Origin of the sequence: Klebsiella sp. 64 (genome assembly GCF_018223915.1) — a bacterium.
Lineage (GTDB): Bacteria > Pseudomonadota > Gammaproteobacteria > Enterobacterales > Enterobacteriaceae > Klebsiella > Klebsiella pneumoniae.
Genome location: NZ_JAGRQZ010000005.1, coordinates 284975 through 342645, shown reverse-complemented (window position 1 = coordinate 342645; position 57671 = coordinate 284975). Strand labels below are relative to the sequence as shown.

General features: G+C 58.1%; 52 protein-coding genes (2 of these 52 running past the window's edge). 21 read left to right on the top strand and 31 right to left on the bottom strand.

The features are described from left to right. Positions 1-1310, top strand: the 3' portion of a protein-coding gene (locus KHQ23_RS07165) for a YccS/YhfK family putative transporter (protein WP_004150035.1). It extends 769 nt beyond the left edge of the window; 1310 of the gene's 2079 nt are visible here — the last part of the coding sequence; the start codon falls outside the window, past its left edge; its stop codon occupies positions 1308-1310. On the opposite strand, the gene KHQ23_RS07160 is transcribed toward KHQ23_RS07165, so the two are convergent. From KHQ23_RS07160 to ppiA, 5 genes are all read right to left on the bottom strand, one after another. Continuing rightward, complete coding sequence (locus tag KHQ23_RS07160; protein WP_032435142.1) at positions 1300-2520, bottom strand: aspartate aminotransferase family protein; 1221 nt, start codon at positions 2518-2520, stop codon at positions 1300-1302. The two genes, KHQ23_RS07165 and KHQ23_RS07160, sit on opposite strands and share 11 nt — an antisense overlap. A 90-nt stretch (positions 2521-2610) precedes the next feature. Continuing rightward, a complete protein-coding gene (pabA, locus tag KHQ23_RS07155; RefSeq protein WP_002920229.1) occupies positions 2611-3174 on the bottom strand; it encodes an aminodeoxychorismate synthase component 2 in 564 nt (187 codons plus the stop codon). Between the two features lie 32 nt (positions 3175-3206). Further along, positions 3207-3809 carry a putative adenosine monophosphate-protein transferase Fic gene (locus KHQ23_RS07150; protein WP_073553671.1) on the bottom strand — a complete coding sequence of 201 codons (603 nt, stop codon included), beginning with the start codon at positions 3807-3809 and terminating at the stop codon, positions 3207-3209. A 1-nt stretch (position 3810) separates the two neighbouring features. Continuing rightward, a complete protein-coding gene (locus KHQ23_RS07145) occupies positions 3811-3966 on the bottom strand; it encodes a YhfG family protein (protein ID WP_032435145.1) in 156 nt (51 codons plus the stop codon). Positions 3967-4072: 106 nt separating this feature from the next. Further along, on the bottom strand, positions 4073-4642 hold the full coding sequence (ppiA, locus tag KHQ23_RS07140) for a peptidylprolyl isomerase A (protein ID WP_002920238.1): 570 nt from the start codon (positions 4640-4642) through the stop codon (positions 4073-4075). A 276-nt stretch (positions 4643-4918) separates the two neighbouring features. Between ppiA and tsgA the strand changes: the two genes are divergently transcribed. Next, positions 4919-6106, top strand: a complete 1188-nt coding sequence (gene tsgA, locus KHQ23_RS07135) for an MFS transporter TsgA (protein ID WP_047693964.1) — start codon at positions 4919-4921, stop codon at positions 6104-6106. On the opposite strand, the gene KHQ23_RS07130 is transcribed toward tsgA, so the two are convergent. Beyond that, positions 6103-7425 (bottom strand): cytosine deaminase, encoded by a 1323-nt coding sequence (locus tag KHQ23_RS07130; protein ID WP_004174045.1) that lies wholly within the window; start codon positions 7423-7425, stop codon positions 6103-6105. The genes tsgA and KHQ23_RS07130 overlap by 4 nt on opposite strands. A 238-nt stretch (positions 7426-7663) precedes the next feature. Between KHQ23_RS07130 and nirB the strand changes: the two genes are divergently transcribed. The 3 genes from nirB to cysG all read left to right on the top strand — a co-directional run bounded on the left by nirB (position 7664) and on the right by cysG (position 12057). Further along, complete coding sequence (gene nirB / locus KHQ23_RS07125; protein WP_004889472.1) at positions 7664-10207, top strand: nitrite reductase large subunit NirB; 2544 nt, start codon at positions 7664-7666, stop codon at positions 10205-10207. Beyond that, positions 10204-10530, top strand: a complete 327-nt coding sequence (gene nirD, locus KHQ23_RS07120) for a nitrite reductase small subunit NirD (protein ID WP_002920249.1) — start codon at positions 10204-10206, stop codon at positions 10528-10530. Before nirB ends, nirD begins: the two co-directional genes overlap by 4 nt. A 153-nt stretch (positions 10531-10683) precedes the next feature. Continuing rightward, on the top strand, positions 10684-12057 hold the full coding sequence (cysG, locus tag KHQ23_RS07115; protein WP_080831413.1) for a siroheme synthase CysG: 1374 nt from the start codon (positions 10684-10686) through the stop codon (positions 12055-12057). A 72-nt stretch (positions 12058-12129) separates the two neighbouring features. Here the strand turns inward: cysG and trpS are convergent, their stop codons facing one another. From trpS to KHQ23_RS07055, 12 genes are all read right to left on the bottom strand, one after another. After that, positions 12130-13134, bottom strand: coding sequence for a tryptophan--tRNA ligase (gene trpS / locus KHQ23_RS07110; protein ID WP_032435147.1), 1005 nt, complete (start codon positions 13132-13134; stop codon positions 12130-12132). Next, positions 13127-13888 carry a phosphoglycolate phosphatase gene (gene gph, locus KHQ23_RS07105; RefSeq protein WP_004188345.1) on the bottom strand — a complete coding sequence of 254 codons (762 nt, stop codon included), beginning with the start codon at positions 13886-13888 and terminating at the stop codon, positions 13127-13129. The genes trpS and gph overlap by 8 nt, the downstream gene beginning before the upstream one ends. Further along, positions 13881-14558, bottom strand: a complete 678-nt coding sequence (rpe, locus tag KHQ23_RS07100; protein ID WP_002920259.1) for a ribulose-phosphate 3-epimerase — start codon at positions 14556-14558, stop codon at positions 13881-13883. The genes gph and rpe overlap by 8 nt, the downstream gene beginning before the upstream one ends. Positions 14559-14575: 17 nt before the next feature. Beyond that, positions 14576-15403, bottom strand: coding sequence for an adenine-specific DNA-methyltransferase (dam, locus tag KHQ23_RS07095; RefSeq protein WP_002920260.1), 828 nt, complete (start codon positions 15401-15403; stop codon positions 14576-14578). 78 nt (positions 15404-15481) lie between these two features. After that, positions 15482-16768, bottom strand: coding sequence for a cell division protein DamX (gene damX / locus KHQ23_RS07090; RefSeq protein ID WP_015875204.1), 1287 nt, complete (start codon positions 16766-16768; stop codon positions 15482-15484). Positions 16769-16852: 84 nt separating this feature from the next. Next, positions 16853-17947 (bottom strand): 3-dehydroquinate synthase, encoded by a 1095-nt coding sequence (gene aroB, locus KHQ23_RS07085; protein ID WP_004150047.1) that lies wholly within the window; start codon positions 17945-17947, stop codon positions 16853-16855. A 55-nt stretch (positions 17948-18002) separates the two neighbouring features. Continuing rightward, positions 18003-18524: a shikimate kinase AroK gene (gene aroK, locus KHQ23_RS07080; protein ID WP_002920267.1), complete on the bottom strand. Its 522-nt coding sequence runs from the start codon at positions 18522-18524 to the stop codon at positions 18003-18005. A 270-nt stretch (positions 18525-18794) separates the two neighbouring features. Then, positions 18795-20039, bottom strand: a complete 1245-nt coding sequence (hofQ, locus tag KHQ23_RS07075; protein ID WP_073553670.1) for a DNA uptake porin HofQ — start codon at positions 20037-20039, stop codon at positions 18795-18797. Next, entirely contained in the window at positions 19972-20355 is a 384-nt protein-coding gene (locus KHQ23_RS07070) for a HofP DNA utilization family protein (protein WP_004889465.1), read from the bottom strand. Before KHQ23_RS07070 ends, hofQ begins: the two co-directional genes overlap by 68 nt. Beyond that, positions 20345-20773: a hypothetical protein gene (locus KHQ23_RS07065; RefSeq protein ID WP_004889463.1), complete on the bottom strand. Its 429-nt coding sequence runs from the start codon at positions 20771-20773 to the stop codon at positions 20345-20347. Before KHQ23_RS07065 ends, KHQ23_RS07070 begins: the two co-directional genes overlap by 11 nt. Beyond that, positions 20763-21296: a PilN domain-containing protein gene (locus KHQ23_RS07060; protein ID WP_004174028.1), complete on the bottom strand. Its 534-nt coding sequence runs from the start codon at positions 21294-21296 to the stop codon at positions 20763-20765. Before KHQ23_RS07060 ends, KHQ23_RS07065 begins: the two co-directional genes overlap by 11 nt. Further along, entirely contained in the window at positions 21280-22080 is an 801-nt protein-coding gene (locus tag KHQ23_RS07055; protein ID WP_004174027.1) for a hypothetical protein, read from the bottom strand. Before KHQ23_RS07055 ends, KHQ23_RS07060 begins: the two co-directional genes overlap by 17 nt. 118 nt (positions 22081-22198) lie before the next feature. Here KHQ23_RS07055 and mrcA point away from each other — a divergent pair, with 118 nt between their 5' ends. Next, entirely contained in the window at positions 22199-24757 is a 2559-nt protein-coding gene (gene mrcA / locus KHQ23_RS07050) for a peptidoglycan glycosyltransferase/peptidoglycan DD-transpeptidase MrcA (protein ID WP_004185951.1), read from the top strand. A 53-nt stretch (positions 24758-24810) separates the two neighbouring features. Here mrcA and nudE read toward each other — a convergent pair whose 3' ends face one another. Next, entirely contained in the window at positions 24811-25371 is a 561-nt protein-coding gene (gene nudE, locus KHQ23_RS07045) for an ADP compounds hydrolase NudE (RefSeq protein ID WP_002920321.1), read from the bottom strand. 320 nt (positions 25372-25691) lie between these two features. On the opposite strand from nudE, the gene KHQ23_RS07040 reads away from it, so the two are divergent. The 5 genes from KHQ23_RS07040 (at position 25692) to pckA (ending at position 31849) form a co-directional block, all read left to right on the top strand. Continuing rightward, complete coding sequence (locus tag KHQ23_RS07040) at positions 25692-27821, top strand: intracellular growth attenuator family protein (RefSeq protein WP_004174025.1); 2130 nt, start codon at positions 25692-25694, stop codon at positions 27819-27821. A gap of 60 nt (positions 27822-27881) precedes the next feature. Continuing rightward, positions 27882-28565, top strand: a complete 684-nt coding sequence (gene yrfG / locus KHQ23_RS07035) for a GMP/IMP nucleotidase (RefSeq protein WP_002920324.1) — start codon at positions 27882-27884, stop codon at positions 28563-28565. After that, a complete protein-coding gene (gene hslR, locus KHQ23_RS07030; RefSeq protein ID WP_002920326.1) occupies positions 28562-28963 on the top strand; it encodes a ribosome-associated heat shock protein Hsp15 in 402 nt (133 codons plus the stop codon). Before yrfG ends, hslR begins: the two co-directional genes overlap by 4 nt. 18 nt (positions 28964-28981) lie before the next feature. Continuing rightward, positions 28982-29866, top strand: coding sequence for an Hsp33 family molecular chaperone HslO (hslO, locus tag KHQ23_RS07025; protein WP_004188324.1), 885 nt, complete (start codon positions 28982-28984; stop codon positions 29864-29866). 360 nt (positions 29867-30226) lie between these two features. Beyond that, positions 30227-31849, top strand: coding sequence for a phosphoenolpyruvate carboxykinase (ATP) (pckA, locus tag KHQ23_RS07020; RefSeq protein WP_002920331.1), 1623 nt, complete (start codon positions 30227-30229; stop codon positions 31847-31849). 77 nt (positions 31850-31926) lie between these two features. Here pckA and envZ read toward each other — a convergent pair whose 3' ends face one another. Continuing rightward, positions 31927-33282: a two-component system sensor histidine kinase EnvZ gene (envZ, locus tag KHQ23_RS07015; RefSeq protein ID WP_002920333.1), complete on the bottom strand. Its 1356-nt coding sequence runs from the start codon at positions 33280-33282 to the stop codon at positions 31927-31929. Next, positions 33279-33998, bottom strand: a complete 720-nt coding sequence (ompR, locus tag KHQ23_RS07010; RefSeq protein ID WP_001157751.1) for a two-component system response regulator OmpR — start codon at positions 33996-33998, stop codon at positions 33279-33281. The genes envZ and ompR overlap by 4 nt, the downstream gene beginning before the upstream one ends. Before the next feature lie 227 nt (positions 33999-34225). Here ompR and greB point away from each other — a divergent pair, with 227 nt between their 5' ends. The 5 genes from greB (at position 34226) to feoC (ending at position 40367) form a co-directional block, all read left to right on the top strand. Then, positions 34226-34699: a transcription elongation factor GreB gene (gene greB / locus KHQ23_RS07005; RefSeq protein ID WP_002920503.1), complete on the top strand. Its 474-nt coding sequence runs from the start codon at positions 34226-34228 to the stop codon at positions 34697-34699. Between the two features lie 100 nt (positions 34700-34799). Beyond that, positions 34800-37130 (top strand): Tex family protein, encoded by a 2331-nt coding sequence (locus tag KHQ23_RS07000; protein ID WP_004150056.1) that lies wholly within the window; start codon positions 34800-34802, stop codon positions 37128-37130. 413 nt (positions 37131-37543) lie between these two features. Continuing rightward, complete coding sequence (feoA, locus tag KHQ23_RS06995) at positions 37544-37771, top strand: ferrous iron transporter A (protein ID WP_002920506.1); 228 nt, start codon at positions 37544-37546, stop codon at positions 37769-37771. A 28-nt stretch (positions 37772-37799) separates the two neighbouring features. Further along, positions 37800-40118 carry a Fe(2+) transporter permease subunit FeoB gene (feoB, locus tag KHQ23_RS06990; RefSeq protein ID WP_023285601.1) on the top strand — a complete coding sequence of 773 codons (2319 nt, stop codon included), beginning with the start codon at positions 37800-37802 and terminating at the stop codon, positions 40116-40118. Between the two features lie 9 nt (positions 40119-40127). Beyond that, on the top strand, positions 40128-40367 hold the full coding sequence (gene feoC, locus KHQ23_RS06985) for a [Fe-S]-dependent transcriptional repressor FeoC (RefSeq protein ID WP_002920509.1): 240 nt from the start codon (positions 40128-40130) through the stop codon (positions 40365-40367). Between the two features lie 88 nt (positions 40368-40455). Here the strand turns inward: feoC and KHQ23_RS06980 are convergent, their stop codons facing one another. Continuing rightward, positions 40456-40725, bottom strand: a complete 270-nt coding sequence (locus tag KHQ23_RS06980; protein WP_002920510.1) for a YdgH/BhsA/McbA-like domain containing protein — start codon at positions 40723-40725, stop codon at positions 40456-40458. Positions 40726-40845: 120 nt separating this feature from the next. Then, positions 40846-41619, bottom strand: coding sequence for a pimeloyl-ACP methyl ester esterase BioH (gene bioH, locus KHQ23_RS06975; RefSeq protein WP_004174021.1), 774 nt, complete (start codon positions 41617-41619; stop codon positions 40846-40848). A 38-nt stretch (positions 41620-41657) separates the two neighbouring features. On the opposite strand from bioH, the gene gntX reads away from it, so the two are divergent. The 3 genes from gntX (at position 41658) to gntT (ending at position 44619) form a co-directional block, all read left to right on the top strand. Beyond that, a complete protein-coding gene (gene gntX / locus KHQ23_RS06970; protein ID WP_004185961.1) occupies positions 41658-42332 on the top strand; it encodes a DNA utilization protein GntX in 675 nt (224 codons plus the stop codon). A gap of 58 nt (positions 42333-42390) precedes the next feature. Then, positions 42391-42966 (top strand): Fe-S biogenesis protein NfuA, encoded by a 576-nt coding sequence (nfuA, locus tag KHQ23_RS06965; RefSeq protein ID WP_002920540.1) that lies wholly within the window; start codon positions 42391-42393, stop codon positions 42964-42966. A gap of 336 nt (positions 42967-43302) precedes the next feature. Beyond that, positions 43303-44619 carry a gluconate transporter gene (gntT, locus tag KHQ23_RS06960; protein ID WP_002920542.1) on the top strand — a complete coding sequence of 439 codons (1317 nt, stop codon included), beginning with the start codon at positions 43303-43305 and terminating at the stop codon, positions 44617-44619. A gap of 102 nt (positions 44620-44721) precedes the next feature. On the opposite strand, the gene malQ is transcribed toward gntT, so the two are convergent. Further along, complete coding sequence (malQ, locus tag KHQ23_RS06955) at positions 44722-46815, bottom strand: 4-alpha-glucanotransferase (protein WP_047693966.1); 2094 nt, start codon at positions 46813-46815, stop codon at positions 44722-44724. Between the two features lie 10 nt (positions 46816-46825). Beyond that, positions 46826-49216, bottom strand: a complete 2391-nt coding sequence (gene malP, locus KHQ23_RS06950; protein WP_004151407.1) for a maltodextrin phosphorylase — start codon at positions 49214-49216, stop codon at positions 46826-46828. A 624-nt stretch (positions 49217-49840) separates the two neighbouring features. Here malP and malT point away from each other — a divergent pair. Then, complete coding sequence (malT, locus tag KHQ23_RS06945) at positions 49841-52546, top strand: HTH-type transcriptional regulator MalT (RefSeq protein WP_002920545.1); 2706 nt, start codon at positions 49841-49843, stop codon at positions 52544-52546. Positions 52547-52561: 15 nt separating this feature from the next. On the opposite strand, the gene KHQ23_RS06940 is transcribed toward malT, so the two are convergent. Genes KHQ23_RS06940 through glpE form a run of 3 tightly spaced genes read right to left on the bottom strand, consistent with a single transcriptional unit; the run spans position 52562 to position 54580 of the window. Then, positions 52562-53320 carry a DeoR/GlpR family transcriptional regulator gene (locus tag KHQ23_RS06940; RefSeq protein ID WP_002920548.1) on the bottom strand — a complete coding sequence of 253 codons (759 nt, stop codon included), beginning with the start codon at positions 53318-53320 and terminating at the stop codon, positions 52562-52564. A gap of 49 nt (positions 53321-53369) precedes the next feature. After that, positions 53370-54200, bottom strand: coding sequence for a rhomboid family intramembrane serine protease GlpG (glpG, locus tag KHQ23_RS06935; RefSeq protein WP_004151408.1), 831 nt, complete (start codon positions 54198-54200; stop codon positions 53370-53372). A gap of 50 nt (positions 54201-54250) precedes the next feature. Next, on the bottom strand, positions 54251-54580 hold the full coding sequence (gene glpE, locus KHQ23_RS06930; RefSeq protein WP_002920552.1) for a thiosulfate sulfurtransferase GlpE: 330 nt from the start codon (positions 54578-54580) through the stop codon (positions 54251-54253). Positions 54581-54784: 204 nt separating this feature from the next. Here glpE and glpD point away from each other — a divergent pair, with 204 nt between their 5' ends. After that, positions 54785-56293, top strand: a complete 1509-nt coding sequence (glpD, locus tag KHQ23_RS06925; protein ID WP_002920554.1) for a glycerol-3-phosphate dehydrogenase — start codon at positions 54785-54787, stop codon at positions 56291-56293. A gap of 62 nt (positions 56294-56355) precedes the next feature. Here the strand turns inward: glpD and KHQ23_RS06920 are convergent, their stop codons facing one another. From KHQ23_RS06920 to glgP, 3 genes are all read right to left on the bottom strand, one after another. After that, positions 56356-56655 (bottom strand): helix-turn-helix domain-containing protein, encoded by a 300-nt coding sequence (locus KHQ23_RS06920; protein ID WP_002920557.1) that lies wholly within the window; start codon positions 56653-56655, stop codon positions 56356-56358. After that, entirely contained in the window at positions 56655-57002 is a 348-nt protein-coding gene (locus KHQ23_RS06915) for a type II toxin-antitoxin system RelE/ParE family toxin (RefSeq protein ID WP_032410616.1), read from the bottom strand. The genes KHQ23_RS06920 and KHQ23_RS06915 overlap by 1 nt, the downstream gene beginning before the upstream one ends. A 175-nt stretch (positions 57003-57177) precedes the next feature. Continuing rightward, positions 57178-57671, bottom strand: partial view of a glycogen phosphorylase gene (gene glgP / locus KHQ23_RS06910; RefSeq protein ID WP_002920561.1) — the final stretch only. Its footprint extends 1954 nt past the window's final position; only the last 494 of its 2448 coding nucleotides appear in the window; the start codon falls outside the window, past its right edge — the gene reads right to left on this strand; the stop codon is at positions 57178-57180.

The following is a 57671-nucleotide window of genomic DNA, read 5'->3' as shown; positions in this document are numbered from 1 at the left end:
AACGCAGCCATGCCGAAGCGGTGATCCGCTGGAACGCGCAGACCGTCGCCGCCCGCCTGCGCGTGCTGGCGGATGACATGCTCTATCATCGCTTTCCAAAGCGCTTTCAGATGGATAAACAGATCGAGGCTCTGGAAAAGATCGCCAGACAACATCCGGATAACCCGGTCGGCCACTTCTGCGCCTGGCACTTCAGCCGCATCGCCCGGGTGCTGCATACCCAGCGCCCGCTGTATGCCCGGGACCTGATGGCCGACAAAGAGCGTCGTTTACCGCTATTGCCCGCGCTAAAGAACTACCTGTCGCTAAAATCGCCCGCGCTGCGCAATGCCGCCCGCATCAGCGTGATGCTGAGCGTCGCCAGCCTGATGGGCAACGCCCTGCACTTGCCTAAGCCCTACTGGATCCTGATGACGGTGCTTTTCGTCACCCAGAACGGCTATGGCGCCACCCGGGTGCGTATTGTTCACCGGGCGGCAGGGACGCTCGCCGGCCTGACGATCGCCGGGCTGACCTTGCATTTTCACGTTCCGGAGAGCTACACCCTGAGCGGGATGCTGCTGATTACCCTGCTCAGCTATCTGATCATTCGCAAACACTATGGCTGGGCGATGGTTGGGTTTACGGTGACGGCGGTATATACCCTGCAGCTGCTGACGCTTAACGGCGAACAGTTTATTATCGCCCGGCTGATCGACACCCTTATCGGCTGCCTGATCGCCTTCGGCGGGATGGTCTGGCTGTGGCCGCAGTGGCAGAGCGGCCTGCTGAAAAAAAACGCCCACGATGCGCTGGAGGCCGACCAGCAGGCAATTCGCCTGATCCTCAGCGCCGATCCAAAAGCCCCCGCGCTGGCCTATCAACGCATGCGCGTCAACCAGGCGCACAACGCGCTCTACAACTCCCTGAATCAGGCGATGCAGGAACCCGGGTTTAATACCCACTATCTGGAAGATATGAAGCTGTGGGTGACGCACAGCCAGTTTATCGTCGAACACATCAACGCTATGACCACCCTGGCCCGGGAGCATACGATGCTGACCCCGGATCTTGCCCAGCGCTATCTCGAATCCTGTGAGATTGCGCTGCAGCGCTGCCAGCAGCGGCTGGACAGCGATGGTCCCGGCAGCGCAGGGGATGCCAATATTATGGAGTCGCCGGAAAGCGAGGCGCCGATCGGTCCGTTAAGCACCATGGAGCAGCATCTGCAACGCATTCTGGGCCATCTGAACACCATGCACACCATTTCGTCAGTGGCATGGCGTCAGCGGCCGCACCATGGCATCTGGCTGCGGAAGATCAACCGTTAATCACCTTTGCCACCGCCTGGGCAAAGCGCGCCATCCCTTCAGTAATATCCTGCTCGTCGATGATCAGCGAGGGAACAAAACGCATCACGTCCGGCCCGGCGTTGAGCACCATGACGCCGGCGTCGGCCGCGGCATAGAGGAAATCACGCGCGCGGCCTTTGTGCTGCGGCTTGAGTTCCGCGCCGATCAGCAGGCCCATCCCGCGTATATCACTGAACAGATCAAACTCGGCATCCAGCCGCTGCAGGTGTTTGACAAATAGTTCGCGCTTCGCGCTCACGCCATCCAGCACCGCCGGGGTATTGATCAGATCGAAGGCGGCGTTGGCGACCGCGCAGGCCAGCGGGTTGCCGCCGTAGGTTGAGCCATGGGAGCCCGCATGGAAGGCGCTGGCGATCTCGTGGGTGGTCAGCATGGCGCTGACCGGGAAGCCGCCGCCCAGCGCTTTGGCGCTGGTCAGAATATCCGGGGTCACGCCGTAGTGCATATAGGCGAACAGCGAGCCGGTACGCCCCATACCGCACTGTACTTCATCAAAGACGAGCAGCGCCTGGTACTGATCGCACAGCTCGCGCAGTCCCTGCAGAAAAGCCGGCGTGGCCGCCGTCACGCCGCCTTCGCCCTGAATCGGCTCCACCACCACCGCGCAGGTGTGGTCATCCATCACCGCTTTTACCGCCTGCAGATCGTTGAAGGGAACATGGACAATATCCGCCGGTTTTGGGCCGAAACCATCGGAATACTTCGGCTGACCGCCGACGGAAACGGTAAACAGGGAGCGGCCATGAAAGGCATTATGGAAGGCGATGATTTTGGTTTTATACGGGCTATGGCGGGTCACCGCATAGTGACGTGCCAGCTTAAAGGCCGTTTCATTGGCTTCGGTGCCGGAGTTCATAAACACCACGCGCTCGGCGAAGGTAGCCTCGACAAGTTTACGTCCCAGACGCAGCGCCGGCTCATTGGTAAAGACGTTGCTGGTGTGCCACAGCGTTTCGCCCTGCTGATGCAGCGCCGCCACCAGCGCCGGATGGCAATGGCCAAGCGCCGTCACCGCGATACCGCCGGCGAAATCGATATACTCTTTCCCCTGCTGATCCCAGACGCGGCTGCCCTTCCCCTTCACCGGGATGAATTCTGCCGGTGCATAAATTGGCAAAATAACTTCATCGAATGTGGCGCGGGTGATTGCCGGTTGTTCAGTTGCCATGTCTTACCCATCCCTCTTCGTTACGCAGATGCGATTATGATAATCTAATCACAAAATATGCATAAAAAATCAGTCAATAGCAACTGAAAATCACCGTTTCAAAAAGTTGGCCAGCAATTGATGGCCCTGCTCGCTGAGGATGCTTTCCGGATGAAACTGCACGCCCTCGAGATCCCATTCGCGGTGACGGATCCCCATAATCTCACCGCTGGCGCTGCGGGCAGTGACGTTAAACTCGGACGGGAGCGTCGGCGGGTCAATCACCAGCGAGTGATAGCGGGTCACCGTCAGGGGATTATTCAGCCCCTGAAACACCCCTTCGCCGTTATGCTCGATAAGCGAGGTTTTGCCATGCATGACCTGGGCCGCCCGCACGATAGTCGCGCCAAACGCCTGGGCGATCGCCTGATGCCCGAGACAGACGCCCAGCAGCGGCGTTTTTCCGGCATAGTGGCGGATAACCGCGAGGGAAATCCCCGCCTCATCCGGCGTGCAGGGGCCTGGCGAGATCACGATTTTCTCCGGCGCCAGCGCCGCTATCTCCTCCAGCGTCAACGCATCGTTGCGCCTGACCAGTACTTCCGCCCCCAGTTCGCAGAAGTACTGATACAGATTCCAGGTGAAAGAGTCATAGTTATCGATAAGCAGGATCATAGCGGCTCCGGAACAATCAAAACCGGGCTATTCTACTCAGATTCCCGCGCTTCGCTTACCACTTTGCGAAAGATCGCCACCAGCGGGGCCAGATCGCCCATCGCGCTCTGCTGGCAGGCCGCACTCCAGCCGGCGGGGTCAACGTCACGCCAGTTAAGAAGGTAGCCGGCATGTATCGCCAGCTGTTCAAAGAAAATGCGCTGGGTCAGGCCATTGCCAAGACGAAAAGGGTGCAGCACATTAATTTCACCATAGAACCAGCTCAGGCGTTCGATGAAGGTATCGCGCGGCAGGCCACTGAGATAATCCTCCTGCTCAAGGGCCTGCATCAGGGCATTCCCCTCCTCCTCGATCCGGGCAAAGTGGCAGAACGGCGTATCGTCCAGGTAGAGGTTCACTTCACGCAAGCGGCCCGCCCAGTCAAACAGATCCTGATACAACTGGTGATGAATAGCGCACAGATAGGGTAAGCCGCGCACCCGCGGGCCCAGCGGCAGAGTGGCCGCCCGCAGCGCTGTCATCTCAAAGGCGGCCTGCTGCAGATTTTTAGCCTGGCGGATGCCGAGACGGTTGCGCAGTACGTTCAGCGCCGGATAGAGATAAGGATCGCGTTCATCGCCGAATTTATCGCTCATACTACCTCCGCAACGTCGCCAGACGCGCCAGCGCCTCTTCGGCAGTCAGCGTAACCAGCGGCACCGTCACGCCTTCAAGGCGACGGCTGGCCTGAAAATTGGTATTGCGTGTCTGTTCCCAGAGTCGGGATTTTTGCTTATCGGTGAGTGGACGCATCGTCGCCCCCCTTATCGTCCCCTGTGTGCCACAAGTATAAGCAGCAATTTCAGGTTATGCCGGGAGGCGACCGGGCGCGGCGATAGACCACCGCGCCGCGGGAGGATTAGGGCAGCACTTTCGCTGAGAGGATAACGACTGGTTTGGTCGGCACATTCTGGTACGGACCAACGTTATGGGTCTGGACCTGGGAGATCTTATCCGCAACATCCATCCCCTTCACCACTTTGCCGAATACCGCATAGCCAAAGTCGCGCTGGCCATGGTCGAGGAAGGCGTTATCCGCCACGTTGATGAAGAACTGACTGGTGGCGCTATCCTGATCGGCGGTGCGCGCCATCGCGATGGTGCCGCGGGTGTTGCGCAGGCCGTTGTCTGCTTCATTCTTGATCGGCGGGTTAGGCTGCTTCTGCTGCATCTGTTCGTTAAAGCCGCCGCCTTGCACCATGAATCCCGGGATCACGCGGTGAAAGGTGGTGTTGTTGTAGAAGCCGCTGTTGACGTACTTCAGGAAGTTATCCACGGAAATCGGGGCTTTCTGGCTGTTTAACTCAAGCTCAATGTTACCTGCCGAAGTGGTCAGCAGCACATGCGGATCGCCCTTTGCCGCCATGGCCGGGGAGAACGCTGAAATAGCGAAAACGGCAGCCATCGCCGCCAGTGTTGATTTGAGCATGGAAATTCCTTAACGGAGCAGAATAAAAGCGAGTGCCTTGATTCTAAAGAGCCTTTGCATCCTGGGCCAGCCTTTTACCAAATTTTACTTAGCTGTAATAATTGTAACCGCGCAAACGATCTCCTTTGCAGCGAACAAGCGTGATGCAGATCACATTAAAACATGCAAAAGATAACCTATTTCACAATAAACATTTAATTACATCACCTGAACGAATAAAATCTGTCCGCCCGGCGCAGCGTCAACGCGCTTTACCTTTCTATTCACAGGCCAGTCATGACTAACAGCAACCGTATTAAGCTCACATGGATCAGCTTCTTCTCCTACGCCCTGACCGGCGCGTTGGTGATCGTCACCGGGATGGTGATGGGTAACATTGCGGATTATTTCCATCTGCCCGTTTCCAGTATGAGCAACACCTTTACCTTTCTGAACGCCGGTATTCTTATCTCCATCTTCCTAAATGCCTGGCTGATGGAAATCGTGCCGCTGAAAACTCAGCTGCGCTTTGGCTTTATTTTGATGGTGCTGGCGGTGGCCGGCCTGATGCTCAGCCACAGCCTGGCGCTGTTCTCCGCGTCAATGTTCGTTCTTGGCCTGGTGAGCGGGATCACCATGTCGATCGGGACCTTCCTGATCACCCATATGTATGAAGGCCGTCAGCGCGGGGCGCGTCTGCTGTTTACCGACTCCTTCTTTAGCATGGCGGGCATGATTTTCCCGATGGTCGCCGCCGTCCTGCTGGCGCGCAGCATCGAGTGGTACTGGGTCTACGCCTGTATTGGTCTGGTGTATGTCGCTATTTTCGTCCTGACTTTCGGCTGTGATTTCCCGGTGCTGGGCAAAAAAGCCCAGAGCGAAAACAGCCAGCCGGTGGTGAAAGAGAAGTGGGGCATCGGCGTACTGTTCCTCTCCGTTGCGGCGCTGTGCTACATCCTCGGTCAGCTGGGCTTTATCTCCTGGGTACCGGAATATGCGAAGAGCCTGGGCATGAGCCTCGGCGACGCCGGTAAACTGGTGAGCGATTTCTGGATGTCCTACATGATCGGCATGTGGTCATTCAGCTTCATCCTGCGCTTCTTCGACCTGCAGCGTATCTTAACCATCCTCGCCGGGCTCGCGACGGTGCTGATGTACCTGTTTATCAATGGTTCGCCGGAGCATATGCCGTGGTTTATTCTGACCCTGGGCTTCTTCTCCAGCGCCATTTACACCTCGATCATTACGCTCGGTTCGCAGCAGACGCGGGTCGCTTCGCCGAAGCTGGTGAACTTTATCCTCACCTGCGGCACCATCGGCACCATGCTCACTTTCGTGGTCACCGGCCCGATTGTGGCGGCCAGCGGTCCCCTGGCCGCGCTGCACACCGCTAACGGCCTCTATGCCGTGGTATTCGTAATGTGCTTTATCCTCGGCTTCGTCTCCCGTCATCGCCAGAACAACGCTCAGGCGGCGTCTCACTAAGCCTTCGGCCCCTTTGCATCCGCAAGGGGGCTGTTCCTCATAAAAGAAAGCTCCTCGCCACCGCGGTCAGTTTGGATCCAGCTTTGCGCCGGCTGGGTGGTCGCGATCACCCTTCCCTGGCGAATTGACCAGCGCACCGGCACCTGGCAGCGGACGGCCTCAAAGCCATTCTCCGCCGGGAGAATGATCAGGTTAGCCGGGTTGCCGCTGACAATGCCGTAATCCTCGAGGCCAAACGTGCGGGCGCTGTTGTCGGTGATAAGCTGCAGGCCGTCGTTGATCTGCTGGTAGCCCATCAGCTGGCAAACATGGAGCCCCATATGCAGGACCTGCAGCATATTGCCGGTCCCCAGCGGGTACCACGGGTCAAAGACGTCATCATGACCAAAGCAAACGTTGATCCCCGCCGCCAACAGCTCCTTCACCCGGGTAATGCCCCGTCGCTTCGGGTAGTCGTCAAACCGGCCCTGCAGATGAATATTCACCAGCGGATTGGCGACAAAGTTGATGCCGGAGAGCTTAAGCAAGCGGAACAGACGCGAGGTATAAGCGCCATTATAGGAGTGCATAGCGGTGGTATGGCTGGCCGTTACCCGCGGCCCTATCCCCGCTTTCAGCGCCAGCGCGGCAACGGTTTCAACAAAGCGCGACTGCTCATCGTCAATTTCATCGCAGTGAATATCCAGTGGGCGGTCATATTGCTGCGCCAGACGGAAGGCGATATGCAGCGATTCCACACCATATTCACGGGTGAACTCAAAATGCGGGATCGCCCCGACGACGTCCGCCCCCAGCTTGAGGGCCTCCTCCAGCAGCGCCTCGCCGTTGGGGTAAGAGAGGATCCCCTCCTGTGGAAAAGCGACAATCTGTAACTCGACCCATGGCGCCACCTCCTGTTTGACCTCCAGCATCGCCTTCAGCGCCGTTAACGTGGGATCGGAAACATCGACATGAGTGCGGACAAACTGCACGCCATTGGCGATCTGCCACTTCAGAGTTTTCCACGCCCGGGCTTTGACGTCCTCATGGCTGAGCAGCGCTTTCCGCTCCGCCCAGCGCTCAATCCCCTCGAACAGAGTACCGGACTGATTCCAGTTCGGCTCGCCGGCCGTCTGGGTGGTATCCAGATGGATATGCGGCTCGATAAAAGGCGGGATCGCTAGCCCGCCGCGAGCGTTCAATACCTCATAGCTTTCATCGTGCGCCTCCCCCATCGGCGTGATCGCGCCAAAGCGGCCCTTATCAATGGCTATTTGCCACAGGCCGTCGCGGTCTGCCAGGCGTACGTTCTGAATCAACCAAAGCGGCGCTGCTGTCATATCACCCTCTCTATTCAATACGGCTTGTTTTCTGTCTAACCCCAATCGCGGCTTACCCAATTCTTGTACACAAAATCAGCAAAAAGGAAAAGTCAGCGTTTTCCATGACTTATAAAAATACTGACAAATCAAACGCATACCCATTAAGTGGTAGGTGAAGTTGTCATTGATTTGCATCAATAAGCCTGATGGCTGAATCGTTAAGGTAGGCGGTAATAGAAAAGAAATCGAGGCAAAAATGAGCAAAGTCAGAATCGCTATTATCGGTAACGGCATGGTTGGCCATCGCTTTATCGAAGAGCTTCTCGATAAGGCGCCTGCCGGACAGTTCGACATTACCGTGTTCTGTGAAGAACCGCGTATCGCCTACGACCGCGTCCACCTGTCGTCTTATTTCTCCCATCACACTGCGGAAGAACTGTCGCTGGTACGCGAAGGTTTCTATGAGAAACACGGCGTCAAGGTGCTGGTCGGCGAACGGGCGATCACCATCAACCGCCAGGAGAAAGTGATCCACTCCAGCGCCGGGCGTACCGTGTTCTACGACAAGCTGATTATGGCGACCGGCTCATACCCGTGGATCCCGCCGATTAAAGGCGCGGAAACCCAGGATTGCTTCGTCTATCGCACTATTGAAGATCTTAACGCCATCGAATCCTGCGCCCGCCGCAGCAAACGCGGCGCGGTAGTCGGCGGCGGCCTGCTCGGCCTGGAAGCGGCCGGCGCGTTGAAAAACCTCGGCGTGGAAACCCATGTTATCGAATTCGCGCCGATGCTGATGGCCGAACAGCTCGACCAGATGGGCGGCGAGCAGTTGCGGCGCAAAATCGAAAGCATGGGCGTGAAAGTTCACACCAGCAAAAACACCAAAGAGATTGTTCAGCAGGGCACCGAGGCGCGCAAAACCATGCACTTCGCCGACGGTAGCGAGCTGCAGGTCGATTTCATCGTCTTCTCAACCGGGATCCGCCCGCGCGATAAGCTGGCCACCCAGTGCGGGCTGGCGGTCGCCCAGCGCGGCGGCATCATGGTCAACGATAGCTGCCAGACCTCCGATCCGGATATCTATGCCATCGGGGAATGCGCCAGCTGGAACAACCGCGTCTACGGTCTGGTCGCCCCCGGCTATAAAATGGCCCAGGTGGCCGTCGACCATCTCCTCGGCAGTGAAAATAGCTTCACCGGCGCCGACCTCAGCGCCAAGCTGAAGCTGTTGGGTGTGGACGTGGGCGGGATCGGCGATGCCCACGGCCGCACGCCGGGCGCCCGTAGCTACGTCTATCTCGACGAAAGCAAAGAAGTTTATAAGCGCCTGATCGTCAGCGCCGACAACAAAACGCTGCTCGGCGCGGTACTGGTCGGCGACACCAGCGACTACGGCAATCTGCTGCAGCTGGTGCTCAACGCCATCGAGCTGCCGGAAAACCCGGATTCGCTGATCCTCCCGGCCCACGCCGGCAGCGGCAAGCCGTCCATCGGCGTCGATAAACTGCCGGACAGCGCGCAGATCTGCTCCTGCTTTGACGTCAGCAAAGGCGACCTGATCGCCGCTATCAACAAAGGCTGCCACACCGTGGCGGCGCTGAAAGCGGAAACCAAAGCCGGGACCGGCTGCGGGGGCTGCATTCCGCTGGTCACTCAGGTGCTCAACGCCGAGCTGGCGAAACAGGGCATCGAGGTCAACAACAATCTGTGCGAACACTTCGCTTACTCCCGTCAGGAGCTGTTCCACCTGATCCGCGTGGAAGGCATCAAAACCTTCGACGAGCTGCTGGAAAAACACGGTCAGGGCTACGGCTGTGAAGTCTGTAAGCCGACCGTCGGTTCCCTGCTGGCCTCCTGCTGGAATGAGTACATCCTCAAGCCGCAGCACACGCCGCTGCAGGACAGCAACGACAACTTCCTCGCCAACATTCAGAAAGATGGTACCTATTCGGTGATCCCGCGCTCAGCTGGCGGCGAAATCACGCCGGAAGGGCTGGTCGCCGTGGGCCGCATCGCGCGTGAATTCAATCTGTACACCAAAATCACCGGCTCTCAGCGCATCGGCCTGTTTGGCGCGCAGAAAGACGACCTGCCGGAGATCTGGCGGCAGCTGATTGAAGCGGGATTCGAAACCGGCCATGCGTACGCCAAAGCGTTACGTATGGCGAAAACCTGCGTCGGCAGTACCTGGTGCCGCTACGGCGTTGGCGACAGCGTCGGCTTCGGCGTAGAACTGGAAAACCGCTATAAAGGTATCCGTACCCCGCACAAAATGAAGTTCGGCGTCTCCGGCTGCACCCGTGAATGCGCGGAAGCGCAGGGTAAAGACGTTGGGATCATCGCCACCGAGAAAGGCTGGAACCTGTACGTGTGCGGTAACGGCGGGATGAAACCGCGCCACGCCGATCTACTGGCCGCGGACCTCGATCGCGAGACGCTCATCAAATATCTCGACCGCTTTATGATGTTCTACATCCGCACCGCCGATAAGCTGACCCGCACTGCCCCGTGGCTGGACAATATGGAAGGCGGTATCGACTATCTGCGCAGCGTCATCATCGATGACAAGCTCGGTCTGAACGACCATCTGGAAGAAGAGCTGGCTCGCCTGCGCGCCGCCTTCGCCTGCGAGTGGACCGAGACCGTCAACAACCCGGCGGCGCAGACCCGCTTCAAACACTTTATCAACAGCGACCAACGCGACCCGAACGTTCAGGTGGTGCCGGAACGTGACCAGCACCGCCCGGCCACGCCGTATGAGCGTATCCCGGTTACTCTGGTGGAGGAAAAAGCATGAGCCAGTGGGTAAATATCTGCAGCATCGACGACATCCTGCCGGCCACCGGCGTCTGCGCCCTGCTCGGTCAGCAGCAGGTGGCGATCTTCCGTCCCTACCATGACGACAGGGTATTCGCCATCAGCAACATTGATCCGTTCTTCAACGCCAGCGTGCTGTCTCGCGGGATTATCGCCGAGCATGACGGCGCGCTATGGGTCGCCAGCCCGCTGAAAAAACAGCGCTTCCGCCTGAGCGACGGCCTGTGCATGGAAGATGCCAGCCACTCTATCGCCCGCTTCGACGCCCGCGTGAAAGACGGACACGTTCAGCTTAAAGCGTAAGTCCTTCTCCCTCCCCCCGGCCACGGGGGGAGATATAAGTAACAGTTCTGACCGACAGCGCATGAGTGCGGGATATGTCGCATGTTTTGTATTACCTTTGCTGCTATTCTACGACCACTCGTTTTCTACCCCTTATTTTTATGAGGTTATTCTGTGGATCACTTACCCATATTCTGCCAGTTGCGCCAGCGCGATTGTTTACTGGTTGGCGGCGGGGATGTCGCCGAACGCAAAGCCCGTCTGCTGCTGGATGCTGGCGCTAACGTCACGGTCAATGCGCTCGACTTCACGCCCCAGTTTCAGGTGTGGGCTGATTCACAGATGCTAACACTGGTGCAGGAGGAGTTTATCCCCTCGCTGCTGGATAACTGCTGGCTGGCCATCGCCGCTACTGATGATGAGACGGTCAACCAGCAGGTTAGCGAGGCGGCCGAAGCGCGGCGTATCTTCTGTAATGTGGTGGATGCCCCGCGCCAGGCCAGCTTTATCATGCCGTCGATCATCGATCGCTCGCCGCTGATGGTCGCCGTCTCCTCGGGCGGGACATCACCGGTTCTGGCGCGCCTGCTGCGCGAGAAACTGGAGTCAATTCTGCCCCTGCATCTCGGCCAGCTGGCCCGCTATGCCGGCCATCTGCGCGCGCGGGTTAAGCAGCAGTTTGCCACCGTAGGCGAGCGTCGCCGCTTCTGGGAGAAGCTGTTTGTTAACGACCGTCTGGCGCAGTCGCTGGCTAATGACGATCGGCAGGCAGTCGCGGATACCACTGAGCAGTTGCTGACGGAGCCGTTGGAGCATCGCGGCGAGGTGGTGCTGGTTGGCGCCGGCCCCGGTGACGCCGGGCTGCTCACGCTCAAAGGCCTGCAGCAGATCCAGCAGGCTGACGTGGTGGTCTATGATCGGCTGGTCTCCGATGACATCATGAATCTGGTGCGCCGTGATGCCGATCGGGTGTTCGTCGGCAAGCGCTCAGGCTACCACTGCGTCCCGCAGGAGGAGATCAACCAGATCCTGCTGCGCGAAGCGCAAAAAGGAAGACGCGTGGTCCGGCTGAAAGGCGGCGATCCCTTTATCTTTGGCCGCGGAGGGGAAGAGCTGGAGACGCTTTGCGAGGCGGGCATCCCCTTCTCCGTTGTGCCTGGCATTACCGCCGCCTCCGGCTGCTCCGCTTATTCGGGGATCCCCCTGACCCACCGCGATTTCGCCCAGGGCGTCCGCCTGGTCACTGGCCACCTGAAAACCGGCGGCGAGCTGGACTGGGCGAACCTGGCGGTGGAGAAGCAAACCCTGGTGTTCTACATGGGTCTGAACCAGGCGCCGGCGATCCGCGAGAAGCTTATCGCTCACGGCATGGCTGAAGATATGCCCGCCGCCATCGTCGAGAACGGCACCGCTGTGACGCAAAAAGTGGTCAGCGGCACCTTAGGACAACTGGATATTCTGGCGCAGCAGATGGCCAGCCCGGCGCTGATCATCGTCGGCCGCGTGGTCGGTCTGCGGGATAAACTGAACTGGTTTTCGAACCATTAACCTTGCCTCCCATAAAGTGACAGGCATAAAAAAGGGCGGGATAGCATCCCGCCCTTTTAGCTGTTGCGTCGCTTACGGCTTGGCGACAAAGCCAATCGCTTCGTATACCGCTTTCAGGGTTTGAGAAGCCCGCGCGCTGGCCTTTTCCGCACCGTCTCTCATCACCTGATTGAGAAATGCTTCGTCGTTACGGAAACGGTGATAGCGCTCCTGCAGGTCAATCAGCATGCCCGATACCGCTTCGGCGACTTCGCCTTTCAGGTGGCCATACATTTTGCCTTCAAAATGCTGTTCCAGCTCAGGAATAGTTTTCCCGGTAACCGCGGAGAGGATATCCAGCAGGTTGGAGACGCCCGCTTTCTCTTTCAGATCGTAACGCACTACCGGCGGCTCGTCGGAGTCGGTGACCGCACGTTTAATCTTCTTGACCACCGATTTCGGATCTTCCAGCAGGCCGATGACGTTGTTGCGGTTGTCGTCGGACTTGGACATCTTTTTCGTCGGCTCCAGCAGCGACATCACGCGCGCGCCGGATTTAGGGATAAACGGCTCAGGCACTTTAAAAATATCGCCGTAGATGGCGTTAAAACGCTGGGCGATATCGCGGCTTAGCTCAAGGTGCTGTTTCTGATCTTCGCCCACCGGAACCTGGTTGGTCTGGTACAGCAGAATGTCAGCGGCCATCAGTACCGGATAATCAAACAGACCGGCGTTGATGTTCTCCGCGTAGCGCGCTGACTTGTCTTTAAACTGAGTCATGCGGCTCAGTTCGCCGAAATAGGTGTAGCAGTTCAGCGCCCAGCCTAGCTGGGCATGTTCCGGCACGTGCGACTGCACGAAGATAGTGCTTTTCTGCGGGTCGATGCCGCAGGCCAGATACAGCGCCAGGGTGTCCAGCGTCGCCTTGCGCAGCTGCTGCGGATCCTGGCGCACGGTGATGGCGTGCTGGTCCACGATGCAATAGATGCAGTGGTAATCGTCCTGCATGTTTACCCACTGACGCAGCGCACCCATATAGTTGCCAATGGTCAGTTCACCTGAGGGCTGTGCGCCACTAAAAACGATGGGCTTAGTCATGTTTCAATTCCTGAGTTTCACTGTGCGGTAACCCGAGAGCGGGTAAGAGTTCGTTAAACTGGTCGAAGAGATAGTCCGGCTCGCTCAGCGCAAGCGGTTCACCATAGTTATAACCGTAGGTCAGACCAACAGAGCAGCAGCCTGCCGCTTTGGCCGCCTGAATATCATTGCGCGAATCGCCGACAAACAGCAGCTCGGCTGGAGCCAGAGAGAGCTTTTCCGCCACCAGCAGCAGCGGTTCCGGATGCGGCTTTTTATTCTGCACGTCATCGCCGCCAATCACCACGGTAAAATATTTCGCAATATCGAGCGCGTCCAACAGCGGGGCGACAAACGGCGTCGGCTTATTTGTAACCAGCGCCAGCGGCAGGCCTTTGGCATGCAGCGCGCCGAGCGTATCGGCCACCGCCGGGAACAGGAAACTGCCCTCTTCCGCCGCTTCGGCGTAATAGCGGTCAAACAGTTTACGCAAAATGCGCAGCTGCTCGTCTTGCGGAATATCATGATCGTCGACGGAAGGCTTGCCCATCGCCGCACGTAACGTTGCTCGCTCCTGACGAGCCCAGGTCAGCGCCCGCTCCATCAGGACATCGGCGCCGTTACCGATCCAGGTGATAACGCGTTCTTCTCCCGCCACCGGCAGCTCCAGGGCGTACAGAGCGTTATCAACCGCCGAGGTTAGACCCGGCGCGCTGTCCACCAGCGTGCCGTCGAGATCAAATGCGATGCCGCGGATCGCCTGTAATTTATCCATGACTCACCTTCGCTAATTCACTACGCATTTGATCAATGACTTGCTTGTAGTCCGGCTGACCGAAGATCGCCGAACCGGCAACAAACATATCCGCACCCGCCGCGGCGATTTCGCCGATATTGCTGGCTTTCACGCCGCCATCCACTTCCAGGCGGATGTCGTAGCCGGACGCATCGATGCGCTGGCGCACTTCACGCAGTTTATCCAGCGTCTGGGGAATAAAGGACTGGCCGCCAAAGCCCGGGTTAACCGACATCAGCAGGATCACGTCCAGCTTATCCATCACGTAATCGAGGTAGCTCAGCGGCGTCGCCGGGTTAAACACCAGGCCCGCTTTACAGCCGTGCTCTTTGATAAGCTGCAGGCTGCGATCGACGTGTTCGGAGGCTTCCGGATGGAAGGTGATAATGCTGGCGCCGGCTTCGGCAAAATCAGGAATGATGCGGTCGACCGGCTTCACCATCAGGTGAACGTCGATTGGCGCGGTAATACCGTAATTACGCAGTGACTTCAGCACCATCGGGCCAATCGTCAGGTTTGGCACGTAGTGGTTGTCCATAACGTCGAAGTGCACGACATCCGCACCCGCCGCCAGCGCCTTCGCGGTATCCTCACCCAGACGGGCAAAATCAGCCGACAGAATCGAAGGGGCAATCAAATACTGCTTCATCCGCATCTCCTTGAAATTTATTTGGTCTTAGGCGGACGGTAGAGCGCTAATAGCTCGTCCACCTTTTTACGCGTACCACCGTTGCTGCTGATGCTGCGCCGAACCTTCACAATATGCGTTTCTGCCGCGTTTTTATACCATTCCTGCGTCAGCGGCGTGCGGTGGTTGGAAATCAGCACCGGGATGCGCTTTTTCATCAGCGATTCCGCCTTTTGCGCCAGCAGTACCTGTTGTTCCAGGTTGAAACTGTTGGTGTGGTAGGCGGTAAAGTTCGCCGTCGCCGTTAGCGGCGCATAGGGCGGATCGCAATACACCACTGTGCGGCTATCCGCACGTTGCATGCACTCTTCGTAAGATTCGCAGTAAAACTCGGCGTTTTGCGCCTTCTCGGCGAAATGATAGAGCTCAGCTTCGGGGAAATAGGGCTTTTTATAACGGCCAAACGGCACATTGAACTCGCCGCGCAGATTGTAGCGGCACAGGCCGTTGTAGCCGTGACGGTTCAAATACAGGAACAGCACCGCGCGACGCAGCGGATCCTGGCTTTGGTTAAATTCATCACGATACAGGTAGTAGCGCTCAGCGACGTTATTTTCCGGGGTAAACATCTCACGGGCGGCGGCGACGTATTCGTCGGTGCGCAGTTTGACGATGTTGTACAGGCCGATTAAGTCACTGTTGATATCCGCGAGGATATAACGAGAAAAGTCGGTATTAAGAAATACCGACCCGGCGCCCACAAAGGGCTCGATCAAGCACTCGCCTTCCGGCAAATGCTTTTTAATATCGTCAAGCAGGGGGAACTTTCCCCCTGCCCACTTCAGAAAAGCGCGATTCTTTTTCATGCTGCCTAACTAATTACACGTTCTCCGGCTGTGGAGAAAGCTCCGACAGCATCCTGCGCTTAAGACTACCCCACGGCATTATTTCAGGTCAGCCTGAACCTGATGCAGCGGTTTTGCCCATGGATTTTTCGCCTGCACGTCCGCCGGCAGCGAGGTGACAGCACGTTTCGCTTCATCTTTCGATGCATAGATACCGCTCACCAGCACGTACCATGGTTGGCCGTTACGCGACGTTTCATAGACAACATATTTATCCAGCTTCTCTTTCTTCGCCCAGTTGTTGAGGTTGTCGTAGTTAGAGGAGCTGCTGAGCTGCAGAGTATAGTGACCCGACGGCGCAGTTTTCATTGAGCTGACGTCACCTGCCGTCTTCCCGGTCTTCGCTGCCGGCGCTGCCGCAGCTGCCGTTGCCGCTGGCGCTGCGGTCGTCGTGGTCGGTTTGCTCTGAGCGGTGGCCACCGGTTTGCTTTCGCTGACGGACGTTTTCGCCGGAGCAGTGGTCGCCGTGCTTTCAACATGCTTCGGCTGGACCGGCTTCGATTCTACCGGCGTTTTCGCCACGGCCTGTGGCTTCGACTGCGGCTTCGCTTCGATAACGGTATGCTTACGTTCAGCCGGACGCGGGGTCGCTGCTGTCTGACGCTCGGTCGCCTGGCGCGGCGCCGCGGTGCCATTGGCGCCATTCCGGATTGGCGCGACGGTAGCCGGTTCAGTCGGCAGCGTCGAGTTAGCCACGGCGCCGTCCAGTTGGCCCTGCTGCTGGGTCAACGCATTGTTCAGATCGCCCTGAACTTCGATACGCTGCTGGCCCTGCGGCGCAACCGCTGCCTGGCCCTGCGTCGGGTTCGCGGCAATAGGCGGTACCGTTACGTCCTGCTGTGAGGTGCTGTTAGCGGCGGCAGTCTGGTCCTGGCCCGCAGCAGGCATGCTGGCGGACTGGTCGTCAGACAGATTAATGCTCTTCTCGCCGGAAGCGGTCTGCTGGCTGGAAGATGATGGCGATTTCAGTGCGGAACCGATACCCACGATCAACAGCAGCAGCACCAGAATCCCCACACCCATCATGATGTACTGGCGGGAGGCCGGTTTGGCCGGCGCTTTTTTACGCTTGCGCGGACGACGCTCTACAGGCTGCTCTTCGAGCATCTCCTCGTCTTGCGCATCCAGTTCTTCTTCGAACTCTTCCTCTTCACGCTCGCGACGGGCCTTACCAGCGCGCGTCGGACGGCCTTCATCGGCATCAAGATCAACATCGTCAAAATTGATCTGCGGATCGGCATCACGCTCGGAAGACTGACGGGAACGACCAGCACGACGATCGTTGCGATCGGCTTTCATATCGTCTTCTGGTTTGAAATCATCCATTTAACACCCCACTAAAAGGCTTATGCTCACGATTATTGCACATCACCCGAAATGATAACGCCGCGCGAACGCGGCCAGACCTTCTTATTGTTGCGCCTGCTGAGTATCAGCAATCGCGCCAAGAACCACATCGTGCGGCACTCCGCCGCGCAGCTCGCTGCTTCCTATTGCGAGCGGGAGCACCAGCCGCATTTCGCCAGCCAGTACCTTTTTATCGCGCATCATATGGGGCAAATACGCCTGCGCACTCATTTCCTGCGGGCCGCGTACCGGTAAGCCTGCACGCTTGAGCAGCTCGATAATGCGCTGAGTATCCTGCGCGCGGAACTGCCCCAGCCGTTCGGACGTGCGTGCCGCCATCACCATACCTGCCGCCACCGCTTCGCCATGCAGCCAGTTACCGTAGCCCATTTCCGCTTCGATAGCATGGCCGAAGGTATGTCCAAGATTGAGTAAAGCACGTAACCCGGTTTCACGCTCGTCGGCTGCCACAACCTCCGCTTTCAGTTCACAGCAGCGGCGAATGCAGTACGCCATGGCGGTATCGTCCAGCGCCAGCAGCGCATCAATGTTGTTTTCCAGCCAGCTGAAGAATTCACCATCCAGGATCACCCCGTACTTGATGACCTCAGCCAGTCCGGAAGCGAGCTCGCGCTTCGGCAGAGTTTTCAGACAGTTAAGATCAACTACCACGGAAACCGGCTGCCAGAAGGCGCCAATCATGTTTTTGCCGAGAGGGTGGTTCACTGCGGTTTTGCCGCCGACCGACGAGTCGACCTGCGACAACAGGGTGGTAGGGACCTGGATGAAACGCACGCCGCGCTGATAGCTTGCCGCGGCGAAACCGGTTAAATCACCGATCACCCCCCCGCCAAGCGCCACCAGAGTGGTGTCGCGGCCATGTGGTTTTTGCAACAGCGCAGTAAACACGGTATCCATCACCGCCAGGCTTTTGTATTGCTCGCCGTCTGGCAGAATGACGCTGTCAACGTTGACCCCTGACTGCTCCAGCGCAGAGCGGACGGTATCCAGATAAAGCGGCGCCAGCGTTTCGTTGGTGACCAGCATAGCCTGGTCGCCCGACTTGAGTGGCAGGAAGGAAGCTGGATCGTTAAACAAACCAGCCGCGATGGTAATCGGGTAACTACGTTCCCCGAGGGTAACAGTAAGCCTCTCCATAACGCGACATCCACCTCAATGACTATTACTCTGACGCACTTTTATTAAGCCAGAATCAGTTGCTTTCCAGCATATGAATAATCTGGTTCGCGACGACTTTCGCACTCTGATCGTCTGTGCGGATAGTCACATCGGCGATCTCTTCATACAGCGGGTTACGCTCGTCAGCCAGCGCTTCCAGCACTTCACGAGGCGGCGCATCGACTTGTAGCAAAGGACGCTTTTTATCGCGCTGCGTACGGGCCAACTGCTTCTCGATCGTAGTTTCCAGGTAGACCACCACGCCGCGGGCGGAGAGACGGTTACGCGTTTCACGGGATTTTACAGAGCCGCCGCCAGTCGCCAGCACAATCCCCTGTTTTTCCGTCAACTCATTGATAATTTTCTCTTCACGGTCACGGAAGCCTTCTTCGCCTTCAACATCGAAGACCCAGCCCACATCAGCGCCAGTGCGTTTCTCAATCTCTTGATCAGAATCGTAAAATTCCATGTTGAGCTGTTGGGCTAACTGGCGCCCAATAGTGCTTTTGCCGGCACCCATAGGCCCAACCAGAAAGATATTGCGTTTCTCTGCCATTTTTTCGGTACTACTAAGACTATTCGTTAATGATAAACCCGCTTCGCAGACACCCAGCGCCGCAGGGCATGAACTGAAACCTCATATGCAATAGAGCGAGAGTCAGACTAAAAATTATCTCAATACTCCGGCTGGTTTGGCAACTGAATAAAATCGCCGGACAATAAAGGGAGGATTGATGTCGTACCCGACTCTCAAATCGGTACCCCTTGTATGCTAAATCCGTCCTCACGTCAAACACCTGAAACGTGTTTAGCATGAAAAACCTGCTTAACGTACTGCCAGAATCCGTGGCGTAATAAAGACAACCAGTTCGCGACGTTCATTATCTTTCCCGTCACGACGAAACAGACGTCCCAGTACCGGGATATCGCCAAGCAGCGGGACGCTGTCGCGGGCGATTTTGTTTTTCTGCGAAAAGATGCCGCCCAACGCTAAAGTCTCGCCGCTGCGAACTTCCACCAGGGTCTCTATCTCCTGCTTATCGATGGCCAGCGCTTCGCCGTTTTCCTGCTTCAGCACCTGGCCTGGCGTATTCTCGCTTATTCGCAGCTTAAGCCGCACTCTTCCCTGCTGCAGCACCGTCGGCGTGACCTCCATGCCCAGCACCGCCTCTTTGAACTCCACCGAAGTGGCGCCGCTTTCGCCACTGGAAACCTGATAGGGGATCTCGCTTCCCTGCTTGATGCTGGCAGGCTGCATGTGGGAGGCCAATAAACGCGGGCTGGCAATAATTTCGACCTGCTGCTTGCGCTCCAGCGCGGATAGCTCCAGCTCAAGCAAGCGACCGTTGATCTTGCCGATGTTAAACCCTGCGCGGGTGCTGGCATCGTTTACCGATACATCGCTGCTTAGGGTGGTGATTTGCCCGGAGCCTGGCGGGCTTCCGGCTTCCGCAAGCCGCCACTTCACCCCCAGCTCACGAAGGCTGGTTTCGCTCATCGACACGATATGGGCGGCCAGCTCCACCTGGCCGACCGGCAGATCCATCTCCTGCGCCCAGGCCTTCAACGCCGGCAGGTGCCGGGCATCATCGCGGATCAGCAGCCGATTAGTCCGCTTGTCCGCCATCAGGTGTCCCCTGGCGCTGAGCAGCTTTCCGCCGCTTTTAGCCAGCTCCTCAGCGTCGGCAAAGTGCAGGGTCACGCTCTCCGCCTGCAGGGGCAGGTTCTGCAGGCGTTTCTCCTGTTCGGCTTCACGCTGCGCCTGATTTGCCTTTTGCCAGGCCTGAGTGTGCGCGTAGATGACCGTACCCTGCTGTTGCAAAGAGAGACCCGCGCTATCCGCTACCGCCCGCAGCGCCTGGCTCCAGGGAACCTTCTGCAGACGCAGGGAGAGCGTGCCGCTGACGTCCGGCGCGACGACGAGGTTCTTATGGTTCATTTCGGCCAGAGCTTGCAGCACCTGGGCCACTGGCGCATCGTCAATCACCAGCGAAACCGGTTTATCATTGCGGGCGGCGGGGGCCACCGCCAGCGGCAGCAGCAGAAGCAGCAGGCTTATCCATCGCATCATGTTGTTTCCCTTCACGTTGCCAGCGCCACGCTGGCGGTTCACATCCCGAAGACGTGACGATGTCCAGCTCACCGGCCGTCAGCCGGCTCACCCGCCAGCCCGTGGGCAATTGCTCATCCATGCGTACCCGTCGCCACTTTCCGTTCCCATCCTGCAGAAACCCCGTCCAGCCAGCATCATCCCCAACCGCCCCGCCATAGCGCCATTGCGAAAGCTGCGCCGTGCGGCAGGGATCCTCAACCGGCTGGAAAGGGTCACGCTCGGCCGCCAGCAGCGACAGCGGTAGCCACAGGAAGATCCAGCGTTTACCGCTCATCTTCCGCCTCCAGCAGCAGTCGCAGGCGGAGCGTCTGCGCCTCACGGCCCAGCGAAAACGAACGCGGATTCATCCCGCAGCGCGCCAGCCAGGAAAAAAGCGCGGGTACCGTTGACCAGGACAGGGTCAGCTCTATCTCGCCGCCGCTTCCCTGCGGACGCCAGGCGATAAGCTTCGCTCCGGAGAGCGGAATGGCTATGGGCGAAAATGACTGCGTGTCGATGCGCGCCCCGGGATTTTCCTCGCCGGGGATGCGCAGCGCCATGATCCGCCGCCACTGCGTTTGCAACGCCGCATCACGGGTTACCGCCGCCTGCGGCGGGCGCAGATCGCGCCAGAGCGCCACGCCGCCTCCCGACAGCCCCATTGCGAGCAGGATCGGCAGCCCTGTCCAGGCGCCCCGAAGGTTAATCCGCATCAGCGCGCGCTCCCGTCAGGGTAAAACTGAACTGCCAACGCCCCTCGGCGTCGCGCTGGGTCCCGCCGGCTTTTGCCGGCGCGAATCCCGCGACGCGAGTCAGCGCAGCCTCCACGCTGGTTAGCGCCTGCAGGTTAAGAGCCAGGCCGTCCAGCGTGAGGAGTACGCCCTGGTACTCCAGCCGCGTCAGCCACGCCTGCGCGGGCAGATCTGCCGCCAGCGCCTGCAGCCTGGGTTGCCATGCGGCGATCGCCGATCTGCGCTGGTACTGCTGGCGCTGCCGTTGATGCTGCTGCCACGCCTCACGCATCGCCTGCTCGCGCTGCTTAAGCGAGGCGAGCAGCTGCGCGTCGGCCGTCGTGTGAAGCGTCGCCAGGAAGTCACGCTGCAGACGCGCCGTTCGGCTCACCAGCAGGCCCATCCCGCCCAGCAGCACAATGCCGATGGTTAACAACAGGACGTAGCGCAGGCGCTGGCGGCGACGCAGGTCGCGCCAGGGAAGAAGATTAACGACATGCGTCATGCCGCCCGCCTCCCAGCGCCAGCCCAAGGGCAATGGCGTAACGATCGCCATCGGCTGGCAGCGGGGGCTGCCGACGGTGAATCACTTGCCAGACATCAAAGCGACTGGCCTCATCGCCCGCGTCAATACACAGGCGCAGCGGAATCTGAAGCTGCCCCGCCAGCTGGCTTAAGGACCCGACATCAGCGCAGGCGTCGCTGCCCCAGGCCTCACGGGTCGCCCACAGCCAGTGCTTTTCATCCCGCCACGCCAGGCCCTGGTCTGCCGCAGTCATCCAGGGGAAAAAGGCGCCGAGCGCACTGGCATCCGGTACGATGGCCGCCACCCGCAGCCGCAGCCGCCCTGCCAGCTCCCGCAGAACATTGATATCCAGCCGCTGCGCCGCCGTAACCTGCCAGCCGTCATCCCGCGAGGTAGGCGCATAATCAATACATAGCGCGGAGGCAGGCATTGCCAGCTGCTGGCTCATGGCGCTGGCTACCCACGTCGCCTGTTCCCGCTCCCGCAGGGCGAACTGGGGATACGGAAGACGCTTTTGCAGTGTGCGCACCGCGGGAAAGGCGATACTAACCTGATGCTGCGCCGGTAGCTCCCGCCGCCAGGCGGCCAGCCGCGAACCGAGTGCGCTGACGTCCGCCACCATTCCCTGACGTACCAGCCCCGGCGGCAATGGGATACGCCACCAGCGGCGCAGCGCCCAGTGTGAACGTTCATGCAATAGCGCGACAATGGCAATGCTATCCTGTTGGATATGCATTCCAAGCCGCCAGTTTCTGAAAGCCATGCTTACGATCTCCTTATCCGGCAAAACTGCCCGGCTATATCAATGCACCTGGCTTGCCTTTATACTACCGCGCGTTTGTTTATAAACTGCCCAAATAAAACTAAATGGGAAAACACCGGTGAAGTTCGTAAAGTATCTATTGATCCTTGCAGTCTGTTGCGTACTGCTGGGAGCAGGCTCGATTTTTGGCCTCTACAAATACATAGAGCCGCAACTCCCCGACGTCGCAACCCTGAAGGATGTGCGTTTGCAGATCCCGATGCAGGTCTATAGCGCCGACGGTGAGCTTATTGCGCAGTACGGCGAAAAGCGCCGTATCCCTGTGACGTTGCAGCAAATTCCCCCCGAGCTGGTGAAAGCGTTTATCGCCACCGAAGACAGCCGCTTCTATGAGCACCACGGCGTCGATCCGGTAGGTATTTTCCGCGCCGCCAGCGTGGCGATGTTTTCAGGCCACGCCTCCCAGGGCGCCAGCACCATCACCCAGCAGTTAGCGCGTAACTTCTTTCTCAGCCCCGAGAAGACGTTGATGCGTAAGATTAAAGAGGCCTTTCTGGCCATCCGCATCGAGCAGTTGCTGAATAAAGATGAAATCCTTGAGCTGTATCTGAACAAGATCTACCTCGGCTACCGCGCCTATGGCGTCGGCGCCGCGGCGCAGGTCTATTTTGGCAAACCTATCGACCAACTGACCCTGAGTGAGATGGCGGTGATTGCCGGTCTGCCGAAAGCGCCTTCCACTTTTAACCCGCTCTATTCGATGGATCGCGCGACCGCCCGTCGCAACGTGGTGCTGTCGCGTATGCTGAGCGAAGGGTACATCACCCAGGCGCAATACGATGAGGCGCGCAGCGAACCCATCGACGCCAGCTATCACGCGCCGAAAATCGCCTTCTCCGCCCCTTACCTGAGTGAAATGGTGCGCCAGGAGATGGTGAATCGCTACGGCGAGCAGGCCTACGAAGACGGTTATCGGGTCTATACCACCATTACCCGCAAAAACCAGCAGGCGGCCCAGCAGGCGGTACGCAATAACGTGCTGGATTACGATATGCGTCACGGCTACCGCGGCCCGGCCAGCGTACTGTGGAAAGTCGGCGAAACGCCGTGGGAGACGAAGAAGATCGTCGATTCGCTGAAGCGTCAGTCTGGCTACGGTCCGCTTTTCCCGGCGGTGGTCACCTCCGCGAATGCCCAGGAGGCTGTCGCGCTGTTGGCTAACGGCGACTCCGTTTCGCTGACGATGGAGGGCGTGCGCTGGGCCCGTCGCTTTATCTCTGATACGCAGCAAGGGGCGACCCCGCGTAAAGTCAACGACGTTGTGCAGGCCGGGCAGCAGATCTGGGTACGCAAGGTGGGTGACAGCTGGTGGCTGTCCCAGCTCCCGGACGTCAACTCAGCGCTGGTCTCCATTAACCCGCAAAACGGCGCGATTATTGCCCTTGTCGGCGGGTTTGACTTTAACCAGAGCAAATTCAACCGCGCCACCCAGGCGCTGCGCCAGGTCGGCTCCAACATCAAACCGTTCCTCTATACCGCCGCGATGGATAAAGGCTTAACGCTGGCAAGTATGCTCAACGATGTGCCGATCTCGCGCTGGGATGCGGGCGCAGGTTCCGACTGGCGGCCGAAGAACTCGCCGCCGCAGTATGCCGGTCCGATTCGTTTACGCCAGGGCCTGGGGCAGTCGAAAAACGTGGTGATGGTGCGCGCTATGCGCGCCATGGGCGTAGACTACGCCGCCGAGTATCTGCAGCGCTTTGGCTTCCCGGCGCAGAACATTGTCCACACGGAATCGTTGGCGCTGGGCTCAGCCTCCTTTACGCCCCTGCAGGTCGCTCGCGGTTATTCGGTGATGGCCAACGGCGGCTTCCTGGTCAATCCTTTCTTTATCAGTAAGATTGAGAACGATCAGGGCGGGGTCCTCTTCGAGGAGCGTCCGAAAATTGCCTGTCCGCAGTGTGATTTACCGGTAATTTACGGCGATACGCCAAAATCCAACGTGCTGGAAAACAAGGATGTGGAAGATGTCGCCACCTCCGCGGAACCGCAGAATGGCAACGTGCCGCCGCAGCCGCAGCTGGAGCAGGCCAACCAGTCGCTGGTCGCGCAGAGCGGCGCACAGGAATACGCGCCGCATGTGATTAACACACCGCTGGCCTTCCTGATCAAGAGCGCGCTGAACAGCAACATCTTTGGCGAGCCGGGCTGGATGGGCACCGGCTGGCGCGCCGGACGCGATCTGCAGCGGCATGACATCGGTGGGAAAACCGGGACCACCAACAGCTCGAAGGACGCCTGGTTCTCAGGCTACGGACCGGGCGTGGTGACCTCGGTTTGGATCGGCTTTGACGATCATCGTCGCGATCTTGGCCGGACCACCGCCTCCGGAGCGATTAAAGATCAGATCTCTGGCTATGAAGGCGGTGCCAAAAGCGCCCAGCCGGCCTGGGACAGCTTTATGAAGAGCGTGCTGGAAGGCGTTCCGGAAGAACCGTTAACTCCGCCGCCGGGTATCGTCACGGTGAATATCGACCGCAGCACTGGTCAGTTGGCGAACGGGGGCAATAGCCGGGCGGAGTACTTTATTGAAGGAACCCAGCCCACCCAGCAGGCAGTCCGTGAGGTGGGCACCACCCTGACTGACGGCGGCGGTGAAACCCACGAATTGTTCTGACAAAAAAAGCGCCTGCGGGCGCTTTTTTATTGCTGCTTAGCGTGGACGCTCGTTCAGAGTCGGCCCTGGGCCTGCAGCCATTCCCGCACTAAAAACAGCGCGCTGACGTTACGGGCCTCGTTAAAATCTTCTTCATCCAGCAGCGACATCAGCTGCGCCAGCGGCCAGCGCACCTGCGGTAGCGGCTCAGGTTCATCGCCCGGCAGTGACTCCGGATAGAGATCTTCCGCCACCATGATATTCATTTTGCTGGAGAAGTAGGAGGGGGCCATACTGAGCTTCTTCAAAAACGTCAGCTTATTGGCGCCATAGCCAACCTCTTCTTTCAACTCGCGATTGGCCGCTTCATCCACGGTTTCACCTGGATCAATCAGCCCTTTGGAGAAGCCCAGCTCGTAGGACTCCGTCCCCACGGCATACTCACGAATCAAAATAATGTGATCATCCACAATCGGCACAATCATCACCGCTTCACGGGTGGAAGGCCGCATACGTTCATAAACGCGACGCACACCGTTGCTGAACTCCAGATCGACGCTTTCGACATTAAAGAGGCGCGAACGGGCGACAGTTTCAACATTGAGAATGGTGGGTTTTTGTAATGATTTGCTCATTGTCATCGGTCTATGCTGTGATTAAGCAGTCATTGTGCGATACGCAACACGCTTTCGGCAATCCAAATTGCTACTTATTTACAGAGTTGTAACCTTTTCCCTGCAGGGGGAAAAGTAATAAAGATAAAAAAGTCAATAGCTTGAATTCGCTTTGAGAATTTACCGATTTCTGCGCTTTAACGTTTTTGGTAAGCTTGTGCGCTGCTGCATGACATATTCACTACCCTGTAAGCAGGTGCGCCGCTAACACTGCAGCTTGACGTTAGTCTTCACGTTCACCGACGATTTCGTAAGAAAAAAATAACTTTGATGGGATGGGCATGGGCACCTTTCTGATATTCCTTACAGCTCTGCTAATCTGCGTATTGCTCATCGGATGGTGGTATCGCGCTCACGCCAGACGCCGCCGACTCCCCCTACTGCACGCCTTTAGCGACGCTACCACGCGGCAGCTTCCTGCGGATGAGCGCCAGGCTATTGAGAAGTATGTTGCCGAGTTGAGCCACGCCCAGCAGGTGCCGGCGTCCGGTGCGACCAGCGCGCCTGTCGCTCTGGCGCTGAACGAACAGAGTGATACCGTCTATGCGGTGACACGCGCCATCACCCGCTACGGGATCACCACCGACGCGCCGAATAAATGGCGCTATTTCCTCGATTCGGTTGAAGTTCATCTGCCGCCGTTCTGGGAACAGCATATCAACGATGAAAACAGCGTCGAGCTGATCCCCACCGACAGCCTGCCGCTGGTTATCACCCTTAACGGTCATAGCCTGAGCGACTATCGCCAGGAAGCGCAAAGCTACGCCCTGGAACGCGCTTCGGCCACCCAGGCCTCCATTCGCGGCGAAGAGAGCGAGCAGGTAGAGTTGCGGCAGATCCGTCGGGAAACGCCTGAAGAACACGCTCTGAATCGCCCGGACGGGCTGCGCGAAGCGATCCTGATCGTCGCCTCCTTTCTGTTCTTTTATTTCAGCCTGATTGGGCCAGCTGTCTTTACCCCCTGGCTGGTCGCCGCAGGTTTGTTGCTGCTCGCCGCCGGACTGTGGGGGATTTATGCCCCGCCGCGTCGCGCCGCGCTGCGCGAAATCCATTGCCTGCGGGGCGTCCCTAAGCGCTGGGGATTGTTTGGCGAAAACGATCAGGAGCAAATCAATAACATCTCGCTGGGCATTATCGATCTCATCTATCCGCGCCACTGGCAACCCTGGATTGCCCAGGACCTGGGGCAGCAGACCGATATTGATATCTATCTCAACCGCCACGTGGCCCGTCAGGGACGCTACCTGTCGCTTCATGATGAAGTGAAAAACTTCCCGCTGCAGTACTGGCTACGCAGCGCGATTATCGCCGCCGGCGCCCTGGTGGTGGTGATTATGCTGTGGGCCAGCGTACCGTTGAATATGCCGTTTAAGTTCACCCTGTCGTGGCTGAAGGGCGCGCAAACGATTGAAGCCACTACCGTCAGCCAGCTGGAAAAAGCCCATGTGCGCATTGGCGATACGCTGCGCCTGACCGGTACCGGGATGTGTAATATCCGCACGCCGGGCAGTTGGTCCGCCAAAGAGGATTCGCCGTTCCTGCCTTTCGATTGTTCACAGATTGTGTGGAACGACGCCCCTCCTCTGCCGCTGCCGGAGTCTGACATTGTCAGCAAAGCGACCGCCCTGATGCAGTCCGTCCAGCGCCAGCTGCACCCGGAAACCGACGATGATTCCCGCGTCAGCCCTGCCCTACGCTCCGCCATTCAGAAATCAGGCATGGTGCTACTGGATGATTTCGGCGATATCGTGCAGAAAACTAACGATCTCTGCTCGGCAAAGGATGATTGCCTGCGGCTGAAGAATGCGTTGGTCAATCTTGGCAATACCCGTAACTGGGAAACGTTAACCAAGCGCGCCACCGCCGGCAAGCTGGATGGCGTGAACGTGCTGCTGCGGCCGGTCAGCGCCGAGTCGCTGGAGAATCTGGTGACCACCTCAACCGCGCCCTTTGTGATACGCGAAACCTCGCGGGCCGCGCAGGCGCTGAACAGCCCGGCTCCCGGCGGTTTTCTTATCGCCAGCGATGAGGGCAGCGTACTGGTCAATCAGCCGTGGCCGGCGGTGAGTCTGTATGATTATCCGGCCCATGAGCAGTGGGGCGAACTGCGGCGGCTGGCCGGTATGCTCATGCATACCCCCTTCCATGCCGAAGGTATCGTTACCAACCTGTTTACTGACGCCAACGGCACGCAGCATATCAACCTGCATCGCATCCCCGACCGCAGCGGCCTGTGGCGTTATCTGGGCATCACCCTGCTGCTGCTGTCAATGGTGGGGTGCATGGCTTACCACGCCGTGCAGGCCCTGCGTCGTTATCAACGCCATCGTCAGCGTATGGAAGAGATTCAGAAATATTACGAAAGCTGCCTTAATCCGGTTTTGCTCCCCTCATCTGACTCGCAAGATTAATTTTCCCGGCGACAGGGTGTGATACCCTGTCGCCCATTTTCCGCTCGCTGGAGAGTCATCATGCACTTTGATATCGCCTGGCAGGAGGTCGATACCGTTCTGCTGGATATGGACGGCACGCTCCTGGACCTCGCCTTCGACAACTACTTCTGGCAAACGCTGGTGCCTGAAACCTGGGGGGCCGCCCGCGGCCTCAATTTGCAGGAGGCGAAAGAGGCCATGCGCCAGGAGTATCACGCCGTGCAGCATACGCTAAACTGGTACTGTCTGGATTACTGGAGCGAGCGCCTGGGTTTGGATATTTGTGCGATGACCAGCGAACAAGGTCCGCGCGCCACGCTGCGCGAGGATACCGTGCCGTTCCTTGATGCGCTCAAGGCCTGCGGTAAGCGACGCATTCTGTTGACCAATGCCCATCCCCACAATCTGGCGGTGAAGCTCAAACACACCGGCCTGGACGCGCACCTTGATTTATTACTTTCCACCCACACATTTGGTTATCCGAAAGAGGATCAGCGTCTGTGGCGCGCCGTGGCGGAGGAAACTGGCCTTGAGGCGCACAAAACGCTGTTTGTCGACGACAGCGAGGCGATACTGGATGCCGCGAGGGAGTTTGGCATTCGTTACTGCCTGGGTATTACCAATCCTGACTCCGGACTGGCGGAAAAGCAGTATCTGCGCCATCCGGGGCTGAATGATTACCGACGACTGATCCCTTCGCTTACCCCGAAGGAGAGGCGATGAAAGAGAAGCCCACCGAAACCGTCAGACTGGACAAATGGCTTTGGGCCGCCCGCTTTTACAAAACCCGCGCGCTGGCGCGGGAAATGATTGAAGGCGGCAAGGTTCATTACAACGGACAACGTAGCAAACCCGGAAAAATCGTCGAACTCGACGCCATGCTGACGCTGCGCCAGGGCAACGACGAGCGGACGGTGCGCATTATCGGCATTACCGAACAGCGCCGCCCGGCAAGCGAAGCCGTCAACCTGTATGAAGAGACGGCGGAGAGTATCGAGAAGCGTGAAAAAATGGCCCTGGCGCGCAAAATGAACGCCCTGACCATGCCGCACCCTGACAGACGTCCGGACAAGAAAGAGCGCCGCGACCTGATGAGATTTAAACACGGCGAGAGTGAATAACTCGCGCCAGAAAGAGAGATGATTATGACTCAACACGATCAATTACATCGTTATCTGTTTGAAAACTATGCCGTGCGCGGCGAGCTGGTGACGGTGTCGGAAACCCTGGAACAGATTCTGGCGAATCACACCTATCCCCAACCGGTCAAAACGGTGCTGGCGGAGCTGTTGGTCGCCACCAGTCTGCTGACCGCGACGCTGAAGTTTGCCGGCGACATTACCGTACAGCTGCAGGGGGATGGCCCTTTACAGCTGGCGGTGATCAACGGCAATAACCAGCAGCAGCTGCGCGGCGTCGCGCGCGTGCAGGGCGAGATTGCGGACGATGCGGATCTGAAAACGATGGTCGGCAACGGCTACCTGGTCATTACCATCTCTCCGGAAGAAGGTGAGCGCTATCAGGGCGTGGTCGGTCTGGAAGGCGATACGCTGGCCGCCTGCCTGGAAGATTATTTCCAGCGTTCAGAGCAGCTGCCGACGCGCCTTATCATCCGCACCGGCGATCATGAAGGCCAGCCGATGGCGGGCGGGATGCTGCTGCAGGTGATGCCGGCGCAGGATGCCCAGACTGCCGACTTCGAGCACCTGGCGACGCTTACCGAGACCATTAAGGCGGAAGAGCTGTTCACCCTGCCGGCAAATGATGTGCTGTGGCGCCTGTATCATGAAGAAGAAGTCACGGTCTACGACCCGCAGAGCGTGGAGTTCAAGTGCACCTGCTCCCGCGAACGCTGCGCCGGCGCGCTGAAGACGCTGCCGGATGAAGAGATTGATAGCATCCTCGCCGACGAAGGCGAAATTGACATGCACTGCGACTACTGCGGTAACCACTATATCTTCAATGCCATGGATATTGCCGAGATCCGTAATAACGCCTCTCCGGCCGATCCGCAGGTTCATTAATCCCCGCATCTTTCTCAGGCACAGGGCGGCAATGTTGTTTGTCGCGTTGTGCCTGACTTTTAATTTATTCGCGAGTTGAATCGATTTTCCCTGAAAGAGTTACGTAATTTAATTTCAGGAAAGCGATTACATTCACATTTCGGCAGTTTTTTTAATTACTTTTTAACCATTGAGAAACATCTAACCCCACCATCCGTCCATTTCCTGAGATAATCCACTCCACTTCGTGACAGGAGTCACCGTTTTTATCGTCATTCTGAGGAATGTCGAGATACGTAAATCTATGAGCCTGGTCGCGGTCAATACCCGGCAATTAACCCTACAATTTACAGCAGTACATCTTGGCTAAGGAGCAGTGACATGCGCGTTAATCATGGTTTAACCCCGCAGGATCTCAAGGCTTATGGTATCAATGACGTCCAGGATATCGTCCACAACCCCAGCTACGACATGTTGTTTCAGGAAGAGCTCGACCCGAACCTGGAAGGCTACGAACGTGGCGTATTAACCACTCTGGGGGCTATCGCCGTCGACACGGGCATTTTTACCGGTCGTTCTCCGAAAGATAAGTATCTCGTGCGCGACGACACCACCCGCGACACCGTCTGGTGGTCCGATAAAGGCAAAGGTAAAAACGACAACAAGCCGCTTTCGCAGGAAACCTGGCAGCATCTGAAAGGGCTGGTGACCCAGCAACTGTCCGGTAAACGCCTGTTTATCGTCGACGCTTTCTGCGGCGCCAACGCCGATACCCGTCTCAGCGTACGTTTCATTACCGAAGTGGCCTGGCAGGCGCACTTCGTTAAAAACATGTTCATCCGTCCGAGCGATGAAGAGCTGGCTGAATTCGAGCCCGACTTCATCGTGATGAACGGCGCGAAATGCACCAATCCGCAGTGGAAAGAGCAGGGCCTCAATTCGGAAAACTTCGTCGCCTTCAACCTCACCGAGCGCATTCAGCTGATCGGCGGCACCTGGTACGGCGGCGAGATGAAGAAAGGGATGTTCTCGATCATGAACTACCTGCTGCCGCTGAAGGGCATCGCCTCCATGCACTGCTCAGCCAACGTCGGCGAGAAAGGCGATGTCGCCATTTTCTTCGGCCTCTCAGGCACCGGCAAAACCACCCTCTCCACCGACCCGAAACGCCGCCTGATTGGCGATGACGAACATGGCTGGGATGACGACGGCGTGTTTAACTTCGAAGGGGGCTGCTACGCCAAGACCATCAAACTCTCTGAAGCGGCCGAGCCGGATATCTATCACGCCATCCGCCGCAACGCCCTGCTGGAAAACGTGGTGGTACGCGCCGACGGCACGGTCGATTTCGATGACGGTTCAAAGACCGAAAATACCCGCGTCTCCTACCCCATCGACCACATCGACAACATTGTTAAGCCGGTGTCTAAAGCGGGTCACGCCACCAAAGTGATCTTCCTGACGGCCGATGCGTTCGGCGTCCTGCCGCCGGTCTCCCGCCTGACCGCCGACCAGACGCAGTACCATTTCCTGTCCGGGTTTACCGCCAAACTGGCCGGCACCGAGCGCGGCGTAACCGAACCCACGCCAACCTTCTCCGCCTGCTTCGGCGCCGCCTTCCTGTCGCTGCACCCGACGCAGTACGCCGAAGTGCTGGTCAAACGCATGCAGGCGGCTGGCGCACAGGCTTATCTGGTCAATACCGGCTGGAACGGCACCGGCAAGCGCATCTCGATTAAAGATACCCGCGCGATCATCGACGCCATCCTCAATGGCTCGCTGGACAACGCGGAGACCTTTACCCTGCCGATGTTTAACCTGCAGATCCCGACGGCGCTCCCGGGCGTGGATACCCACATCCTCGATCCGCGCAGCACCTATGGTTCCCCGGAGCAGTGGCAGGAAAAAGCCGACCAGCTGGCGAAGCTGTTTATTGAGAATTTTGAGAAGTATACCGATACGCCAGCGGGCGCCGCGCTGGTGGCGGCAGGACCGCAGCGCTAACGGGCGCAAAGGTGAAAAAGCCGGGCTTGCCCGGCTTTTTATTGTGCAACATCCTGAGCAGCTAACCGCGGGCGCGATCAGCTCTCCCTGGCGGGTTTCATCGGCGCCAGCATCCGGTGCACCGGCAGCCAGGCGCGGATCAGTAACCCGCCGCGTTCGCTGGAGCCAATCTCCAGCCGGCCGTTGTGATTGTCGATAATACGCTGAACAATCGCCAACCCCAGCCCGGTGCCGCTGGTGCTGCGGGCGCTGTCGCCGCGTACAAACGGCTGAAACAGGTGCTCCCGCTGCTCAGGTTTAATCCCCGGTCCATCATCTTCTACCTGGAACCAGGCCCGGCTCGCTTCGCTGCCGCTGCTGACCTTGATCCAGCCATTGCCATAGCGGGCCGCGTTGACCACCATATTCGCCAGCGCGCGCTTGATAGACAGCGGGTGCATACGTACCGGAATCTCGCCGGCCTGCAGGGCGGTGGCGATTTCCCGCTCATAGCCACTCTCCGCAGCGATCACTTCCCCCAGCACCGCATTCAGATCCGCCAGCTCCATCGGCATCTCCTGCCCGGTGCGCAGATAGTCGATAAACTGCTCGATGATGGCGTTGCACTCTTCAATATCTTTGTTGATCGACTCCGCGAGATAGCCGTCCTGCTCGCCCATCATCTCGGTGGCCAGACGAATGCGGGTCAGCGGGGTTCGTAAATCATGACTGACCCCGGCCATCAGCAGCGTACGGTCATCAGCCAGCTGCTTCACGCCCGCCGCCATATGGTTAAAGGCGCGCGTCACCGAACGCACTTCGGAGGCGCCATACTCGCGCAGCGGCGGCGGAATAATGCCGCGCCCGACCTGCAGCGCCGCGTGCTCCAGATCCACCAACGGGCGGTTCTGAATACGAATAAACAGCCAGGCGCCGCCTATCGCCAGCAGCATGATCGCCAGGGTATAGCGGAACAGCGGCGAGAAGTCGCCCTGATGGATCTCGGTCAGCGGCACCCGCACCCAGATATTGGGCGACAGCCAGGTCTTCAGCCACACCACAGGGGAGCTTTTATTGACCTCTACCCGCACCTCTGTGGGGCCACCAAGCTGATGGGCCATCTGCTGGCTTAAGAATTCATAATGCTGCGCCCAGCGCAGGCCTGCGTCTTCCGCCGCTTCATTGGAATAGAGCGAAATCCCCAGCTCGCGATAAATTTCACGACGAAACGCCGGGGGCACCACCAGCTGGGTGCCATCCTCCAGCTGCAGTTTGTCGGTCATCAGCATACGCACTTCGTAGGCTAACACTTTATTAAACTGCTGGAGACTCGGCAGGATCGCGAAATTCAGTACCACCAGATAGGTCGTCACCAGGCTGACGAACAGCAAGGTGACGATCAGGAGCAGTGTGCGAGCAAAGGAGCTGCGCGGCGAAAAGCGCACGCGTTTCATGCCTTAGAACCGTCCGGGACGAAGACGTAGCCCAGACCCCAGACGGTCTGGATGTAGCGCGGATGCGCCGGGTCCTCTTCCACCATGCGGCGCAGGCGGGAGATCTGTACGTCGATGGAGCGCTCCATCGCAGAGTATTCGCGGCCGCGGGCGAGGTTCATCAGCTTATCGCGCGACAGCGGCTCACGGGGATGGCTCACCAGCGCCTTCAGGACCGCGAATTCGCCGCTGGTCAACGGCATCGGCTCGTCTTCACGGAACATCTCGCGGGTACCCAGGTTCAGTTTGAATTTACCAAAGGCGATAACCGCCTCTTCCTGCGACGGCGCGCCCGGCAGCTCGTTCGCCTGGCGGCGCAGCACCGCCCGGATGCGGGCCAGCAGTTCGCGCGGGTTAAACGGCTTCGGAATATAGTCGTCAGCCCCGATCTCCAGACCCACGATCCGATCGACCTCTTCGCCTTTCGCCGTCACCATAATGATCGGCATCGGGTTACTCTGGCTGCGCAGACGACGGCAGATAGAGAGACCATCTTCGCCCGGCAGCATCAGATCCAGCACCATCAGGTGGAAGGATTCACGGGTTAACAGACGATCCATCTGTTCGGCGTTCGCCACGCTACGAACCTGGAAGCCCTGCTCGGTCAGATAACGCTCGAGCAGCGCACGCAGGCGCATGTCGTCATCCACAACCAGAATCTTATAATTCTCTTGCATTGTTTGTACTCCCAAAGGTTCACTGCAATAGTCAGTGCGTATTCTCAAAAAAGCCCGGCGCGCTCACCAGCTAAATCTGGTATATATTCCAGGCTAAATTGTTACAAAGCATATTTAACAGCAGGTTAAGTATACATTTAATCATAAGACACAGTATTTATCCTGTCGGTATTATTACGCGCTACAAATTGTGCGCAACGACAGACAGTCAGAAGGTTGAACTCACGATGAAAACGCCGCTGATCACCCGCGAGGGATATGAAAAACTGAAGCAGGAGATGGACTACCTGTGGCGCCAGGAGCGTCCGGAAGTGACCAAAAAGGTGACCTGGGCCGCCAGCCTCGGCGACCGCAGCGAGAACGCGGACTACCAGTACAACAAAAAGCGCCTGCGGGAGATCGATCGCCGGGTCCGCTATCTGACCAAATGTCTGGAACAGTTGAAAATCGTCGATTACTCGCCGCAACAGGAAGGTAAAGTCTTCTTCGGCGCCTGGGTAGAGATTGAAAACGATGAAGGCGATATCAAGCGCTTTCGCATCGTCGGTTACGATGAAATTTTTGGCCGCAAAGACTATATCTCCATCGACTCGCCGATGGCGCGCGCACTGTTAAAAAAAGAGGTTGGCGATCTGGCCATCGTCAACACGCCGGCGGGCGAAGCCAGCTGGTATGTCAACGAGATCGAATACGTTAAATAGACAAGAACTTTCCGAGAGACGCCCGGCGCGGCTGGTATTTTTAGCCGTCAGTCCGTATAACTAGTCCCTGTTTTTTGACCCTAAAGATGAATTAAAAGCCATGATGAATGATTCGCTCTGCCGCATTATTGCGGGTGAACTTCAGGCCAGAGCCGAACAGGTAGAAGCTGCCGTTCGCCTGCTTGATGAAGGGAACACCGTGCCGTTTATTGCACGTTATCGTAAAGAAGTCACCGGCGGTCTGGATGACACGCAGCTGCGTAATCTGGAAACTCGCCTCGGCTATCTGCGCGAACTCGAAGACCGTCGTCAGGCGATCCTCAAATCCATCGCTGAACAGGGCAAACTGACCGACGCGCTGGAAAAAGCCATCAACACCACGCTCAGCAAAACCGAACTGGAAGATCTCTACCTGCCCTACAAGCCGAAGCGCCGTACACGCGGGCAGATCGCTATCGAAGCCGGGCTCGAACCGCTGGCTGACCTGCTGTGGAACGAACCGGCCCACGATCCGGAAGCGGAGGCCGCAAAATATATTGATGCCGATAAGGGCGTAGCCGACAGCAAAGCGGCCCTGGACGGCGCGCGCTATATTCTGATGGAGCGGTTTGCCGAAGACGCCGCGCTGCTGGCGAAGGTCCGTGACTATCTGTGGAAAAACGCCCACCTGGTCTCCACCGTCGTCAGCGGTAAAGAAGAGGAAGGCGCTAAATTCCGCGACTACTTCGATCACCATGAACCGATCGCCACCGTGCCGTCGCATCGCGCGCTGGCGATGTTCCGCGGTCGCAACGAAGGCGTCCTGCAGCTCTCTTTAAACGCTGACCCGCAGTTTGACGAGCCGCCGAAAGAGAGCCACGGCGAGCAAATTATTATCGACCACCTGGGCCTGCGCCTGAATAACGCCCCGGCGGACAGCTGGCGTAAAGGCGTCGTCAGCTGGACCTGGCGGATCAAAGTCCTGATGCATCTCGAAACCGAGCTGATGGGCACCGTGCGCGAACGCGCGGAGGACGAGGCAATCAACGTCTTCGCCCGCAACCTGCACGATCTGCTGATGGCCGCGCCCGCCGGGCTGCGCGCCACCATGGGACTCGATCCGGGCCTGCGCACCGGGGTGAAAGTGGCCGTCGTCGACGCCACCGGTAAACTGGTCGCCACCGATACCATCTATCCCCACACCGGCCAGGCCGCCAAAGCGGCCGTCGCCGTCGCCGCGCTGTGTGAGAAGTACAACGTTGAGCTGGTGGCCATCGGCAACGGTACCGCCTCGCGTGAAACCGAGCGTTTCTTCCTCGACGTGCAGAAGCAGTTCCCAAAGGTCACCGCCCAGAAGGTGATCGTCAGCGAAGCCGGGGCTTCCGTTTACTCCGCCTCCGAGCTGGCGGCGCAGGAGTTCCCGGACCTCGACGTGTCGCTGCGCGGCGCGGTCTCCATCGCCCGCCGTCTGCAGGATCCCCTGGCCGAGCTGGTGAAAATCGACCCGAAATCCATTGGCGTCGGCCAGTATCAGCACGACGTCAGCCAGACCCAGCTGGCGCGTAAGCTGGACGCGGTGGTGGAAGACTGTGTGAACGCCGTCGGCGTTGACCTGAACACCGCCTCCGTTCCGCTGCTGACCCGCGTCGCCGGCCTGACCCGCATGATGGCGCAGAACATCGTCGCCTGGCGCGACGAGAATGGTCAGTTCCAGAACCGCCAGCAGCTGCTGAAAGTCAGCCGTCTGGGGCCGAAAGCCTTTGAACAGTGCGCGGGCTTCCTGCGTATCAACCACGGCGACAACCCGCTGGATGCCTCCACCGTTCACCCGGAAGCTTACCCGGTGGTCGAACGTATTCTGGCCGCCACCCAGCAGGCGCTGAAAGATCTGATGGGCAATAGCAGTGCGCTGCGCCACCTGAAGGCAGTGGACTTCACCGATGAGAAGTTTGGCGTCCCGACGGTCACCGACATTATCAAAGAGCTGGAAAAACCGGGCCGCGATCCGCGTCCGGAGTTTAAGACCGCGAAGTTCGCCGATGGTGTGGAGACCATGAATGACCTGCTGCCGGGAATGATTCTGGAAGGTGCCGTCACCAACGTCACCAACTTCGGCGCGTTTGTTGATATCGGCGTTCATCAGGACGGACTGGTACACATTTCGTCGCTTTCTGACCGGTTTGTTGAGGATCCGCACACCGTGGTGAAAGCGGGCGACATCGTCAAGGTCAAAGTGATGGAAGTCGATCTGCCGCGTAAGCGTATCGCCCTGACCATGCGTCTCGACGAGCAGCCGGGCGACAGCAACGCCCGCCGCGGCGGTGGTCAGGAGCGCCCGCAGGGAAATCGCCCGGCCGCGAAAGCCGCCAAACCCCGCGGTCGCGAGGCGCAGCCTGCCGGCAACAGCGCGATGATGGATGCCCTCGCCGCAGCGATGGGTAAAAAACGCTAAACTCTCCCTGCCCCTTTTTCAGGGGCAGTTTTTTTTCATGACCAGGCCATCGCCATCACACACAAAACAGGTTCAGTTGTTTCTGATAACCTGCTTTTATTCCATGCCTGAAAGGCAGCGAAATTAATATTTTCATTTCGTTAACTTCAGAAACCTTAATTAAACATTAGATCGCCGAAATAATATTTCGCGCATTTTTGATTACAGGCTGACTTTGCGGCATATCAATAAAAAGGTGATTTTCACTTTAAAAATAGCCTGCAGCGCATCATATGTATTGATGATAAAAACCATTCTCATTATCATCGATTACAGAACGTTTTTTTCTTTTTTCGTTGGCTACGGTCCCCGGCGCAACTGCCTCCAGGCGTCCGGAAAATTCTTCTTCGGTTAGCGATAGACAAGTAGGCCCTATGCAATTCACACCTGATAGTGCGTGGAAAATTACCGGTTTTTCTCGCGATATTAGCCCAGCATACCGTCAGAAACTGCTCTCCCTCGGCATGCTGCCCGGTTCCTCTTTTCATGTGGTTCGCGTGGCGCCGCTCGGCGATCCTGTTCATATTGAAACCCGACGCGTCAGTCTGGTATTACGCAAAAAAGATCTCGCCTTAATCGAACTGGAAGCGGTTGCACAATAACGGCTGGCCCGGCACAAGAGTCTGAAATATGCAAAAATTAACCGTTGGTTTAATTGGTAATCCTAATTCCGGCAAGACCACCTTATTTAATCAGCTGACCGGCGCTCGCCAGCGCGTGGGCAACTGGGCTGGGGTGACCGTTGAGCGTAAAGAGGGGATTTTCGCCACCACTGACCACCAGGTCACGCTGGTCGACCTCCCGGGAACCTACTCCCTGACCACCATCTCCTCGCAGACCTCGCTGGACGAGCAGATTGCCTGCCACTACATCCTGAGCGGCGACGCCGACATGCTGATTAACGTGGTCGATGCCTCCAACCTCGAGCGCAACCTCTATCTGACGCTGCAGCTGCTCGAGCTGGGGATCCCCTGCGTCGTCGCGCTGAACATGCTGGATATCGCCGAAAAGCAGCAGGTGCGGATCGATATCGACGCCCTCGCCGCCCGTCTCGGTTGCCCGGTCATTCCGCTGGTATCGACTCGCGGACGGGGGATCGAAGCGCTGAAGATCGCCCTCGACCGTCATCAGGCGAACAGCGATCTTGAGCTGGTCCACTATCCGCAGCCGCTGCTGCGCGAAGCTGACCTGCTGGCGCAGCAGATGTCAGCGCAGATCCCGCCCCGGCAGCGGCGCTGGCTGGGTCTGCAGATGCTGGAGGGCGATATCTACAGCCGGGCCTATGCCGGCGACGCCGCCGAAAAACTGGATATCGCCCTGGCGAATCTCAGCGACGAGATCGACGACCCGGCGCTGCACATCGCTGACGCGCGCTATCAGACCATCGCCGCCATTTGCGACGCCGTCAGCAATACCCTGACCGCCGAACCAAGCCGCTTCACCGCCGCGATGGACAAAGTGATCCTCAACCGCTTCCTCGGGTTGCCGATTTTTCTCTTTGTCATGTACTTGATGTTCCTGCTGGCGATCAACATCGGCGGCGCGCTGCAGCCGATTTTCGATGCCGGCTCGGTCGCGATCTTTGTGCATGGCATTCAATGGCTGGGTTACACCCTGCACTTCCCGGACTGGCTGACCGTGTTCCTCGCCCAGGGGATCGGCGGCGGTATCAACACCGTGCTGCCGCTGGTGCCGCAGATCGGCATGATGTATCTGTTTCTCTCCTTCCTTGAGGACTCCGGCTACATGGCGCGCGCCGCCTTTGTGATGGATCGCCTGATGCAAGCCCTCGGCCTGCCGGGGAAATCCTTCGTCCCGCTGATTGTCGGTTTTGGCTGCAACGTGCCGTCGGTGATGGGCGCCCGCACCCTTGACGCGCCGCGCGAGCGTCTGATGACCATTATGATGGCGCCGTTTATGTCCTGCGGCGCGCGGCTGGCGATCTTCGCCGTCTTCGCGGCCGCCTTCTTTGGGCAGAACGGCGCGCTGGCGGTCTTCTCGCTCTATGTGCTGGGCATTGTGATGGCCATCCTCACCGGCCTGATGCTGAAGCACACCATTATGCGCGGCGAAGCCTCGCCGTTCGTGATGGAGCTGCCGGTGTACCACGTCCCGCATATCAAGAGCCTGATTATCCAGACCTGGCAGCGCCTGAAGGGCTTTGTGCTGCGCGCCGGGAAGGTGATCGTCATCGTCAGCATCTTCCTCAGCGCGCTGAACAGCTTCTCACTGAGCGGTAAGGTCGTCGACAACATCAACGACTCCGCGCTGGCCTCGGTGAGCCGGGTCATTACGCCGGTGTTTAAACCGATCGGCGTGCATGAAGATAACTGGCAGGCCACCGTCGGCCTGTTTACCGGCGCGATGGCGAAAGAGGTGGTAGTGGGTACGCTGAACACCCTCTATACCGCCGAAGATATCCAGAATGAGGAATTCAATCCGCAGACCTTCAGCCTCGGCGAAGAACTGCTCGCCGCCGTCGATGAGACATGGCAGGGACTGAAAGACACCTTCAGCCTCAGCGTCCTGGCCAACCCCATCGAAGCCAGCAAAGGCGATGGCGAAATGGCCACCGGCGCCATGGGGGTGATGGGCAGTAAATTTGGCAGCGCGGCGGCGGCATACAGCTACCTGATCTTCGTCCTGCTCTATATTCCCTGCATCTCGGTGATGGGCGCCATCGCCCGCGAATCAAGCCGCGGCTGGATGACCTTCTCCATCCTGTGGGGGCTGAATATCGCCTATTCGCTCTCGACGCTCTATTACCAGACCGTTAGCTTTAGCGATCACCCGCGCTACAGTCTGGTGTGTATCCTGGCGGTAGTGTTGTTCAACGTGGTGCTCTTCGGCCTGTTGCGCCGGGCGCGCAGCCGGGTGGACGTCTCGCTGCTTGCCACGCGAAAAACGCCGGCCTCCTGCTGTTCCAGCCCGGCTGGCGATTGCCACTAAGGAGGGACTGTGGCGTCGTTAATGGAAGTCCGCGATATGCTGGCCCTGCAGGGCCGCATGGAGGCGAAACAGCTCAGTGCTCGCCTGCAGACGCCTCAGCCGCTGATTGACGCCATGCTTGAGCGAATGGAAGCCATGGGTAAGGTGGTCCGGATCAGCGAAACGAGCGAGGGCTGCCTCTCCGGCAGCTGTAAAAGTTGCCCTGAAGGGAAAGCGGCGTGCCGGCAGGAGTGGTGGGCGCTGCGATGAAAGGAGTCAGGCCTGGTCGCGCAACGAGGTAAAACGAGTAAGACAGCTATGAAAAACGGGCCAGCAGGCCCGTTTTCTTATGACTGGATTATTTATAAACGTCAGCGTTCGCGTGTACGGTTTTTTCGTTTTTCTGCCCGGCAATCACCACAAAGTATTTCCCACCCAGCTCATCGGCTTTTTTCGACAGATCGCGTCGGGCATCCATCGGCGACGTCGTCCTGGAGGTCGTAATGCTACCGACCTTGGTCAGATTCATCTTCGCCACGTCTTCTTTTTGGATCTCTTTCGCGGCGAATGCGCCGAAAGAGAGGGTGCCTATCACCAGAGATGCAACCATTCCTGTAACAAGTTTCATAGCCTCTACTCTCCATAAGGTTGTTATTGTAGGTCACGGTGGCGGATTGAAATAATCAACCACCGTAACAACCTAAGTATTGCTAGGAATGGCCCTTTTACCATGGCGCGGCAAAAAAAATTACCCCAGCCGCGTCTTCAGCGCCAGCAGCGGCTCGCAGAAGGCCGCGGGATGGGAAACAAACGGCGCATGCGCGGCCTTATCGAAGAGGATTGACTCGCTTTCCGGCCACAGGTCATCCAGCAACGGGACGATCTTGCGCGGCACCAGTCCATCCAGCCGGCCATACAGCCGCAGAAACGGCATCGGCAGCCTGACCAGCGCCTGACGCAGATCGACGGTTCTGAGGATCTCCAGTCCGCCATTCAGCGCCTCGGCGGAAGGCATCGGCAGCGAGAGCACCGCCTGCTTTAACGCCCGCGCATCCTGACGCGCGCTCTCTGTGCCCATGGTTTGCAGGGCGAGGAATCGCTCGACGGTGCGCTGGAAATCGTCGCTCAGCTGCTGCTGAAATCCGGCCAGCACCTCGGGCTTGATGCCGGGCCAGTCGTCACGAGCCGCGAAACAGGGGGAAGAGGCAACCGTCACCAGCGCCTGCACGCGTTCCGGACGCATAATCGCGACCTGGCTGGCCACCAGCCCGCCCAGGCTCCAGCCCAGCCACACCGCCTGTGGAGGGGCCTGCTCCAGCACCCGCTGCGCCATCGCCTCCAGCGACATCGCCCCAAACCCGCCGCTGCGGCCATAGCCCGGCAGATCCACCAGGTGGAGGGTAAAATGCGAAGCCAGCTGCGGCGTGATGCAATCCCATACCTGAGCGTTCAGCCCCCAGCCGTGCAGCAGCACAAGATGACAATCTCCTTCGCCGATTGTTTGCCACCAGATGTCGTTCATCCGTTACCGTTCTCTTTTTACTGGACAGAAGGCCAAATATGCTAACAGCACACAGCTTATGCTGGCTATGCCAAATGCCGCTGGCAGTCGCCCGCTGGGGGATCTGCTCCCGCTGCAGCCGCGCCCTGCTCGCCTGTCCCCCGCTCTGCCCGCAGTGCGGCCTGCCGGCGGCGGCATCCCGTCACCCCTGCGGCCGCTGCCTGCAAAAGCCGCCTCCCTGGCATCGGCTGGTGGCGGTCAATGACTATCGCCCGCCGCTGAGCGGTCTGGTGCAGCAGCTGAAGTTTCACCATCGCCCGGAGCTGGGCCCCGCCCTCGCGCGTCTGCTGCTGCAGCGCCTTCTGCAGCGTGACGATTTGCCGCCAGTAGACGCTCTGGTCGGCGTGCCGCTATGGCATCGCCGTCGCTGGCGCCGGGGTTATAATCAGTGCGACGAACTGTGCCGACCGTTAGCCCGCTGGCGAGGATGCGTCTGGCATCGCGAAGGCCTGACTCGCCAGCGAGCCGGCGCCGTCCAACATTCGCTCAATGCCCGCCAGCGCAGGCAGAACCTGAAAAATGCCTTTCAGCTTGAATTTGCCGTGCAGGGACTCCATATCGCTCTGGTGGATGATGTCGTCACGACCGGCAGCACCGTCGCTGAGATATCCCGCCTGCTTTTGCGAAACGGCGCCGCGACGGTTCAGGTATGGTGTTTGTGCCGTACCTTGTAGACCCCCGCTGATGGGCGTATTATAACCCAGTAAAATAGTCAACTATTAGGCCAACGCTATGATCCGTATTTCCGATGCTGCACAAGCGCACTTTGCCAAACTGCTGGCAAATCAGGAAGAAGGGACGCAAATTCGCGTATTTGTGATTAATCCCGGCACCCCAAACGCTGAGTGCGGCGTATCCTACTGCCCACCGGATGCGGTGGAAGACACCGACACGGCGCTGAAATTTGAACAGCTGACCGCCTATGTCGATGAGCTCAGCGCGCCCTATCTGGAAGACGCTGAAATTGATTTCGTCACTGACCAGCTCGGCTCGCAGCTGACGCTGAAAGCGCCGAACGCCAAAATGCGCAAAGTCTCTGACGATGCCCCGCTGATGGAGCGCGTCGAGTACCTGCTGCAGTCGCAGATTAACCCGCAGCTGGCAGGCCACGGCGGCCGCGTATCGCTGATGGAGATCACCGACGACGGTCTGGCTATCCTGCAGTTCGGCGGCGGATGCAACGGCTGCTCGATGGTCGACGTGACCCTGAAAGAAGGTATTGAAAAACAGCTGCTGAACGAGTTTCCGGAGCTGAAAGGGGTTCGCGATCTGACCGAGCATCAGCGCGGCGAGCACTCCTACTACTAAGCCCTTCCTCCGGCGGCACCCTGCCGCCGGTCCTCCCTGGCCCTTTCTGTGTTACCGCGCAACATCTCCCGCTAAATGACCGGCAAAAACCGGGGAAAGAGTATGACTTAAGTCTCATATTTAACATTTTCCCCCGTCAGGTGATTCTCAACCCTCACATGTTACCCGTATCATCCATTTCAGGCGCCACCGGCAAAAAAATAGCCAGCTATCCTTTATCTGGGTAAGGATAATGCAAGCGTTTACGGCGCCAGACTATTTTGCTCCCTGACGGAGCGGATGCTCTACAGGTTCGAACTTTGACGTTACCCATAACAAATTAAGGCCAGGTAAATCATGCCATTAGTCATCGTTGCTATCGGGGTTGCCCTGTTGTTGCTGTTAATGATCCGTTTCAAAATGAACGGCTTCATTGCGCTGGTTCTGGTGGCGCTCGCCGTCGGATTAATGCAGGGTATGCCACTGGATAAAGTGATCGTCTCCATCAAAAACGGCGTTGGCGGCACCCTTGGCAGCCTCGCGCTGATCATGGGCTTCGGCGCTATGCTCGGTAAGCTGCTGGCAGACTGCGGCGGCGCCCAGCGTATCGCCACCACGCTTATCAATAAGTTCGGTAAGAAGCATATTCAGTGGGCGGTGGTCCTGACCGGCTTCACCGTTGGCTTCGCCCTGTTCTATGAAGTGGGCTTCGTGCTGATGCTGCCGCTGGTGTTCACTATCGCCGCCTCGGCCCGTATTCCGCTGCTGTACGTCGGCGTACCGATGGCAGCCGCGCTCTCCGTCACCCACGGCTTCCTGCCGCCGCATCCGGGTCCGACCGCGATCGCCACCATCTTCCATGCCGATATGGGCAAAACGCTGCTCTACGGCACCATTCTGGCTATCCCGACGGTTATCCTGGCGGGACCGGTATTTGCGCGCTTCCTGAAAGGGATAGATAAGCCGATCCCGGAAGGCCTGCATAACCCGAAAGTGTTCACTGAAGAAGAGATGCCAGGCTTTGGCGTCAGCGTCTGGACCTCGCTGGTTCCGGTGATCCTGATGGCGATGCGCGCCGTGGCTGAGATGATCCTGCCGAAAGGCCACGCCTTCCTGCCAATTGCCGAGTTCTTCGGCGACCCGGTGATGGCCACCCTGATTGCGGTACTGATTGCCCTGTTCACCTTCGGTTTGAACCGCGGCCGCTCCATGGAGCAGATCAACGATACCCTGACCTCTTCGATCAAAATCATCGCCATGATGCTGTTGATCATCGGCGGCGGCGGCGCCTTCAAGCAGGTGCTGGTGGATAGCGGCATGGATAAATACATCGCCTCTATCATGCACGAATCGAACATGTCTCCGCTGTTTATGGCGTGGTCTATCGCCGCGGTGCTGCGTATCGCGCTGGGTTCGGCTACCGTGGCCGCCATCACCGCGGGCGGGATCGCCGCGCCGCTGATCGCCACCACCGGCGTCAGCCCGGAGCTGATGGTTATCGCCGTTGGCTCCGGCAGCGTTATCTTCTCCCACGTCAACGATCCGGGCTTCTGGCTGTTCAAAGAGTACTTTAACCTGACCATCGGCGAGACCATCAAGTCCTGGTCGGTGCTGGAAACCATTATCTCAGTCTGCGGCCTGGTGGGCTGTCTGCTGCTGGGGATGGTGGTGTAAGGTCACTCCCGCCACAGAAAAAGGCCGGTCCGCGTGAAGCGGGCCGGCCTTTTTTATCGGACATGCTCTTCGCCGCGCAGAGGAGCGCGCGGCAGGAAGTTATCAGGAGGCGGCTTTCTTGCTCGCCGCCTTGCGCCGTTTATCCAGATCCTTAATCAGCTTATTGACCCGTTCATCGGCAAACATCTGCTCCAGGGTGACGGACAGCTTCCGGCGCCAGTTCGGGTACTCGGTGCTGGTGCCCGGAATGTTAACCGGCGTCGCCATCTCCAGCCAGTCTTCCGGCTGCAGGCCCAGCAGGGCGCTGTTGCTGTCGGCAATATAACGCTGCATCCCCCGGTTGAGGATCCCCGTCATGCTCATCAGCGAGGCCTTATGGCCGGCGCGCTTGGGCAGACAGCCGTACTTATGCAGCGCGTCCAGCAGCCCTTGTTTCGCCAGCTCGCGGTCCTGGTACAGTCCGCGCAGCACCACCTCATCAGGATAGAGGCCCAGCGCTTTACCTAACGTCAGATCGCCGCTTTCCCAGTAGCCACGGAGAGTGGGCAGGTCGTGCGTCGTCGCCACAGCCATTGATTGCTCCGGGTACAGCGCCGGCGCGCGGAACGTTTTCTCTGCATCACTCTCAAAATAGAGCACCTTATAAGAATAGACGCCGCTGTTGCGTAACTTGCTGACGATCTCCACCGGTACCGTGCCCAGATCTTCACCGATCACCATGCAGCGATGACGCTGGCTTTCCAGCGCCAGAAGCGACAGCAGATCGTCGACCGGATACTGAACGTAAGCGCCATGGTCGGCGGTTTCACCATACGGGATCCACCACAGACGCAGCACAGACATCACGTGATCGATGCGCAACGCGCCGCAGTTCTGCATATTAGCGCGCAGCAGGTCGATAAACGGCTCATAGGCGCGGGCGGCAATGATATGCGGATCCATCGGCGGCAGGCCCCAGTTCTGGCCCAGCGGGCCCAGAATATCCGGCGGCGCGCCTACGGATGCTTTCAGGCAGTACAGTTCACGATCGCACCAGGTTTCCGACCCGCCCTCGGCGACGCCCACCGCCAGGTCGCGGTAGAGGCCGATCGGCATGCCGTCACGCTGGCTGGTTTCCCAGCAGGCGGCAAACTGACTCCAGGCCAGCCACTGCAGCCAGAGATAGAAACTGACGTCATCCTCATGCTCGACGCAGAAGGCTTTCACCTCCGGGCTGTCGATATCCTGAAAGGCCTTCGGCCAGGCCGGCCAGCCCCAGCGCAGCGGGTCCTGTTGTACCTGCCAGGCGTGCAGCGCATCGAAAGCCGCCTGCCAGTAGAGGCTTTCCCCTTCGCGCAGAACAAACTCGCGGAACGCTGCCATCTGCTCATCTTCACGACGAGAGAATTGTTTCCACGCCATACGCAGCGCGGTCATTTTCAGCGTAGTGACGGCGGTATAATCCACATCGTCCGTTTCCTGCGCCGCCTGCAGTGCCTGCTGCGTTGCCGGAGACTGCCACCACGCCTGCGCCTCTTCGCTACGCTGGAAATCTTCAACCGCGTTGACGTCGATATAAATAACGTTCAGCCAGCGACGTGAAGACGGGCTATAGGGGCTGGCGCTCTCCGGGTTCGCCGGATAGAGGGCATGAATCGGGTTAAGGCCAATAAACGACCCGCCGCGGCGGGCGATTTCCGGCAGCATGGCCCGCAGATCGCCAAAATCGCCGATCCCCCAGTTTTTCTCTGAGCGCAGGGTATACAGCTGCACGCAGGTGCCCCACAGCTTTTTCCCCTCTTTCAGCGGCTGCGGCTCATAGCAGCGGGCTGGCGCGACGATAGTCCGGCAGTGCCAGCGCTCCCCCTCCTGGGTGAGGGTCAGGGAGTGGTACCCCTCCGGCAGTTTGGCCGGCAGCGGCAGCGTCTCGCCGCCGCGGGTTTTCCCTTGATACTGCTTACCGTCCTCAGTAGTCAGGATCCACTGATACTCACCGCGTCCTGCCACCGGCAGCGACATTTTTTTGCCGTGAGTGAAAATTTTCACGTTCGGCAGCGGGTTAACCGCCACTTTCGTGGCGGCGGTAGAGCGATGCATCGCATCCAGCAGGCGCTGTTTGGTGACAGCCGCGATAGACTGCGGCTTGCCGTGCGCGTTGATATAGCTGGGGCTGATGCCCGCCGCCAGCGCGGCATTATCGAGGCGTTTACTCTCCATAGGCCTTCCTTTAGCGTTTCGCCTGCCAGATACGTTGCTGATAATCGCGGATCGAGCGGTCGGAGCTGAACATGCCGCAGCGCGCGGTGTTGAGGATAGCCGCGCGGGTCCAGGCCTCCTCGTCGCGATACAGCTCATCTACCCGTTTTTGCGCCGCTACGTAGGCTTCGAAATCGGCCAGCACCAGGTACGGATCGCCGCCCTGCAGCAGGCTGTGCAGCATCTGATCGAAGGCATGCTTGTCGCCGTTGCTGTAGGTGCCGTTCTCCAGCTCCTTAAGCACCGCATCGAGCAGCTTGTCTTTTTTACGCCATTTCAGCGGATCGTAGCCTTTCGCTTTCAGGGCTTTCACCTCTTCAACCGTGTGGCCGAAGATAAAGATGTTCTCCTCGCCCACCTGCTCAGCGATTTCCACGTTAGCGCCATCCAGCGTCCCGACGGTCAGCGCGCCGTTCAGCGCCAGCTTCATGTTGCCGGTGCCAGAGGCTTCTTTACCCGCGGTGGAGATCTGCTCGGAGATATCCGCCGCCGGGATCAGTTTTTCTGCTGCCGATACACAATAGTCCGGCAGGAAGACCACCTTCAGCTTATCGCCGACTTTCGGGTCGTTGTTGATCGCTTCCGCTACCTTATTGATGGCAAAAATAATGTTTTTCGCCAGATAGTAGCCCGGCGCCGCTTTCGCGCCGAACAGGAAGACGCGCGGTACGCGGTCGGACTGCGGGTTTTCGCGGATCTCTTTGTACAGCGCAAGGATATGCAGCAGGTTAAGGTGCTGACGCTTATACTCGTGCAGACGTTTGATCTGGATATCGAAGATCGCCTGCGGGTTGATCTCAATCCCGGTACGCTGCTTCACAAACTCAGCCAGATGAACTTTGTTGGCCTGCTTGATATCGCGATAAGTCTGACGGAACGCCGCATCGTCAGCATATTTTTCCAGGTTGATCAGCTGGTCGAGGTCATTGGCCCACTCTTTTTTCAGCGTCTCATCCAGCAGCGAGGCCAGCGCCGGGTTGCACTGCTTGATCCAGCGGCGCGGCGTGATGCCGTTGGTCACGTTATGGAATTTGTTCGGCCACAGCTGGTTATATTCCGGGAACAGATCTTTTACCACCAGATCCGAGTGCAGCGCCGCCACGCCGTTGACAGCAAAGCCGCCCACCACGCACATGTTGGCCATCCGAACCTGTTTGTCATGCACCACCGCCAGCTTCGCCCAGACCTGCTTATCGCCCGGCCAGGTTTTGTCCACCAGCTGTTTAAAGCGGTCGTTGATCTCTTTAATGATCTGCATATGGCGCGGCAGCAGCGCTTTTACCAGCTTCTCATCCCAGCATTCCAACGCTTCCGGCATCAGGGTGTGGTTGGTGTAAGCAAAGGTTTTGCTGGTGATCGCCCAGGCGTCGTCCCAGCTCAGCTGGTGCTCGTCGATCAGCACGCGCAGCAGCTCCGGGATGGCGATGGTCGGGTGCGTATCGTTCAGCTGGATCACTTCGTAATCCGCCAGTTCGGCCAGCTTGCGGCCTGCCAGATGATGACGGCGCAGGATATCGGCCACTGAGCAGGCGCACTGGAAGTACTGCTGCATCAGGCGCAGTTTTTTACCGGCCTGATGGTTGTCGTTCGGGTACAGCACCTTGGTCAGTTTTTCCGCGTCGATGCCCTGCTGCTCGGCGCGCAGGAAATCGCCATCGTTGAATTTGGTCAGGTTGAACGGATGAGCGTGTTTGGCCTGCCACAGACGCAGCGGCTGGGCGACGTTGTTGCGATAGCCAAGCACCGGCAGGTCCCAGGCTTCGCCGGTAATGACGAACGCCGGCTGCCATTCGCCGTTTTTGCTGACTTTCCCGCCGATACCTACCTGGACATCCAGCGCTTCGTTATGACGGAACCACGGGTAGCTGCTGCGCCCCCAGTCGTCAGGGGCTTCCATCTGCTGGCCATCGTCAAATGACTGGCGGAACAGGCCATACTGGTAGTTGAGACCGTAACCGGTCGCCGACTGCCCCACCGTCGCCATGGAGTCGAGGAAGCAGGCTGCCAGACGTCCCAGGCCACCGTTACCCAGCGCCGGGTCAGTCTCTTCTTCCAGCAGATCGGTGAGGTTGACATCGTAGCCTTTCAGCGCGTCGCTGACGCCCTCGTACCAGCCCAGGTTGAGCAGGTTGTTGCCGGTCAGACGACCAATCAGAAACTCCATTGAGATGTAGTTAACGTGACGCTGTCCTTGCGCCGGTTTCGCTACCGGCTGCGCCGCCAGGAGTTCCGCCAACGCTCCGCTGACTGCGCGCCACCATTGACGCTGTGTCATCTCGGAAGCGGACTGTAAACCAAAATGCTGCCACTGACGCGTCAGTGCAGCCTGAAACTGAGCTTTGTTAAATGTAGTCTGTGACATAATGAGATCCGGGTCCTTTACTAAAACGATGGCGCTAGTGTGCCGACCTCCCGATTCATCGTCCTCATCCTGACGGGGATTAGACAGGGAGGAGTGGCGGGGATGAGCGAAAAGTGTGATCCTGAACACTATAGTGTGGGCGAGAAGGCAAAAATATGCTGTAAAAATCACCGCGATATGACAATTGAGAGGTTACCTCCGGTAGCTAAAAATTTGTTACAGGCCAATACGTGTAAAAAATCTTCCAGTTCCTCGCCACGTTATTAACAAAATAAATAGAGGCCCCTGAAGAAATAAGCACCTTTCATCGCATTGACCCGCAAAAAAGATTACTTCTAAGAAATCGCTGACAATAATTTAATAAAAACAAACAACTACTCTTAGCGTAAAATAAATCCACCCACACTCCGCCAGCTACCGCCTGAAAACCGCGGCCGACCAGTCCTGCCTGCGATTTTTTCCCATTCTCAGCCAATGTCAAAATTTGTGACATAGAGCAAATTCAAGAGCATAAACTTCGGACATAACTTGCAATAAATTTCATAATCACCGACCTTATTAGATATTAATTACGAAGCGCAAAAAAAATCGCAACCTCTCTCTTGCACAGCGAAATGTAGAACTATGTTGATTCCGTCCAAATTAAGTCGTCCGGTCCGCCTTGAACACACTGTGGTTCGTGAGCGCTTACTGGCGAAACTTTCCGGCGCGAACAATTATCGTCTCGTGCTGATCACCAGTCCTGCCGGGTACGGTAAGACAACGCTCATTTCTCAGTGGGCCGCGGGTAAAAACGATCTTGGGTGGTTTTCGCTGGACGAAGGCGACAACCAGCAGGAGCGTTTTGCCAGCTATCTGATCGCGGCGATTCAGCAGGCTACCGGCAACCACTGCGCGGCCAGTGAAGCGATGGTGCAAAAACGCCAGTACGCCAGTCTCTCCTCTCTTTTTGCGCAGCTGTTTATTGAACTTGCCGACTGGCAGCGCCCGCTGTATCTCGTCATTGATGATTACCATCTGATCAATAATCCGGTGATCCATGACGCGATGCGCTTTTTCCTGCGCCATCAGCCGGAGAATATGACCCTGGTGGTCCTGTCGCGTAACCTGCCGCAGCTGGGCATTGCCAATCTGCGCGTCCGCGATCAGCTTCTGGAGATTGGCAGTCAGCAGCTGGCCTTTACCCACCAGGAGGCGAAACAATTTTTCGACTGTCGTCTGACATCGCCTATCGAAGCCGACGACAGTAGCCGGCTGTGCGACGATGTCGCCGGGTGGGCCACCGCGCTACAACTCATCGCCCTCTCCGCCCGCCAGAATAACTCCTCCGCCCAACACTCCGCCCGCCGCCTCGCCGGGATTAACGCCAGCCATCTGTCGGATTATCTGGTGGATGAAGTGCTGGATAACGTTGACGCCCGCACGCGCAACTTTTTGCTGAAGAGTTCTCTGCTGCGCTCAATGAACGACGCGTTAATCGTGCGCGTCACCGGCGAAGAGAATGGCCAGATGCAGCTGGAGGAGATCGAACGCCAGGGGCTGTTCCTGCAGCGGATGGATGATTCCGGCGAATGGTTCCGCTATCACCCGCTGTTTGGCAGCTTCCTGCGCCAGCGCTGTCAGTGGGAGCTGGCGGTTGAACTACCGGAGATCCACCGCGCCGCCGCGGAAAGCTGGATGGCGCAAGGTTTCCCCAGCGAGGCCATCCACCATGCGCTGGCGGCCGGCGATGCCAAAATGCTGCGCGATATCTTGCTCAATCATGCCTGGGGCATGTTTAACCATAGCGAGCTGGGGCTACTGGAGCAGTCGCTGGCGGCGCTGCCATGGTCCAATCTGCTGGAAAATCCGCGCCTGATCCTGCTCCAGGCCTGGCTGATGCAGAGCCAGCATCGCTACAGCGAAGTCAATACCCTGCTGGCGCGCGCCGAGCAGGAGATGAGTGTGGAAATGGACACCGCGATGCATGGCGACTTCAACGCGCTGCGCGCGCAGGTGGCGATTAACGATGGCGACCAGGACGAGGCGGAACGTCTGTCAATGGTGGCCCTGGAAGAGCTGCCGCTGGCCAACTATTACAGCCGCATCGTCGCCACATCGGTGCATGGCGAAGTTCTCCATTGTAAGGGAAAGCTGACCAAATCCCTCGCCGTGATGCAGCAGACCGAACAGATGGCCCGCCGTCATGACGTATGGCATTACGCCCTGTGGAGCATCATTCAGCAAAGCGAAATCCTCTTCGCCCAGGGCTTCCTGCAGGCCGCCTGGGAGAGCCAGGAGAAAGCCTTCCAGCTGGTACGCGAACAGCATCTTGAGCAGTTGCCGATGCATGAGTTCCTGCTGCGCATCCGTTCTCAGCTGCTGTGGGCATGGGCGCGCCTCGACGAGGCTGAAGCTTGCGCCCGCCAGGGGATGGACGTGCTATCCACCTATCAGCCGCAGCAGCAGCTGCAGTGCCTGGCGCTGATGGTCCAGTGCTCACTGGCGCGCGGCGATCTGGATAATGCCCGCAGCCACCTGAACCGGCTGGAAAACCTGCTCGGTAATGGTCACTATCACAGCGACTGGGTCTCCAACGCCGATAAGGTGCGAGTGATCTACTGGCAGATGACCGGTGATAAAACCGCGGCGGCCAACTGGCTGCGCCAGACGCCAAAGCCGGAGTTCGCCAACAACCACTTCCTGCAGAGCCAGTGGCGCAACATTGCCCGGGCGCAGATCCTGCTGGGCGACTTCGAACCGGCGGAAATGGTGCTGGAAGAGCTGAACGAAAATGCGCGTTCGCTGCGTTTGATGAGCGATCTCAACCGCAACCTGCTGCTGCTCAACCAGCTGTACTGGCAGTCAGGACGCAAGAGCGAAGCGCAGAAAGCCCTGCTGGAAGCCCTGACGCTCGCCAACCGCACCGGTTTTATCAACCACTTTGTGATTGAAGGCGAGGCGATGGCCCAGCAGCTGCGCCAGCTGATCCAGTTGAACACGTTGCCGGAGCTGGAGCAGCATCGCGCCCAGCGTATTCTGCGCGACATCAACCAGCATCATCGCCACAAATTCGCCCACTTTGACGAAGGGTTCGTCGAGCGACTGCTGAATCATCCGGAGGTGCCGGAGCTTATCCGCACCAGCCCGCTGACCCAGCGCGAGTGGCAGGTGCTTGGCTTAATCTATTCCGGTTACAGCAACGAGCAGATTGCCGGCGAGCTTGACGTGGCGGCCACCACCATCAAGACCCACATTCGCAACCTGTATCAGAAACTGGGCGTCGCCCACCGGCAGGACGCGGTACAGCATGCCCAGCAGTTACTTAAGATGATGGGATACGGCGTCTGACGACGCCGTTGCCGTTTAGCACAGCTCCAGCTGAAGGTTGTTATCAGTGATCACCTTCAGCACGCCGGCCGGCGGCAGCACGTCGGTATAGACCGCATCGACCATACTGATGCTGCCCATGTTGACCATCGCATTGCGGCCAAACTTGGTATGGTCCACCACCAGCATCACGTGGCGTGAATTCTCAATGATCGCCCGCTTGGTGCGCACTTCATGATAATCAAACTCCAGCAGCGAGCCATCGCTGTCTACGCCGCTGATGCCGAGAATGCCGAAGTCGAGGCGGAACTGCGAGATAAAGTCGAGGGTGGCTTCCCCGATGATCCCGCCGTCCCGGCTACGCAGTTCGCCGCCGGCGAGAATAATACGGAAGTCCTCTTTCACCATCAGCGTGTTGGCGACGTTAAGGTTATTGGTCACAATCCGCAGATCGTTGTGATCGAGCAGGGCGTGCGCCACCGCTTCCGGCGTGGTGCCGATATCAATAAACAGCGTCGCCCCGTCCGGGATCTCGCTGGCCACCCGCCGGGCGATACGCTCTTTCTCCGCCGTCTGGGTCGCTTTGCGATCGTGCCAGGAGGTGTTGACCGAGCTGGAGGGCAGCGCCGCGCCGCCGTGATGGCGGAGGATCATTTTCTGTTCGGCTAAATCGTTCAGGTCGCGGCGGATGGTCTGCGGGCTTACCGCGAACTGCTCAACCAGCTCTTCCGTGCTGACGTAACCCTGTTTTTTTACCAGCTCGATAATGGCGTCATGACGTTGTGTTTGTTTCATGAAATATCCCTGGAAAAATGTCGCCTACCCGACCCCTGTCGGTAAGTCTTTATGCGCGTTTTCGCCCATGTAAGGTATCAACAAACGCCATCGCCAGGCCGGTCGCCAGACCAGCCACGTGCGCGCCGTTGGCGATCGCCATGCCGAAAACGTCAAACCAGCCAGCAATTAACCACACTAAAGAGAAGAGTATCAACCCGCGCTGCAGATAAATACCGCTCTGCGGATCGCGCTCGCCCCGCAGCCAGACGTAGCCCATCAGCGCGTAGACCACGCCCGACAAGCCACCAAACCACGGGCCGCTAAACTGGTGCTGCACGAAGCCGCTCAGCAGAGCGCTGATGACGGTGATCACCACCAGCTTGCCGCTGCCGATGCGCTTTTCCACCGCGCCGCCAAGATACCACCACCATAGCAGGTTGAAGAGAATATGCATCAGCGAGAAATGCATGAAAGCATGGCTGAAATAGCGCCAGGCTTCGAACTGCAGCGAAGGATCGTAGGGCCAGGCCAGCCAAATCATCACCGGCTGATCGCCCAGCAGATTTTGCAGGATGAACACCGCGATGCAGATCAGCAGAATCGCCCAGGTGAACGGACCGGCGTTATGCCGCAGCGTGGCAAAGAAAGGAAAGCGCTGATAGCGCAACCCGCTATTGGTCTGTCCGGACTGCCAGCTCGCCGCCAGATAGCGCGGGTCCGCCGGGTTTTCGAGAAAACGCGCCAGCTCAGCCCTGACGCGCCCGGCCTGACTCTCATCAGCCAGCCAGACGTCGCTCTGGGTATGCTGCTGGATGGTCAGGATAATCCCCTGCGTCGCCATATAATCGACAAACGCCTGGGCCACCCGCGGGTTGGCAAAAGAGGTAATCATTAACATGCAGCGAATCGCTTATTCCACACAAAGGGGGATAGTATACCTGCCAGTCGTTAAAACGTCCCGCGCGCCACTTCCGCCGGGAAATGGCGATGCCAGGCGTCGAACCCGCCGTCAACGCTATAGACCTTATCAAACCCCTGCTGCAGCAGATACTGCGCGGCGCCCTTGCTGCTGTTGCCGTGATAGCACATCACCATCACCGCCGTGTCAAAGTCGTTGTCACGCATAAACGCGCCCAGCGTATCGTTGGTCAGATGAAACGCGCCCGGCGTATGACCCATCGCATAGCTTTGCGGATCGCGGATATCGACCAGTACCGCCGTCTGCTGATGCAGTTTCTGGTGCGCTTCTTCAACATTGATGCATTCAAACTGTTCCATGATTCTCTTCTCTTTCTCGTCATGACGGGCGATGGCCGGCCCAATTTTACCCTGTAGTGTACCGTCAGGCGGTAAAGAAACGCCAATATGTTACACCCATCACTTCAAAATGTTTTTTTGATGTTACCAAAAGCGCGTTTGTTTGCTATAGTGAGCGATATCGAGCATTTATGAGCTTAAACGAAAGTGTGAGAGGGTAAGAACGTGGAAACCAAAGATCTGATTGTGATAGGCGGAGGCATCAACGGTGCCGGTATCGCGGCAGATGCCGCCGGGCGTGGTTTATCCGTACTGATGCTGGAAGCGCGCGATCTCGCCTGCGCCACCTCCAGCGCCAGTTCCAAACTGATCCACGGCGGGCTACGCTACCTCGAACACTATGAGTTCCGTCTGGTCAGCGAAGCGCTGGCCGAGCGTGAAGTGCTGTTAAAAATGGCCCCGCATATCGCCTTCCCGATGCGCTTTCGCCTACCGCATCGCCCGCATCTGCGCCCGGCATGGATGATCCGTATCGGCTTGTTTATGTACGATCATCTGGGCAAACGCACCAGCCTCCCGGGATCCACCGGGTTGCGTTTTGGCGCAGAATCGGTACTTAAACCGGAAATTGTGCGCGGTTTCGAATATTCCGACTGCTGGGTCGACGATGCCCGCCTGGTGCTGGCCAACGCGCAGATGGTCGTCCGCAAAGGCGGCGAAGTGCGTACCCGCACCCGCGCTATCTCGGCGAAACGTGAGAATGGCCTGTGGGTGGTGGAAGCGGAAGATATTGATAGCGGTGAGAAGTTTACCTGGAAGGCGCGCGGCCTGGTCAATGCCACCGGCCCATGGGTCAAACAGTTCTTCGACGAAGGGATGCATCTGCGCTCGCCTTACGGCATCCGTCTGATCAAGGGCAGCCACATCGTGGTGCCGCGGGTGCATACCCAGAAACAGGCTTATATTCTGCAGAACGAAGATAAACGCATAGTGTTTGTTATTCCGTGGATGGATGAGTTCTCTATCATCGGCACGACGGACGTCGAGTATAAGGGCGATCCGAAAGCGGTGGCCATTGATGATAAAGAGATCAACTATCTGCTGAACGTCTATAACGCGCACTTTAAAAAGACCCTCAGCCGGGACGATATCGTCTGGACCTACTCCGGCGTCCGTCCGCTGTGCGACGACGAGTCGGATTCGCCGCAGGCCATTACCCGCGACTATACCCTGGATATTCACGATGAGAACGGTCAGGCGCCGCTGCTGTCCGTCTTCGGCGGCAAGCTGACCACCTATCGCAAACTGGCCGAGCATGCACTGGAAAAACTGACCCCCTATTACAAAGGGATCGGCCCGGCATGGACCAAAACCGCGGTGCTCCCCGGCGGCGATATCGGCGGCGACCGCGACGACTACGCGGCAAAACTGCGCCGTCGCTTCCCGTTCATCAGTGAATCACTGGCCCGCCATTATGCCCGCACCTACGGGAGCAACAGCGAGTGGATCCTGAAGGAAGCCAGCGCCCTGAGCGATCTCGGGGAAGATTTCGGCCACGAGTTTTATGAAGCCGAGCTGAAATATCTGGTGGAGCACGAGTGGGTGCGCAGCCTGGATGACGCCATCTGGCGTCGAACCAAACAGGGTATGTGGCTGACTGCCGAGCAGCAGGCGCGCATCAGCGAATGGCTGGCGCAGCATGCGGGAAAGTCTGAACTGTCGTTAGCGTCCTGACATCGCGCGGCGCCAGGAGAGAAATACCCGGGCTATGGCTTGCGCTTGGCCCGGATACCTGTTCACAAATTAAACGAGACTTTTTTTCCAGTCGGCAATGTGACATTTATACTGAGTTCTCCCCCCAATGCCGCAATGTAGCGTTTTAGGGTCGAAAGCCGAGGGTCGTTATCAGCCTGTTCCATTTTAGCGATCGTTGGCTGCTTTACCCCCATAGCCGCAGCCATCTCTGTTTGCGACATTTGCAACTCTTCTCGAAGCAAGTTTAAAGCGACAGACTGGCGTATCTCTGCCGCTTTCGCTGCAATACGCTGCTGGCTATCAGGACTCTGTTTCGCCATGAGTTCTTTTAGCGTGGCCATTATCGCTCCTTAGTCAGGTGTTGGCTGAATTCTCTGTCAGCCAGAGTAATCATCTCTTTGTAAAAACGTTTCTCATTCATGCCATCCTTATCGCCCGCACATAAAACGATAGCTTTCCGCAGAGGCTCAAAAGCAAAAAAGGCGCGGATGGGGAGCCCATGATGCTGAACCCGGAGTTCTTTCATATTCTGAAACGTTGAATCTTTCACCGTATCAACATACGGGCGCCCAAGCTGCGGAGCAAACTCAGACAGGATGAGAATCGTGGCCAACATATCCTCTTTTAAAGCTCTACTTTGTAATTCGAACCAGGTATCAAACGTATCCGTCGTTTCTACATCCCACATAGGCTATGAACGTAAACTTATTGAGCGTTTATCGTACTGCTGGCGAATTCACGTCAATAGTATATTCCCGCAATAGCCTGAATCCTCCCCGGCACTTTTCCGAATAAAACGTTCGCCACACAACACAACGGGGCCAAATGGCCCCGTTGTGTTGTGTGGTGTTGCATTGACTGGCTTACAGCCTTACCGGGTCGATATGCCAGATATATTTCGCGTACTCCTGGATCGTCCGGTCAGAAGAGAAGTAGCCCATGTTGGCAATATTCAACATCGCCTTATAGGCCCACTCTTCCGGGTTTTGATACAGCTCGTCGACGCGATCCTGGCAGTCCACATAGCTACGATAGTCCGCCAGAACCTGGTAGTGGTCGCCAAAGTTAATCAGCGAATCCAGCAGGTCGCGGTAGCGCCCCGGTTCCGCCGGGCTGAAGACGCCGGTACCGATCTGCGTCAGCGCCTGGTGGAGCTCTTCATCCTGCTCGTAATATTCGCGTGGTTTATAGCCGCTGCGACGTAGCTCCTCCACCTCTTCCGCGGTGTTGCCGAAGATAAAGATATTCTCTTCGCCCACGTGCTCCTGCATCTCCACGTTTGCCCCATCAAGGGTGCCGATAGTCAGCGCGCCGTTAAGGGCAAACTTCATATTACTGGTGCCGGAAGCTTCAGTGC

Bases quoted from the DNA above. Each gene is read 5' to 3' on its own strand.
- KHQ23_RS07160 (WP_032435142.1), bottom strand. From the start codon at position 2,520: ATGGCAACTGAACAACCGGCAATCACCCGCGCCACATTCGATGAAGTT.
- pabA (WP_002920229.1), bottom strand. From the start codon at position 3,174: ATGATCCTGCTTATCGATAACTATGACTCTTTCACCTGGAATCTGTAT.
- KHQ23_RS07150 (WP_073553671.1), bottom strand. From the start codon at position 3,809: ATGAGCGATAAATTCGGCGATGAACGCGATCCTTATCTCTATCCGGCG.
- KHQ23_RS07145 (WP_032435145.1), bottom strand. From the start codon at position 3,966: ATGCGTCCACTCACCGATAAGCAAAAATCCCGACTCTGGGAACAGACA.
- ppiA (WP_002920238.1), bottom strand. From the start codon at position 4,642: ATGCTCAAATCAACACTGGCGGCGATGGCTGCCGTTTTCGCTATTTCA.
- tsgA (WP_047693964.1), top strand. From the start codon at position 4,919: ATGACTAACAGCAACCGTATTAAGCTCACATGGATCAGCTTCTTCTCC.
- KHQ23_RS07130 (WP_004174045.1), bottom strand. From the start codon at position 7,425: ATGACAGCAGCGCCGCTTTGGTTGATTCAGAACGTACGCCTGGCAGAC.
- nirB (WP_004889472.1), top strand. From the start codon at position 7,664: ATGAGCAAAGTCAGAATCGCTATTATCGGTAACGGCATGGTTGGCCAT.
- nirD (WP_002920249.1), top strand. From the start codon at position 10,204: ATGAGCCAGTGGGTAAATATCTGCAGCATCGACGACATCCTGCCGGCC.
- trpS (WP_032435147.1), bottom strand. From the start codon at position 13,134: ATGACTAAGCCCATCGTTTTTAGTGGCGCACAGCCCTCAGGTGAACTG.
- gph (WP_004188345.1), bottom strand. From the start codon at position 13,888: ATGGATAAATTACAGGCGATCCGCGGCATCGCATTTGATCTCGACGGC.
- rpe (WP_002920259.1), bottom strand. From the start codon at position 14,558: ATGAAGCAGTATTTGATTGCCCCTTCGATTCTGTCGGCTGATTTTGCC.
- dam (WP_002920260.1), bottom strand. From the start codon at position 15,403: ATGAAAAAGAATCGCGCTTTTCTGAAGTGGGCAGGGGGAAAGTTCCCC.
- damX (WP_015875204.1), bottom strand. From the start codon at position 16,768: ATGGATGATTTCAAACCAGAAGACGATATGAAAGCCGATCGCAACGAT.
- aroB (WP_004150047.1), bottom strand. From the start codon at position 17,947: ATGGAGAGGCTTACTGTTACCCTCGGGGAACGTAGTTACCCGATTACC.
- aroK (WP_002920267.1), bottom strand. From the start codon at position 18,524: ATGGCAGAGAAACGCAATATCTTTCTGGTTGGGCCTATGGGTGCCGGC.
- hofQ (WP_073553670.1), bottom strand. From the start codon at position 20,039: ATGATGCGATGGATAAGCCTGCTGCTTCTGCTGCTGCCGCTGGCGGTG.
- KHQ23_RS07070 (WP_004889465.1), bottom strand. From the start codon at position 20,355: ATGAGCGGTAAACGCTGGATCTTCCTGTGGCTACCGCTGTCGCTGCTG.
- KHQ23_RS07065 (WP_004889463.1), bottom strand. From the start codon at position 20,773: ATGCGGATTAACCTTCGGGGCGCCTGGACAGGGCTGCCGATCCTGCTC.
- KHQ23_RS07060 (WP_004174028.1), bottom strand. From the start codon at position 21,296: ATGACGCATGTCGTTAATCTTCTTCCCTGGCGCGACCTGCGTCGCCGC.
- KHQ23_RS07055 (WP_004174027.1), bottom strand. From the start codon at position 22,080: ATGGCTTTCAGAAACTGGCGGCTTGGAATGCATATCCAACAGGATAGC.
- nudE (WP_002920321.1), bottom strand. From the start codon at position 25,371: ATGAGCAAATCATTACAAAAACCCACCATTCTCAATGTTGAAACTGTC.
- KHQ23_RS07040 (WP_004174025.1), top strand. From the start codon at position 25,692: ATGGGCACCTTTCTGATATTCCTTACAGCTCTGCTAATCTGCGTATTG.
- yrfG (WP_002920324.1), top strand. From the start codon at position 27,882: ATGCACTTTGATATCGCCTGGCAGGAGGTCGATACCGTTCTGCTGGAT.
- hslR (WP_002920326.1), top strand. From the start codon at position 28,562: ATGAAAGAGAAGCCCACCGAAACCGTCAGACTGGACAAATGGCTTTGG.
- hslO (WP_004188324.1), top strand. From the start codon at position 28,982: ATGATTATGACTCAACACGATCAATTACATCGTTATCTGTTTGAAAAC.
- pckA (WP_002920331.1), top strand. From the start codon at position 30,227: ATGCGCGTTAATCATGGTTTAACCCCGCAGGATCTCAAGGCTTATGGT.
- envZ (WP_002920333.1), bottom strand. From the start codon at position 33,282: ATGAAACGCGTGCGCTTTTCGCCGCGCAGCTCCTTTGCTCGCACACTG.
- ompR (WP_001157751.1), bottom strand. From the start codon at position 33,998: ATGCAAGAGAATTATAAGATTCTGGTTGTGGATGACGACATGCGCCTG.
- greB (WP_002920503.1), top strand. From the start codon at position 34,226: ATGAAAACGCCGCTGATCACCCGCGAGGGATATGAAAAACTGAAGCAG.
- KHQ23_RS07000 (WP_004150056.1), top strand. From the start codon at position 34,800: ATGATGAATGATTCGCTCTGCCGCATTATTGCGGGTGAACTTCAGGCC.
- feoA (WP_002920506.1), top strand. From the start codon at position 37,544: ATGCAATTCACACCTGATAGTGCGTGGAAAATTACCGGTTTTTCTCGC.
- feoB (WP_023285601.1), top strand. From the start codon at position 37,800: ATGCAAAAATTAACCGTTGGTTTAATTGGTAATCCTAATTCCGGCAAG.
- KHQ23_RS06980 (WP_002920510.1), bottom strand. From the start codon at position 40,725: ATGAAACTTGTTACAGGAATGGTTGCATCTCTGGTGATAGGCACCCTC.
- bioH (WP_004174021.1), bottom strand. From the start codon at position 41,619: ATGAACGACATCTGGTGGCAAACAATCGGCGAAGGAGATTGTCATCTT.
- gntX (WP_004185961.1), top strand. From the start codon at position 41,658: ATGCTAACAGCACACAGCTTATGCTGGCTATGCCAAATGCCGCTGGCA.
- nfuA (WP_002920540.1), top strand. From the start codon at position 42,391: ATGATCCGTATTTCCGATGCTGCACAAGCGCACTTTGCCAAACTGCTG.
- gntT (WP_002920542.1), top strand. From the start codon at position 43,303: ATGCCATTAGTCATCGTTGCTATCGGGGTTGCCCTGTTGTTGCTGTTA.
- malQ (WP_047693966.1), bottom strand. From the start codon at position 46,815: ATGGAGAGTAAACGCCTCGATAATGCCGCGCTGGCGGCGGGCATCAGC.
- malP (WP_004151407.1), bottom strand. From the start codon at position 49,216: ATGTCACAGACTACATTTAACAAAGCTCAGTTTCAGGCTGCACTGACG.
- malT (WP_002920545.1), top strand. From the start codon at position 49,841: ATGTTGATTCCGTCCAAATTAAGTCGTCCGGTCCGCCTTGAACACACT.
- KHQ23_RS06940 (WP_002920548.1), bottom strand. From the start codon at position 53,320: ATGAAACAAACACAACGTCATGACGCCATTATCGAGCTGGTAAAAAAA.
- glpG (WP_004151408.1), bottom strand. From the start codon at position 54,200: ATGTTAATGATTACCTCTTTTGCCAACCCGCGGGTGGCCCAGGCGTTT.
- glpE (WP_002920552.1), bottom strand. From the start codon at position 54,580: ATGGAACAGTTTGAATGCATCAATGTTGAAGAAGCGCACCAGAAACTG.
- KHQ23_RS06920 (WP_002920557.1), bottom strand. From the start codon at position 56,655: ATGGCCACGCTAAAAGAACTCATGGCGAAACAGAGTCCTGATAGCCAG.
- KHQ23_RS06915 (WP_032410616.1), bottom strand. From the start codon at position 57,002: ATGTGGGATGTAGAAACGACGGATACGTTTGATACCTGGTTCGAATTA.